This window comes from Lentzea sp. NPDC055074 (assembly GCF_053608005.1).
Genome location: NZ_JBSGUQ010000005.1, coordinates 230,107 through 287,069, shown reverse-complemented (window position 1 = coordinate 287,069; position 56,963 = coordinate 230,107). Strand labels below are relative to the sequence as shown.

At 68.9% G+C, this 56,963-nt stretch carries 52 protein-coding genes (1 of these 52 running past the window's edge); 26 read left to right on the top strand and 26 right to left on the bottom strand.

The genetic code is table 11. The features are described 5' to 3' along the window. Nucleotides 1-293, top strand: partial view of a hypothetical protein gene (locus ACWF7A_RS14590; protein WP_452250942.1) — the final stretch only. It extends 565 nt beyond the left edge of the window; 293 of the gene's 858 nt are visible here — the last part of the coding sequence; its start codon lies off the left edge, out of view; its stop codon occupies nucleotides 291-293. Here ACWF7A_RS14590 and ACWF7A_RS14585 read toward each other — a convergent pair. Further along, nucleotides 278-1,597 (bottom strand): serine/threonine-protein kinase, encoded by a 1,320-nt coding sequence (locus ACWF7A_RS14585; RefSeq protein WP_452251151.1) that lies wholly within the window; start codon nucleotides 1,595-1,597, stop codon nucleotides 278-280. The genes ACWF7A_RS14590 and ACWF7A_RS14585 overlap by 16 nt on opposite strands. A gap of 75 nt (nucleotides 1,598-1,672) precedes the next feature. On the opposite strand from ACWF7A_RS14585, the gene ACWF7A_RS14580 reads away from it, so the two are divergent. The 3 genes from ACWF7A_RS14580 (at nucleotide 1,673) to ACWF7A_RS14570 (ending at nucleotide 4,778) form a co-directional block, all read left to right on the top strand. Continuing rightward, the gene (locus ACWF7A_RS14580; protein ID WP_452250941.1) at nucleotides 1,673-2,629 is read left to right on the top strand and encodes a magnesium transporter CorA family protein; all 957 of its coding nucleotides are present in this window, start codon (nucleotides 1,673-1,675) and stop codon (nucleotides 2,627-2,629) included. A 7-nt stretch (nucleotides 2,630-2,636) separates the two neighbouring features. Further along, entirely contained in the window at nucleotides 2,637-3,404 is a 768-nt protein-coding gene (locus tag ACWF7A_RS14575) for an enoyl-CoA hydratase/isomerase family protein (protein WP_452250940.1), read from the top strand. Between the two features lie 474 nt (nucleotides 3,405-3,878). Further along, a complete protein-coding gene (locus ACWF7A_RS14570; RefSeq protein WP_452250939.1) occupies nucleotides 3,879-4,778 on the top strand; it encodes a hypothetical protein in 900 nt (299 codons plus the stop codon). A 311-nt stretch (nucleotides 4,779-5,089) separates the two neighbouring features. Here ACWF7A_RS14570 and ACWF7A_RS14565 read toward each other — a convergent pair whose 3' ends face one another. Further along, nucleotides 5,090-5,545 (bottom strand): SLATT domain-containing protein, encoded by a 456-nt coding sequence (locus ACWF7A_RS14565; RefSeq protein ID WP_452250938.1) that lies wholly within the window; start codon nucleotides 5,543-5,545, stop codon nucleotides 5,090-5,092. Between the two features lie 34 nt (nucleotides 5,546-5,579). On the opposite strand from ACWF7A_RS14565, the gene ACWF7A_RS14560 reads away from it, so the two are divergent. Together ACWF7A_RS14560 and ACWF7A_RS14555 are read left to right on the top strand one after the other, a co-directional pair. After that, entirely contained in the window at nucleotides 5,580-6,308 is a 729-nt protein-coding gene (locus ACWF7A_RS14560) for a PIG-L deacetylase family protein (RefSeq protein ID WP_452250937.1), read from the top strand. After that, nucleotides 6,305-6,712, top strand: a complete 408-nt coding sequence (locus ACWF7A_RS14555) for a hypothetical protein (protein ID WP_452250936.1) — start codon at nucleotides 6,305-6,307, stop codon at nucleotides 6,710-6,712. Before ACWF7A_RS14560 ends, ACWF7A_RS14555 begins: the two co-directional genes overlap by 4 nt. A gap of 228 nt (nucleotides 6,713-6,940) precedes the next feature. On the opposite strand, the gene ACWF7A_RS14550 is transcribed toward ACWF7A_RS14555, so the two are convergent. Further along, nucleotides 6,941-8,233, bottom strand: coding sequence for a UDP-glucose dehydrogenase family protein (locus ACWF7A_RS14550; protein ID WP_452250935.1), 1,293 nt, complete (start codon nucleotides 8,231-8,233; stop codon nucleotides 6,941-6,943). Continuing rightward, entirely contained in the window at nucleotides 8,233-9,564 is a 1,332-nt protein-coding gene (locus ACWF7A_RS14545; protein ID WP_452250934.1) for a glycosyltransferase family 4 protein, read from the bottom strand. The genes ACWF7A_RS14550 and ACWF7A_RS14545 overlap by 1 nt, the downstream gene beginning before the upstream one ends. 111 nt (nucleotides 9,565-9,675) lie before the next feature. Here ACWF7A_RS14545 and ACWF7A_RS14540 point away from each other — a divergent pair, with 111 nt between their 5' ends. Genes ACWF7A_RS14540 through ACWF7A_RS14530 form a run of 3 tightly spaced genes read left to right on the top strand, consistent with a single transcriptional unit; the run spans nucleotide 9,676 to nucleotide 14,755 of the window. Beyond that, a complete protein-coding gene (locus ACWF7A_RS14540) occupies nucleotides 9,676-11,676 on the top strand; it encodes a glycosyltransferase (protein WP_452250933.1) in 2,001 nt (666 codons plus the stop codon). A 1-nt stretch (nucleotide 11,677) separates the two neighbouring features. Then, nucleotides 11,678-13,501 (top strand): asparagine synthase (glutamine-hydrolyzing), encoded by a 1,824-nt coding sequence (gene asnB, locus ACWF7A_RS14535; protein WP_452250932.1) that lies wholly within the window; start codon nucleotides 11,678-11,680, stop codon nucleotides 13,499-13,501. Nucleotides 13,502-13,549: 48 nt separating this feature from the next. Then, nucleotides 13,550-14,755, top strand: a complete 1,206-nt coding sequence (locus tag ACWF7A_RS14530; RefSeq protein ID WP_452250931.1) for an MFS transporter — start codon at nucleotides 13,550-13,552, stop codon at nucleotides 14,753-14,755. A 58-nt stretch (nucleotides 14,756-14,813) separates the two neighbouring features. Here the strand turns inward: ACWF7A_RS14530 and ACWF7A_RS14525 are convergent, their stop codons facing one another. After that, nucleotides 14,814-15,659 (bottom strand): glycosyltransferase, encoded by an 846-nt coding sequence (locus tag ACWF7A_RS14525; RefSeq protein ID WP_452250930.1) that lies wholly within the window; start codon nucleotides 15,657-15,659, stop codon nucleotides 14,814-14,816. A 108-nt stretch (nucleotides 15,660-15,767) separates the two neighbouring features. On the opposite strand from ACWF7A_RS14525, the gene ACWF7A_RS14520 reads away from it, so the two are divergent. The 3 genes from ACWF7A_RS14520 to ACWF7A_RS14510 are packed head-to-tail and all read left to right on the top strand — an operon-like array spanning nucleotide 15,768 to nucleotide 19,632. Further along, a complete protein-coding gene (locus ACWF7A_RS14520; protein WP_452250929.1) occupies nucleotides 15,768-16,793 on the top strand; it encodes a glycosyltransferase in 1,026 nt (341 codons plus the stop codon). After that, on the top strand, nucleotides 16,790-18,442 hold the full coding sequence (locus ACWF7A_RS14515) for a lipopolysaccharide biosynthesis protein (RefSeq protein ID WP_452250928.1): 1,653 nt from the start codon (nucleotides 16,790-16,792) through the stop codon (nucleotides 18,440-18,442). Before ACWF7A_RS14520 ends, ACWF7A_RS14515 begins: the two co-directional genes overlap by 4 nt. Continuing rightward, the gene (locus ACWF7A_RS14510; RefSeq protein WP_452250927.1) at nucleotides 18,439-19,632 is read left to right on the top strand and encodes a rhamnosyltransferase WsaF family glycosyltransferase; all 1,194 of its coding nucleotides are present in this window, start codon (nucleotides 18,439-18,441) and stop codon (nucleotides 19,630-19,632) included. The genes ACWF7A_RS14515 and ACWF7A_RS14510 overlap by 4 nt, the downstream gene beginning before the upstream one ends. A gap of 16 nt (nucleotides 19,633-19,648) precedes the next feature. Here ACWF7A_RS14510 and ACWF7A_RS14505 read toward each other — a convergent pair whose 3' ends face one another. Then, the gene (locus tag ACWF7A_RS14505; protein WP_452250926.1) at nucleotides 19,649-20,614 is read right to left on the bottom strand and encodes a TolB family protein; all 966 of its coding nucleotides are present in this window, start codon (nucleotides 20,612-20,614) and stop codon (nucleotides 19,649-19,651) included. 137 nt (nucleotides 20,615-20,751) lie between these two features. Here ACWF7A_RS14505 and ACWF7A_RS14500 point away from each other — a divergent pair, with 137 nt between their 5' ends. Both ACWF7A_RS14500 and ACWF7A_RS14495 read left to right on the top strand, forming a co-directional pair. Next, nucleotides 20,752-21,609, top strand: coding sequence for a hypothetical protein (locus ACWF7A_RS14500; protein WP_452250925.1), 858 nt, complete (start codon nucleotides 20,752-20,754; stop codon nucleotides 21,607-21,609). After that, on the top strand, nucleotides 21,588-22,916 hold the full coding sequence (locus ACWF7A_RS14495; RefSeq protein WP_452250924.1) for an O-antigen ligase family protein: 1,329 nt from the start codon (nucleotides 21,588-21,590) through the stop codon (nucleotides 22,914-22,916). Before ACWF7A_RS14500 ends, ACWF7A_RS14495 begins: the two co-directional genes overlap by 22 nt. On the opposite strand, the gene ACWF7A_RS14490 is transcribed toward ACWF7A_RS14495, so the two are convergent. Together ACWF7A_RS14490 and ACWF7A_RS14485 are read right to left on the bottom strand one after the other, a co-directional pair. Beyond that, nucleotides 22,900-23,076 carry a DUF397 domain-containing protein gene (locus ACWF7A_RS14490; protein WP_452250923.1) on the bottom strand — a complete coding sequence of 59 codons (177 nt, stop codon included), beginning with the start codon at nucleotides 23,074-23,076 and terminating at the stop codon, nucleotides 22,900-22,902. The two genes, ACWF7A_RS14495 and ACWF7A_RS14490, sit on opposite strands and share 17 nt — an antisense overlap. Further along, entirely contained in the window at nucleotides 23,051-23,902 is an 852-nt protein-coding gene (locus ACWF7A_RS14485) for a helix-turn-helix domain-containing protein (protein ID WP_452250922.1), read from the bottom strand. The genes ACWF7A_RS14490 and ACWF7A_RS14485 overlap by 26 nt, the downstream gene beginning before the upstream one ends. Nucleotides 23,903-24,080: 178 nt before the next feature. On the opposite strand from ACWF7A_RS14485, the gene ACWF7A_RS14480 reads away from it, so the two are divergent. Then, nucleotides 24,081-25,262 (top strand): DUF222 domain-containing protein, encoded by a 1,182-nt coding sequence (locus ACWF7A_RS14480; protein ID WP_452250921.1) that lies wholly within the window; start codon nucleotides 24,081-24,083, stop codon nucleotides 25,260-25,262. 53 nt (nucleotides 25,263-25,315) lie between these two features. Here the strand turns inward: ACWF7A_RS14480 and ACWF7A_RS14475 are convergent, their stop codons facing one another. Continuing rightward, a complete protein-coding gene (locus ACWF7A_RS14475; protein ID WP_452250920.1) occupies nucleotides 25,316-25,774 on the bottom strand; it encodes a zinc-binding dehydrogenase in 459 nt (152 codons plus the stop codon). Nucleotides 25,775-25,781: 7 nt separating this feature from the next. Here ACWF7A_RS14475 and ACWF7A_RS14470 point away from each other — a divergent pair, with 7 nt between their 5' ends. Together ACWF7A_RS14470 and ACWF7A_RS14465 are read left to right on the top strand one after the other, a co-directional pair. Further along, the gene (locus ACWF7A_RS14470; protein WP_452250919.1) at nucleotides 25,782-26,258 is read left to right on the top strand and encodes an MmyB family transcriptional regulator; all 477 of its coding nucleotides are present in this window, start codon (nucleotides 25,782-25,784) and stop codon (nucleotides 26,256-26,258) included. A 12-nt stretch (nucleotides 26,259-26,270) separates the two neighbouring features. Continuing rightward, a complete protein-coding gene (locus ACWF7A_RS14465) occupies nucleotides 26,271-27,014 on the top strand; it encodes a maleylpyruvate isomerase family mycothiol-dependent enzyme (protein ID WP_452250918.1) in 744 nt (247 codons plus the stop codon). Between the two features lie 7 nt (nucleotides 27,015-27,021). Here ACWF7A_RS14465 and ACWF7A_RS14460 read toward each other — a convergent pair whose 3' ends face one another. From ACWF7A_RS14460 to ACWF7A_RS14435, 6 genes are all read right to left on the bottom strand, one after another. Beyond that, a complete protein-coding gene (locus ACWF7A_RS14460; RefSeq protein WP_452250917.1) occupies nucleotides 27,022-27,909 on the bottom strand; it encodes a hypothetical protein in 888 nt (295 codons plus the stop codon). A 91-nt stretch (nucleotides 27,910-28,000) separates the two neighbouring features. Then, nucleotides 28,001-28,561: an acyltransferase gene (locus ACWF7A_RS14455; RefSeq protein WP_093588168.1), complete on the bottom strand. Its 561-nt coding sequence runs from the start codon at nucleotides 28,559-28,561 to the stop codon at nucleotides 28,001-28,003. Next, a complete protein-coding gene (locus tag ACWF7A_RS14450; RefSeq protein WP_452250916.1) occupies nucleotides 28,561-29,640 on the bottom strand; it encodes a DegT/DnrJ/EryC1/StrS family aminotransferase in 1,080 nt (359 codons plus the stop codon). Before ACWF7A_RS14450 ends, ACWF7A_RS14455 begins: the two co-directional genes overlap by 1 nt. Next, on the bottom strand, nucleotides 29,637-30,284 hold the full coding sequence (locus ACWF7A_RS14445) for an acetyltransferase (protein WP_452250915.1): 648 nt from the start codon (nucleotides 30,282-30,284) through the stop codon (nucleotides 29,637-29,639). Before ACWF7A_RS14445 ends, ACWF7A_RS14450 begins: the two co-directional genes overlap by 4 nt. A 7-nt stretch (nucleotides 30,285-30,291) precedes the next feature. After that, on the bottom strand, nucleotides 30,292-35,067 hold the full coding sequence (locus ACWF7A_RS14440; RefSeq protein ID WP_452250914.1) for a DUF4082 domain-containing protein: 4,776 nt from the start codon (nucleotides 35,065-35,067) through the stop codon (nucleotides 30,292-30,294). Nucleotides 35,068-35,215: 148 nt separating this feature from the next. Then, nucleotides 35,216-36,343 carry a DegT/DnrJ/EryC1/StrS family aminotransferase gene (locus ACWF7A_RS14435; RefSeq protein ID WP_452250913.1) on the bottom strand — a complete coding sequence of 376 codons (1,128 nt, stop codon included), beginning with the start codon at nucleotides 36,341-36,343 and terminating at the stop codon, nucleotides 35,216-35,218. 30 nt (nucleotides 36,344-36,373) lie between these two features. On the opposite strand from ACWF7A_RS14435, the gene ACWF7A_RS14430 reads away from it, so the two are divergent. Then, nucleotides 36,374-36,571: a hypothetical protein gene (locus tag ACWF7A_RS14430; RefSeq protein ID WP_452250912.1), complete on the top strand. Its 198-nt coding sequence runs from the start codon at nucleotides 36,374-36,376 to the stop codon at nucleotides 36,569-36,571. A gap of 190 nt (nucleotides 36,572-36,761) precedes the next feature. On the opposite strand, the gene ACWF7A_RS14425 is transcribed toward ACWF7A_RS14430, so the two are convergent. From ACWF7A_RS14425 to ACWF7A_RS14410, 4 genes are all read right to left on the bottom strand, one after another. Then, complete coding sequence (locus ACWF7A_RS14425) at nucleotides 36,762-37,769, bottom strand: NAD-dependent epimerase/dehydratase family protein (RefSeq protein WP_452250911.1); 1,008 nt, start codon at nucleotides 37,767-37,769, stop codon at nucleotides 36,762-36,764. Further along, nucleotides 37,769-38,791 carry a Gfo/Idh/MocA family protein gene (locus ACWF7A_RS14420; RefSeq protein WP_452250910.1) on the bottom strand — a complete coding sequence of 341 codons (1,023 nt, stop codon included), beginning with the start codon at nucleotides 38,789-38,791 and terminating at the stop codon, nucleotides 37,769-37,771. Before ACWF7A_RS14420 ends, ACWF7A_RS14425 begins: the two co-directional genes overlap by 1 nt. A 14-nt stretch (nucleotides 38,792-38,805) precedes the next feature. Then, nucleotides 38,806-40,308: a sugar transferase gene (locus tag ACWF7A_RS14415; RefSeq protein WP_452250909.1), complete on the bottom strand. Its 1,503-nt coding sequence runs from the start codon at nucleotides 40,306-40,308 to the stop codon at nucleotides 38,806-38,808. Nucleotides 40,309-40,684: 376 nt separating this feature from the next. After that, entirely contained in the window at nucleotides 40,685-40,900 is a 216-nt protein-coding gene (locus ACWF7A_RS14410) for an RNA-binding S4 domain-containing protein (protein WP_452250908.1), read from the bottom strand. Between the two features lie 91 nt (nucleotides 40,901-40,991). Here ACWF7A_RS14410 and ACWF7A_RS14405 point away from each other — a divergent pair, with 91 nt between their 5' ends. Then, nucleotides 40,992-41,675, top strand: coding sequence for a DUF2306 domain-containing protein (locus ACWF7A_RS14405; protein WP_452250907.1), 684 nt, complete (start codon nucleotides 40,992-40,994; stop codon nucleotides 41,673-41,675). A 279-nt stretch (nucleotides 41,676-41,954) separates the two neighbouring features. Here ACWF7A_RS14405 and ACWF7A_RS14400 read toward each other — a convergent pair whose 3' ends face one another. Genes ACWF7A_RS14400 through ACWF7A_RS14390 form a run of 3 tightly spaced genes read right to left on the bottom strand, consistent with a single transcriptional unit; the run spans nucleotide 41,955 to nucleotide 44,320 of the window. Continuing rightward, nucleotides 41,955-42,371, bottom strand: coding sequence for an SLATT domain-containing protein (locus tag ACWF7A_RS14400; RefSeq protein ID WP_452250906.1), 417 nt, complete (start codon nucleotides 42,369-42,371; stop codon nucleotides 41,955-41,957). After that, nucleotides 42,368-43,570, bottom strand: coding sequence for a DUF4231 domain-containing protein (locus ACWF7A_RS14395; protein WP_452250905.1), 1,203 nt, complete (start codon nucleotides 43,568-43,570; stop codon nucleotides 42,368-42,370). Before ACWF7A_RS14395 ends, ACWF7A_RS14400 begins: the two co-directional genes overlap by 4 nt. Before the next feature lie 54 nt (nucleotides 43,571-43,624). After that, the gene (locus tag ACWF7A_RS14390) at nucleotides 43,625-44,320 is read right to left on the bottom strand and encodes an HAD family hydrolase (protein WP_452250904.1); all 696 of its coding nucleotides are present in this window, start codon (nucleotides 44,318-44,320) and stop codon (nucleotides 43,625-43,627) included. A 35-nt stretch (nucleotides 44,321-44,355) separates the two neighbouring features. On the opposite strand from ACWF7A_RS14390, the gene ACWF7A_RS14385 reads away from it, so the two are divergent. The 4 genes from ACWF7A_RS14385 (at nucleotide 44,356) to ACWF7A_RS14370 (ending at nucleotide 50,259) form a co-directional block, all read left to right on the top strand. Continuing rightward, on the top strand, nucleotides 44,356-45,741 hold the full coding sequence (locus ACWF7A_RS14385) for an SDR family NAD(P)-dependent oxidoreductase (RefSeq protein ID WP_452250903.1): 1,386 nt from the start codon (nucleotides 44,356-44,358) through the stop codon (nucleotides 45,739-45,741). Between the two features lie 129 nt (nucleotides 45,742-45,870). Next, entirely contained in the window at nucleotides 45,871-46,533 is a 663-nt protein-coding gene (gene ku / locus ACWF7A_RS14380) for a non-homologous end joining protein Ku (RefSeq protein ID WP_452250902.1), read from the top strand. Nucleotides 46,534-46,630: 97 nt separating this feature from the next. After that, on the top strand, nucleotides 46,631-49,501 hold the full coding sequence (locus ACWF7A_RS14375; RefSeq protein WP_452250901.1) for an AAA domain-containing protein: 2,871 nt from the start codon (nucleotides 46,631-46,633) through the stop codon (nucleotides 49,499-49,501). Nucleotides 49,502-49,635: 134 nt separating this feature from the next. Then, nucleotides 49,636-50,259 carry an LPXTG cell wall anchor domain-containing protein gene (locus ACWF7A_RS14370; protein WP_452250900.1) on the top strand — a complete coding sequence of 208 codons (624 nt, stop codon included), beginning with the start codon at nucleotides 49,636-49,638 and terminating at the stop codon, nucleotides 50,257-50,259. 60 nt (nucleotides 50,260-50,319) lie between these two features. Here the strand turns inward: ACWF7A_RS14370 and ACWF7A_RS14365 are convergent, their stop codons facing one another. Then, nucleotides 50,320-51,069: a PIG-L family deacetylase gene (locus ACWF7A_RS14365; protein ID WP_452250899.1), complete on the bottom strand. Its 750-nt coding sequence runs from the start codon at nucleotides 51,067-51,069 to the stop codon at nucleotides 50,320-50,322. Nucleotides 51,070-51,154: 85 nt separating this feature from the next. Then, a complete protein-coding gene (locus tag ACWF7A_RS14360; RefSeq protein ID WP_452250898.1) occupies nucleotides 51,155-52,951 on the bottom strand; it encodes a S8 family peptidase in 1,797 nt (598 codons plus the stop codon). A 182-nt stretch (nucleotides 52,952-53,133) separates the two neighbouring features. Between ACWF7A_RS14360 and ACWF7A_RS14355 the strand changes: the two genes are divergently transcribed. Then, nucleotides 53,134-54,060 (top strand): LuxR C-terminal-related transcriptional regulator, encoded by a 927-nt coding sequence (locus tag ACWF7A_RS14355; protein WP_452250897.1) that lies wholly within the window; start codon nucleotides 53,134-53,136, stop codon nucleotides 54,058-54,060. Nucleotides 54,061-54,073: 13 nt separating this feature from the next. Here the strand turns inward: ACWF7A_RS14355 and ACWF7A_RS14350 are convergent, their stop codons facing one another. Then, nucleotides 54,074-54,235 carry a hypothetical protein gene (locus ACWF7A_RS14350; RefSeq protein ID WP_452250896.1) on the bottom strand — a complete coding sequence of 54 codons (162 nt, stop codon included), beginning with the start codon at nucleotides 54,233-54,235 and terminating at the stop codon, nucleotides 54,074-54,076. A gap of 105 nt (nucleotides 54,236-54,340) precedes the next feature. On the opposite strand from ACWF7A_RS14350, the gene ACWF7A_RS14345 reads away from it, so the two are divergent. After that, nucleotides 54,341-55,039, top strand: coding sequence for a hypothetical protein (locus ACWF7A_RS14345; protein WP_452250895.1), 699 nt, complete (start codon nucleotides 54,341-54,343; stop codon nucleotides 55,037-55,039). 93 nt (nucleotides 55,040-55,132) lie between these two features. Further along, the gene (locus tag ACWF7A_RS14340) at nucleotides 55,133-55,717 is read left to right on the top strand and encodes a hypothetical protein (protein ID WP_452250894.1); all 585 of its coding nucleotides are present in this window, start codon (nucleotides 55,133-55,135) and stop codon (nucleotides 55,715-55,717) included. Between the two features lie 99 nt (nucleotides 55,718-55,816). Here the strand turns inward: ACWF7A_RS14340 and ACWF7A_RS14335 are convergent, their stop codons facing one another. Then, nucleotides 55,817-56,842: a S41 family peptidase gene (locus tag ACWF7A_RS14335; RefSeq protein WP_452250893.1), complete on the bottom strand. Its 1,026-nt coding sequence runs from the start codon at nucleotides 56,840-56,842 to the stop codon at nucleotides 55,817-55,819. Nucleotides 56,843-56,963 lie beyond the last annotated feature (121 nt).

Genomic DNA, 56,963 nt, shown 5'->3' with positions numbered 1-56,963 from the left:
GCACCGAGCCCGAGCGGAGGCTGGACGACGCGGCGGCCGCGATGCTCTCGCCGTTCACCACGACCGAGGAGAAGGCCGCGCTGTACCGCAGGATCGCCGAGTCCCCCCAGGTCCGCTGGGAGGACGGGAAGGTGTCGGCTGACGGCGGCACGACGCTGTTCACCGTCGACCCGGCGACCGGCCAAGTCACCGGCATGGAACAGCGCAGGGCGACCGACTCCCGGATCCCGGCGGACACGGTGACGACCTCGGTCACCATCACGTCCGAGTGGACCGATCAGCGCCCGTCGTAGGACCGCGGCAGGTACCAGGCCAGGGCGGCGCGCAGCTCGGCGACGTCGCGCTCGCGCCGCCTCCTGGTGCGCTCGTGGGCGATCGGGAACACCCGCACGCCGCCGTGGTGCGCGCCGAAGAACCGGCGCGGTGCCGGATCCTTCAGCCAGACGACGACCCACGGCCTTTTCTTGTGCGGCACGACGCGCACCCGTGCGAGCTCGTACCACCAGTACTGGTGGAACTTGCCGTTGCGCGTCGTCGCGATGCCCTCACGGCTGATCTCGATGACGACCTTGCGGCGCGCGGCGGCGCTGAAGTACCGCACCGCGCGCACGAGGAGCACGCAGAACGCGGCCAGCGCGAGCAGCTGCGTGGCACCGTTGGCCTGGGCGGCCGGGTCGGCGATCGCGGCGGCGAGCAGCGCCACGGCGAGGTTCAGACCGCCCCACGCCATCGGCACGAACCGCGACGTCGAGAACGTCGCGGCGGCGGGCGTCATCGGGGCGGGCAGCTTGGTGGTGGACGGCTTCGGCGTGACGACCTGGGAGAGCAGGCGCGTCACCTCGGCCGGCTCCGGTCGCTTGCCCGGGTCGCGGTGCATGCACTTCTGCACCAGCGGCCGCAGCGCCTTGGGCACGCCGTCGATGTCCGGCTCGCCGTGCGCGGCCTTGTAGAGCAACGTCGCCGTCGGGCCCTCGCCGAACGGGCCCTTGCCCGTCGCGGCGTAGACCAGCACGGCGCCGAGCGCGAACACGTCGCTCGGGGACGCGACCTCCTGGCCGGTGATCTGCTCGGGCGACAGGAAGCCGGGCGTGCCGAAGACCATGCCGGTCTCCGTCAGCGCCGTGTGCTCCATCGCGCGCGAGATGCCGAAGTCGATGACGCGGGGTCCGTCGGCGCCGAGGAGCACGTTCGACGGCTTGAGGTCGCGGTGCACGAGACCGGCGCGGTGGATCGCGGTGAGCGCCTCGGCCAGTCCCTCGGCGAGTCGTCTCAAATGGTGCTCCGGCAACGGGCCGTGCCGTTCGATCGCCTCCTGGAGCGTCGGGCCGGGCACGTACTCGGTGGCCATCCACGGGCGGGGCGCGCGCGTGTCGGCGTCGACCACCGCGGCCGTGCCGGCGCTGCCGACCGCCCGGGCCATCTGCACCTCGCGGCGGAACCGCTCGCGAAACCGCGGGTCATCGGCCAGTTCGGCGCGTGCGACCTTGACCGCGACCTGGCGGCCGTCGCTGCCCTGCCCGAGGTAGACCGTTCCCATGGCACCACGACCAAGCCTGCCCAAGAGCAGGTAGTCGCCAATGCGCTGTGGTTGGTCCACCTTCACCGGATCGAGGGTAGCGGGAACTCGGGCTGAAACCTCACATCTGAGTAGATCTACGTATCGTTGTCACCCATGGGTCGGACCCGCTTGTACCGCAACGGCGAACTCGTGGACAGGGACTTCCCGGTCGCGGAGGTCGCCGGGCGTCTCGAAGATCACTCCGCCATCGTGTGGTTCGACCTCTGCGCGCCGTCCGAGGCCGAGACAGGTCTGTTGCGCGACGAACTGGGGTTGCACGAGCTCGCGATCGAGGACGCGTTCTCCGAGCGGCAGCGCCCGAAGGTCGACCGCTACCCCACCCACCTGTTTCTCTCCGTCTACGCCGTGCGGTACGAGACGCACGAGATGAAGACGTGCGAGGTCGACGTCTTCATCACCAAGAACGTGCTCGTGACGGTGCGCGAGAGCGAGGACTACTCGCTCGACGGCGTGCAGCGGCGGTGGGACAGCGCGCCGGCCCTGGCCTCGTCGGGCATCGGGTTCCTGCTGCACGGCCTGCTCGACGACATCGCGGACAGCCACTACGCGGCGGCGCAGAAGCTCGACGACGACATCGAGGCCCTCGAGGACCACATCTACGAGGAGAAGCCGCACGTCGGGCGCAAGGCGTTGCAGCTGCGGCGCGCGCTGGTGCAGCTGCGGCGGGTCGCGCTGCCGATGCGTGAGGTCATGGGGTCGCTGCTGCACCGCGAGCACGAGATCGTGGACGACGTGATGATGCCGTACTACCTGGACGTGAAGGACCACGCGTTGTTCACGGCCGAGCTGACCGAGTCGATGCGGGAGCTGATCACGAACCTGCGCGAGGCCGAGGTCGCCGTGCAGGGCAACCGGCTCAACTCGATCATGAAGAAGGTCACCAGCTGGGCCGCGATCATCGCGGTGCCGACGGCGATCTCGGGCTACTACGGCATGAACGTCCCGTACCCCGGCTTCGAGCAGAAATGGGGGGTCTGGGTCTCCACGCTGGGTATCTTCGGCCTCTCGTACTTCCTCTACTTGATGTTCAAGCGCCGCGATTGGTTGTGAACCCGCTGTGAAGATCCACCTGACCCGCCGCGACGAGCTCGCGATCGTCACGATCGACGCGCCGCCGCTCAACCTCTACTCCCTCGACCTCGACGCGGAGTTCCACGAGGCCCTGGACGAGCTCGGGGACGCGCGGGCGTTGCTGGTCAACGCCACGGGCAAGGTCGTGTCGGGCGGCGTGGACGTGTCGTTGTTCGCCGCGCAGGAGTACCGCGAGGAGGCGCAGCGGCTGTTCGACCGCATGCTGGTGCTGCCCCAGCGCCTCGCCGCACTGCCGATCCCGACCGTCTTCGCCGCACACGCCCTGTGCCTGACCTGGGCTTTCGAGCTGGCGGTGGCGTGCGACCTGATTGTGGCCGCCTCCTCGGCGCGGTTCGGGCTGGTCGAGAAGGTCGTGGGCCTGACGCCGACGATGGGCGGCACGCAGCGGCTCGCGGCGCGGGCGGGGGTCGGTCGCGCGAAGGAGTTCGTGATGACCGGTGATCTTTACGACGCGGCGACGCTCGAGCGGTGGAATGTCGTCAACCGGGTGTTGCCCGACGAGGGGTTCGCATTGGCGGCCGAGCAGTTCGCTTTGTCTCTGGCGACCGGTCCGACGCAGGCACACTTCGCGACCAAACAGGTGCTCGCGCATTTCGAGAACGGCGGCGTCCCGGAGGCCGACGCTCATGTCACGACGATCGCGTCGGCGTTGTTCGAGACCGAGGACCTGCCACGCGCTGTGCACAGCTTCCTCACGGACGGTCCCGGCCGCGCGACTTTCACAGGTCGCTGATCTCACACATCAAAGAATCATATGGCTCAGTGATAAAACCGTGATCTACCAGCTCACACGGATGGAGCATTCCCCGCCGAGCGGAAGATGATGTTGCGGCGCAACGAGATCCGCTTGACTCCACCGGTCGTCCCAGGCATCGTGCTGACCGTTCAACGGCCCCGTACGAACTCCGTCGCACGAGTTTTGTACACATTCCGCAACGGCCGACGACACAATTAGCGAGTTCACGGTCCCCCGTCGTGAACGCGCGTGGAGGTAGAACCAGCCGTGAGACTGAGATTGGCCGTACTGCTGACCGGTGGTGTCATCGCGTTAGCCGCCTGTACCCCGACCAAGGCGGCTCAGCCAACGCCCATCGCCGACAGCACCAGCGCCACCTCGACCAGCACCCCCAGCAGTAGCTCCGAAGCCCCGAGCAGCAGCTCGGCGGCCCCCAGCAGCTCGACGACGAAGACCGTCACGAACGGCCCCGTGAAGCCCCCCGCCAACTCCCCGGCCCCCTCGGGCTCCCCCGGCTGGAAGCTCACCCAGGGCAACACCGGCCTCGCCGCGCACGGCCTGAACTGCGACTCCCTGCCGCTCTACACCGGCCCCGGCGCCCCCGCCGCCGGCACCGTGATCTCCGGCAAGCGCATCGAGCAGACCCTGACGTTGTTCGCGGGCAACATCACGATCGAGAAGTCCTGCGTCCGTCCCAAGAGCGCGGGCGAGACCCAGCCGCTGATCACGACGAACGGCCCGTGCGGCAGCAACTCCTGCCAGGTCACCGGCGCCCCCGTGACCATCCGCGACTCGAACATCGACGGCTCGGCCCTCTCCGCCAAGACGATCGCGGGCTCCTGTGCGTTCCTCGGTGTCGGCACCCTGCAGCGCAACTACATCAGCGGCATGGGTTCCGGCATCTGCTTCTACAACACCGGCAGCACCCTGAGCGGCCTCGCCGAGGGCAACTACGTCCGCGGCCTGCGCTCCGACGGCGACAGCCACAACGACGGCGCCACCGTCCGGGACTTCCCGCTGGACAAGAACGCGGGCCGCACCCTGACGTTCCGCAACAACCGCATCGACTGCTCCACCGGCAACGACACCGGTGCCCTGTTCATCCAGACCTACGGCGGCGACATCGACAACGTCACCGTCGAGGGCAACCTCCTGGAGGGCGGCGGCTACCAGCTCGGGCTGGAGTCGGGCTTCGACAACGTCTACGGGCGCAACATGAAGTCCATCAACAACCGCTTCACCGGCACCGGCTGGGGTGCCGCCTACGTCAGCCAGAAGGGCGCCAACTACAAGTGGGCGGTGTGGCAGGACAACTTCCTGCTGGACGCCAACGCGCCGGACGCCAAGGGGAAGCCTGCGGGCACGCCGTAGCTCCTGGTCGCCTTGTCGCCGAGTCGCCTCCGCCGCACAGCCTCCCGCTGGTGGTGGGGGCGATTCGCCGTTCGGGGTGAGACGGATGCCACAAGCCCGAGCGTCTTCGCTGAGGTTCTCCTCTGCCCACGCGGTCCGCATCACAGCCGCCCCGCTCCCATCCGCCCGGCAGCCCCACACCCGCACGCGGCCGCTTCCCAGGCGCCCGCCGCACAGCCCCCGCGCGGCCCGCCGCCCCACCACCCCACACGTCCCGCTTCCCAGCCACCCCGACTCCGCCGCCGACCCCCTTCGACAGCGAAGGCACCCCCTCAGCCGTTGTCGCGGAACCTCAACCACCGCGAGCTGAGCGAGTCCCAGATCTCCTGGTACCGCGCGAACATCTCCCGCACCTTCTCCGGATCCACCTCCTCGGCCGGTGTGGACGCCAGGTAGTAGGAGAGGTCGTCCTCCAGCCGGTGGAACTTGTGGCTGGCCTCCTCCATCAGCACCCACAGCGAGCGCCACGCGAAGAACGGCTCCAAAGCGGACACCACGGTCACCACGGCGACCAGCGAGAACGCCGTGCCGGTCCAGGGATCCAGGTTCTGCAGGCCGAGGATGATCGTCGACACCGCCGAAAGCACCAAAGTGGTCAGTCGGACAGTTACGGACTTCCACCTGAACCGCTGCTTGCACGAGCGGGCGTAGGCGTGCCCTCGGGAGATCTGTCCACGAAGGTGCTGAGCGAGTTCCAACGGCTTCAAGCCGGACGGCAAGTCGGTCACCGGCAAGACAATAGTTTCGAGGTACCTTCGCCGCGTGCAGTTCGATGGACCGAGAACCTTGCTGGCCGTCCACGCTCACCCTGACGACGAGTCTCGGTCGACCGGCGGAATCCTGGCCCACTACGCCCGCCAGGGCGTCCGGATCGTCCTCGTCACGTGTACCGGCGGCGAGCTCGGCAACATGCCCGGTGGTGCCCGGCCGGGCGAGCTGAACCACCACCCTCAGGCGGTGGCGGCGAGCCGGCGCGCGCAGCTCAACGCCGCTTGTGACGTGCTCGGCATCACGGACCTGGAACTGTTGGGATACCACGACTCCGGTGAGACGGGGCAGGTGCCGCCCGGTGCGTTCTGCTCCATTCCCGTGGAGACGGCGGCGGGGCGGGTCGCGGCGCTGATCGAGCACTTCCGGCCTCAGGTCGTCGTCACGCACGACCACCACAACCCGCACCAGCACCGCGACCACGTGCACGCGGCCCGCGTCGCGCACCACGCGGTCAAGGAGACCGGGATCCCGGCGAAGCTGTACCTGGAGGCGCACGACACGCTCGCCACGACGACGGTGGACACGTCGGCCGTCGCGGACGTGAAGCGCAAAGCGTTGTACTGCTACGAGAGCCAGTCGCTGATCGGGAAGCTGACGGCGCAGCAGAGGTTCGCGGCCGAGTCGTACATCCGCGCGATCGACACGACCGGAGCACCGCTGCCCGAGACGGATCTCTTCGCCGGCATCACGCACCACGGGCCGGATCTGCCGCGGTGGTGAGGACGCTGCTGGTCGTGCTCGCGGACGACATCGGCCAGACCGCCGGAACAGTGGCACTCTACGCCAACAAAGGCGTCCGAACCGTTGTGCACAGCCAGAACGCGCGCACAAGACAACAAGCAGAGAGCCTCGGAGCGATCGCCGAGAGCGCGGACCCGTACGACCTGATCGAGAAGTACGAGCCGCAGGTCGTCGTCTGCGACCACAACGGACCGCTGCGCGCCACCAAGCTGGCGGTGTACCGGACCGGTATCCCGGCGAAGTTCTACCTCACCGCCACCGAGGGCGCCACGGTGATCGACGTGGGGGCGTCCGCCGTCCAGAAGCAGCAGGAGCACTACTTCCGAGACCTGGACAGGACGAACGCCCCACTGCCGGAGACGGACCTGTTCGCGGGTCTCTAGAGCGGCAGGGCGGACAGCAGGCCCTGGGCGAGATGGGAAGCCTGCGCCAGCAGGTGAGAAGCCTGGTGCACGAGACCGCTGACCACGTCCATGAGTCCAGCCACGGGAACCTCCCCGACAAAACCCGGCGGGCGAGTCCCACCGGGTGTTGCCGGGAATCAAAGCGCTGGCGCGAACACCGCGCGCGCCCTGTCACACCATTGAGCTGAATGGACGGTCCCAAAAGGACTATCGACCCAGCGACGTGCAGGTCAGTCCCGCACGACGGATGACGTCCGGGTCCAACAGGTTGCGCGTGTCGACGACGACGGGCTGCCGCACGGTCTCCGCCAGCCGGGCCCAGTCGAGCGAGCGGAACTCCGGCCACTCGGTCAGCACGACCAGAGCGTCGACGTCCTTCGCGGCCTGGTACGGATCGTCCACAACGGACACCGGCCCGAGGTCCGTGCCGCCCGTCAGGGCAGGGTCGTAGCCGACGAGCTCGGCACCGGCCTGGCGCAGCAGCGCCGCCACGGCCAGGGCGGGCGAGTCGCGCAGGTCGTCCGTGCCGGCCTTGAACGTCAGGCCCAGCAACCCGAGGCGCACGTGCGACAGCGAGCCGCCGCGCTTGCCGGTGACGGCGAGGCGGACCTTCTCGACCATCCGCTGGCGCTGACGCTCGTTGGTGTCGATCGTGGCGCGCAGCAGGCGGAACTCGAAGTCGGCGGCGTCCGCGACCTGGAGCATCGCGTGCGTGTCCTTGGGCAGGCACGAACCGCCCCAGCCGGGACCGGGGTTGAGGAACGCCTGGCCGATGCGCTTGTCGTAGCCCATGCCCTCGGTGACGTCGGTGATGTTCGCACCGAGGCGCTCGCACAGTTCCGCGACCGCGTTGACGTACGAGAGCTTCATCGCGAGGAAGCAGTTCGCCGCGTACTTGACCATCTCGGCCGAGGCGGCGTCGGTCAGCACCGTGGGCGCGCCGAGGCGGGCGTACAGGGCGGCGACGCGCTCGGCGGCGTCCTGCTGGTCGCAGCCGACGACGATGCGGTCCGGGTTCAGGAAGTCGTGCACGGCCGAGCCCTCGCGCAGGAACTCGGGGTTCGAGACGACGGCGACGTCGTCGCGGCGCAGCAGCTCGGCGGTGCGGATCGAGGTGCCGACCGGCACGGTGGACTTGTTGACGATCACGGTGCCCGACGGCAGCAGGTCGCGCGTCTCGTCCACAACGGACTCGACGGCGTGCAGGTCCGCGATGCCGCCGACGCCCATCGGCGTCGGCACGCACAGGAACACGACCTCGGCGTCGGCCACCGCGGCCGAGGCGCCCAGCACGAACGACAGGCGACCGGAGGCCAGACCCTCGGCGACCAGCTCGGCGAGGCGCGGTTCGAGGATGTCGACCTCGCCACGCGAAAGCCGCTCGACCTTCGAAGCGTCGACGTCCGCGCACACCACGCGGTGGCCCAGCGAGGCGAGGCAGGCACCGGTGGTCAGACCGACGTAGCCGGTGCCGACGACAGCGATCCTTCTGACGAACATCATTCTCCCGTTCGGTTCACGGCGAACGCGCGGAGCACGGCGTCGTCGCTCACGTCGATCATCTTGTTGCCCCACTGGTCACTGCCCGCGCCGAGCTCGGGCCGGCCGTCGGGGAACGGGCCGCGCGAGACGAAGCCGGTCAGCCCGTCGAACACCGCCACGTAGTTCTCGGCCTGCGGGCGCCAGTCCAGCTCCGCCTCGCAGCGGCGCCGGCCCTCGAAGCCGAGGCGGCCGCGGCGTTCGGCGTCGTCGAGCAGGTCGAGCAGCGCCGTCGTGAAGCCCTCGACGTCACCCGGCTCGACGAACACGGCGCACTCGCCCGCGGACACCACGGTCTCCTGCAACCGGTACGTGACGACCGGCAGCGCGTAGGCCATGTACTCCATGGTCTTGTTCATAGTGGACACGTCGTTCAAAGGCGACAACGGATCCGGGCCCAGTCCGGCCGAGGAGGTCGACAGGTAACGGGTGATCTGTTCGGGCCCAACCCGTCCGGTGAACTCCACGTACGGATCGAGCCCCCAGGCCGTGGCCTGCTTCTTCAGGTCCTCGAGGCAGTCGCCGAAGCCCAGCAGCGCGAAGCGGACGTCGGTGCGGCCGCGGTCGAAAACAACTCTCCGTGCCACTTCGAGGACCCCGTCGACGCCGTCCTGCGGTCCCATGATTCCGAGATAGGCCACCAGGTGTTTGCCGCCGCGTCGGAGTTCGTCCACGCCCTCGACAGGCCGCATCACGGTGGTGTCGGGCCCGGAGCGCACGACGGAGGTGTGCTCGGGCGGCACGGAACCCCGCGTCCACGCGATCTTCTGGTACGAGGTGTTGGTCGACGTCACCCGGTTGGCCGTGCGGAACGTCCTGCGCTCCAGCCACTTCAAGATCCGGTACTGCAGCTTGCCCGCGAACCCCTTGGGCTCACCGAAACGAGACAGGAACACCTCGGGGTTGAGGTCGTGGTGGTCGAAGACGAACTTCACACCACCGAGCCGCCACAGCAGCGCCAAGGCCCAGTAGGTGTCCGGCGGGTTGCACGCCTGCATGACGTCGAACCGCCTGCGGGCACGCACCTTCACGCTCAGCAACGCCGTGCGCACCCAGCAGTACAGGAACTCCCACGCGTAGCCCAGCGCGCCTTCGGCCTGGGGCGGCGGAGCGTACTTGTAGATGTGCACTCCGTCGAGGAGTTGGTAGGCGGGATCACCCGGACCCTTGGGGCAGATCACCGAAACCTCGTAGCCGGCGTTGGTCAGGGCGCGGCATTCCAGCCACACCCGGCGGTCCAGCGGCACGGGGAGGTTCTGCACGATGATCAACACGTGAGGCGATGACGTCACGCTCTGGTTCTCGTTCCGGAGGGCGAAACGGTTACACCTTCGCCGATTCTCGTAACGGAGGTTGCAAACGACTCGATGTAGGCGCAGAGGCCCGAAAAGCGAGGAGCGGTTGTGGAGCGGTCACCTGTCGCGGTGGTCATCGTCACTTACCAGAGCGAACAGGTCATCGCCGGATGCCTGGACTCGTTGCCGGACGACGTGAAAGTGATCGTCGTCGACAACGCCTCGACGGACGGCACTGTGGCGGCCGCCACTCGACCTGGCGTGGAAATTCTGCGCAGCCCGGTCAACGGCGGATACGCCGCCGGTGTGAATTTGGGCATCAAAGCGGCGGAAGGCCACGACGTTCTCATCCTGAACGCCGACATCCGGTTGCACCCAGGAGCCGTGGAATCACTCCGCGCCGCGAACAAACCGATCGTCGTTCCCAGGCTCGTGGACGAATCCGGCGCGCTCTCCTTCTCGCTGCGCCGCACACCGACGGCGGTCAAAGCCCTCGCCGAAGCCCTCGTCGGCGGCGGCCGGGCCGGGAGCATCGGCCTCGGCGAGACCGTCACCGACGCGAAGGCCTACCAGGGCGCGCACGCCGCGGACTGGGCGACGGGCTGCGCGTGGCTGGTCCAGCGCGAGGTCATCGAGAGGCACGGCCTTTTGGACGAGCGATACTTCCTCTATTCGGAGGAGACGGAGTACATGCTCAAGGCCGGCGGCGTCTGGTTCGAGCCGCGGGCCGTCGTCACGCACATCGGCGGCGAGGTCTCCACGAACGCCCGGCTCTGGTCGATGCTCACCTCGAACAAGGTCCGCCTGCACCGCGAGCTGCACGGCAGGTTCGCCGCCGCGCTCATGTGGGTCGCCATGGTCGTGAACGAAGGGCTTCGCGCACGTTCGCCGAAGCACCGCACCGCGTTGAAGGGGCTTTTCAGCATGCGCCGCTGGCCGGAGGAAGTGGCGTCGGAGGGCCCGAGCTACCTGTGCTTCTCGGCGCAGGACTGGTGGTACCACAACCGCGCCCACTCGGACTTCCAGCTGCTGCGCCGCGTCGCCAAGCACCGCAAGGTGTTGCTGGTCAACAGCATCGGCCTGCGGATGCCGTCGCCCGGCAAGAGCACGCAGTTCCTGCGCCGCATCTTCCGCAAGGCGATGAGCGTCGCGAAGCTCGTCCGGCAGCCGATCGAGGACACGCCGAACTTCTACGTGATGACGCCCGCTCCCCTGCCGTTCTACGGCAAGCCGTGGCTGCGCAAGCTGAACTCGGTCCTCGTCCGCACGCAGGTCCGCGCGGTCTGCTTCTTCCTGAGGATGGGCACGCCCGTCGTCGTCGCCACGATCCCCACCGCGTGGGACGTCGTGGAGCCCATGAAGACCAAGGGCCTGATCTTCAACCGCTCCGACCGGCACTCCGCGTTCCCCGAGGCCGACCAGGGCACGATCGCCGCGCTCGAGAACCAGCTGCTGTCCAATTCGGACACCGTGCTCTACGTCTCACGGGCCCTGCAGGAGGAGGAGTCCGCGCTGACCGGCGAGCGGGCGCACTTCCTCGACCACGGCGTGGACGTCGACCACTTCACCCGCCGCACCGAGCTGCCGGCGGACATCGCGAGCGTCCCGGGCCCGCGCATCGGGTTCTTCGGCAGCCTCGACGACTACCTCGTCGACTTCGACCTGATCGAGAAGGTCGCGCAGGAGTTCCCCGACGCGTCCGTCGTGCTGATCGGTGACGCGACCTGCTCGATGGAGCGCTACGACCGCTACCCCAACGTGCACTGGCTCGACTTCCGCTCCTACGACCAGATCCCCGGCTACGGCAGCGGCTTCGACGTGGCGCTGATGCCGTGGCTGGACAACGACTGGATCAAGCACGCGAACCCGATCAAGATGAAGGAGTACCTGGCCCTGGGCCTGGCCGTCGTGTCGACGGACTTCCCCGAGGTCGAGCGGTACGGCGACGTCATCCGCATCGCGAAGGGCGAGGCCGACTTCATCGACCAGATCCGGCTCACGCTCAAGGACGGCGGTCTGAAGACCCCGGCCGAGCGCCGCAACGCCGTGCTGGCCTCCTCCTGGGACTCCCGCGCCCGTGAGCTCATGCAGATCGCGGAGGACCGCTGACATGTGCGGCATCGCAGGCATCAGACGGTTCGACGGCGCTCCCGTCCCGCCGGAGCTCCTCGCGGAGATGGCGAAGCGGCTGCATCACCGCGGCCCCGACGACAGCGGGTTCTGGAGCGACGGCTCGATCGGCTTCGCGCACACCCGGCTGTCGATCATCGACCTCGCCGGGTCGCCGCAGCCGATGGCGGGCGCGTCCGGCACGACCACGATCGCGTTCAACGGCGAGATCCTGAACTACCGCCAGCTGCGGACCGACCTGGCGTACCCGTTCCGCACGAACGGCGACACCGAGGTCCTGCTGGCGCTGTACGAACAGCACGGCCCGAAGGCCGTGGAGAAGCTGCGCGGCCAGTTCGCGTACGCCGTTCACGACGCCCACACCGGCGAGACGCACCTGTTCCGCGACCGCCTGGGCATCCTGCCGCTCTACTACTACGTCGACGAGACGCAGTTCGCGTTCGCGTCCGAGATCAAGGCGCTGCTGCCGGCGATCGGCGCGGCCGAGGTCGACCAGGAGTCGCTGCACGACTACCTCGCGCACCGGTCCGTCCCCGCGCCGTACACGCTGGTCAGGGGCGTCCGGAAGGTCCCGCAGGGCCACCACCTGGTCGTCACGGCCAACGGCGAGGTGCGCACCGAGGCGTACTGGGAGCTGCCGCGCGAGTCGGAGATCCGCCAGGTCACGCCCGAGGAGGCCGTGCGGCTCGTGGACGAGGCCCTGACGGCCTCCGTGCGCGACGCTCTGGTCGCGGACGTTCCGGTCGGCGCCTACCTGTCCGGCGGCGTCGACTCGTCGTTGATCACGGCTCTGGTGGCCCGGGAACGCGGTGACGCGGAGCTGCACACGTTCTCCGCGGGCTTCGGCGACCCGCGCGTCGACGAGATCCACCACGCCGAGAAGGTCGCGAAGCTCGTCGGCAGCCACCACCACAACGTGATCGTGACGGCCGACGACTTCCGCGACAGCTGGGCCAAGCTCTCCTGGCACCGCGACGCGCCGCTGTCCGAACCCGCCGACGTGGCCGTGTTCCGCCTCGCCGAGCTGGCCCGCCGGGACGTGAAGGTCGTGCTGTCCGGCGAGGGCAGCGACGAGCTCTTCGGCGGCTACCCCAAGTACCGCTTCGCCCAGGCCACCCGCCTCGCCGGGTTCGCCCCCTCCGCCGCCCTGAAGCGGCTGGAGAAGGCGCTGCCCGCCTCCAAGGCACGGCTGGGCATCGCTCTGCGGGCCATCGCCGAACCCTCTTACGCCGAACGCATGCGCGGCTGGTTCGCGCCGTTCACGGTGTCCGAACGGGCAGCGCTTCTCGGCGGCCCGGCGACCCGCTCCGTGCTGGCCCCGTACGAGAACGGCCGCGGGGATGCCCTCAGGCGCATGCTCTACGCCGACTCGCACACCTGGCTCGCCGACAACCTCCTCGAACGCGGCGACCGCATGTCGATGGCCGCGTCGCTGGAGCTGCGGCCGCCGTTCCTCGACCACCGCGTCGCGGAGCTCGCGTTCTCGCTGCCCAGCTCCGTGAAGGTGCGCGGCGGAACGACCAAGTGGGTCGTGAAGGAGGTGGCGCGCCAGCACCTGCCGGCCGACATCGTCGACCGGCCGAAGTCCGGCTTCAAGGTGCCGCTCGACGCCTGGTTCCGCGACGGCCTGCGGGACATGGCGTACGACCTGCTGACCGGGCCCACGTCGTTCGTGGGCAAGACCTTCGACCGGGCCGCGGTGCGGTCGCTGCTCGACGACCACGACTCCGGTGACCGCAACGAGCAGCCGCGCATCTGGACGCTGCTGTCGCTTGAAGTGTGGCACCAAACGCTCAGCTGGTAGGACGGTCCATGAACAGGGATTTCATCGCCGGGGCGGGTGGGTGAGCCGATGTACGTCGCCTCCTCCCGTCCGTCCAAGACCGACTTCCGCAAGCGGTTGCCGGGCACGGTGTTCGCGCTCGGCACGGTCAGCCTGCTGACCGACATCTCCGCGGAGATGATCACCGCGTTCCTCCCGGTGTACCTGTTGTTCACGCTGAACCTGGGCTACGCGCAGTTCGGTCTGCTGGACGGCATCTACACGGGTGCCACGGCGGTGCTGCGCCTGGTCGGCGGCAGCGTCTCCGACAAGTTCCGCAAGCCCAAGGCCGTCGCGGCCGCGGGCTACGGGCTGTCGGCCGCGACCAAGGTGTTCTTCCCCCTGGTGGGCGCCTCGCCGTTCGGGATCGGCGCGCTGATGGCGGCGGACCGGGCGGGCAAGGGCATCCGGACGGCGCCCCGCGACGCGATGATCTCCCTGGCCACTCCCGAGGACCGGCTCGGGGCCGCGTTCGGCGTGCACCGGAGCATGGACACGTTCGGTGCGTTGCTGGGCCCGCTCATCACGTTCGCGCTGCTCATGCAGATCGGGACCGTGCCGGGGCCGATCTTCGCGGTGTCGGCGGCGTTCGCGGTCATCGGGCTGATCGTGCTCATCGCGTTCGTGCGCGACACGCCGACCGACAAGAAGCCGAAGGGTCCGCGGCCGTCGTTCCGGGCCGGGCTGAACCTGCTCACCGACAAGCAGTTCCGCCGCACCACCATCTCCGCCGGGATGCTGGGCCTCGCGACCGTGTCGGACGCGTTCGTCTACGTGCTGGTGCAGAAGGCGACGACCATCCCGCTCGGCTGGCTGCCGCTGCTGCCGCTCGGCACCGCCGTCGTCTTCCTCGTCGCCGCCGCGCCACTCGGGAAGCTGTCGGACCGGGTGGGGCGCTGGCGGATGTTCCTCGCCGGCCACGCGCTGCTGCTCGGCGTGTACGCGCTGCTGTTCATCCCCGAGGGCGGCACGGGTGTCGCGATCGCGGCCCTGCTGCTGCACGGCCTGTTCTACGCGGCCACGGACGGCGTGCTGTCGGCCAAGGTGAGCGAGACGGCGCCGGAGTCGTTGCGGGCTTCGGGCCTGAGCGTCGTGCAGACCGGCCAGGCGCTGGGCCGTCTCGTCTCGTCCGTCGCCTTTGGACTGCTGCTGCAGTACTCGAGCTTCGGGGCGAGCGTCACGGTGGCGCTGGCAGCACTCACCGTGACGCTCATCGCCGCTGTGCTCAACCAGTAGACGGCCAAGAAGCCTCTGTCGCTCACGAGAAAAGCGCTCGTGAGCGACAGAGGCGGACTCAACCGCGAGCAGCCAGCTTCTGCTTGATCTTCTCGAAGCCGCCCTTGCCGAGGACCTTCATGGCCGCGTTCTTCGCGGCCACCCGTCCCGAGTCGCGCAGGAACCGGACCGGCTGGTCCACCAGCCGATCCTGCGCCACGGCGAGCGAGCCCGGCGCCGGCACGTCGTCCAGCGAGTCCCCGAACGACCCCTTGTACGCCTCGGGCGAGACCAGCCGGCCGCGTGTGCGGTTCGACACGTTCCCGCCGTGCACGACCTGCAGCCAGCCCGGCGCGCCGCCCAGTTCGACGACGGGGAAGTGCAGGTGCATGTGGTTGTGCCAGTGCGCCCAGCACGTCACCGGCTCGTCCCAGGACTCGCGGACCGAGACGAACGCGTTGTGCCGGTCGACCCGGTGGTACAGCCCGCCCGGTGACTTGATCAGGCCGTTGACCAGGTAGTACGCCGCCGTGGTGGTGGGACGGGGAGCCGCGCAGAGGCGTTCCACGAAGTCGACCGCGAGGCCGTCGTCGTTGTCCAGGTTCGTCGTGATGAGCTCGGAACCGGTCTCGGTGAAAAGCGACCGGATGTCCGATCGGAGTTCTTCCCGCGACACTTCCGGACGGTAAACGGGCGTGTACGCGTCACCGTGTGAGGCGATTTTGTCCTTGAGCCATTGCGGTGATTCGGGGTCGAAATAGATGAGCCAACGCGTCCGTTTGTCCGTTTGGGCCACGACCGATGGCAGGCAGTAGCGCTCGAACAGCGCAACGCGTTCGGTCAGCCATCCTTCCTTTGCCCGGACGTAACTTTCGGCGCCCTTCGAAGGCAGGTTGAAGCGCGTCAGGATGACGTGGTCGGCCATGACTCCCCTTACTCCGGTCATCGCGTACATCGCCGGATGGGACCAAAACGTTGCGGCTAACGAATGCCTGCGGAGACCGATAGTGAGGATGTGCCAACGCTTCCCACAGTGGACGTCGTGATCCCCTGCTACAACTACGCCCACTTCCTGCCGGCCTGCGTCCGCAGCGTCCTCGACCAGCCCGGCGTGGACGTGCGGGTGCTGGTGATCGACGACACGTCGTCGGACAACACGCCTGAGGTGATGGCCGAGCTGATGGCCGCGGACAAGCGCGTCGAGGGCTACCGGCACGAGGTGAACAAGGGGCACATCGCCACCTACAACGAGGGCCTGCTGGACTGGGCGACCGCCGACTACACGGTGCTGCTGTCCGCGGACGACCTGCTGGCGCCGGGAGCGTTGCACCGCGCGGCCGAGGTCTTCGAGCAGAACCCCGAAGTGGGCATGGTCTACGGACGCGTCGTGTACTACAGCGACCACAACGCGTTGCCGAAGGTCACCGAGCTGCCGACGACGTCGAAGGTCTGGCGCGGCGAGGAGTGGATCGAGAACCGCTTCCGCAGCAGCCGCAACGTGATCTCCTCGCCGGAGGTCGTGGTGCGCACGAAGGTCCAGCAGAAGGTCGGCGGCTACCGCTCCGACCTCCCCCACGCGGGTGACCTGGAGATGTGGCTGCGCATCGCCGCGGTGTCCGACATCGGGTACGTCAGCGGCAAGCCCGGCGCGTACTACCGGGTGCACGAGAACTCGATGATGCGCACGACGTTCAAGTCGGTGTTCGCCGACCTCGAACAGCGCCGCGACGTGTTCGACCTCGTGCTGGAGCAGAACCCCGGCCTGCCCGCGCGGCTGAGGACGCTGGCGCGCAAGGCGATCGCGGCCGACGCGCTGTGGCGGGCGGTGCGGCTGCACGACCGCGACCAGCTCGACGGCACCGAGAAGGAGCTGCTCGACTTCGCCCGCGAGACCTACGCGAACGTCGAAGAGCTACCGGAGCATCGCGCTCTGTTGCGACGCCAGAAGTTCAGCCCGTCTTTCCTGAGTCGCACGCAACTTTTCCTTGCGCCGCACGCCTACAAGAGGGCGAAGTTGTGGATCGGCACGCAGCGGTGGAAGTGGCGGGGCGAATGGTGACGGCAGGCAGCGGAGACGGGCGGGACGGCGTGGCCGACGAGGGCCGCGGTACCTCCGGCGACGGCTCCCACGGCTCCGCCCCGCGCGACGGCTCGACCGGCCACACCTCCACAGGCCACGGCACAGCCCTGACCCACAGCTCCCCCGGCCGCGAGGCCGTCGAACCGGCAGGCCGCGTGGGCACCGCGCTCGCCGAAGAACCCCCCGTCCCGCCTCCCACCACCGGCCTTGAAGGCAAGGTGTCTTCGGCGATCCGCTGGAGCGCCGTCAACTCACTCCTGCAACGCCTCGCCGCCGTCGGCATCAGCGTCCTGCTCGCGCGCCTCATCGCGCCCGAGCAGTTCGGCGTGTTCGCGGTCGCCCTGGTCGTGCTCAACATCGTCCTGAGCGTCTCCGAGCTCGGCGTCAGCGCCGCCCTCGTGCGCCACAACGGCCCGATCGACGAGATGGCACCGACCGTCACGACGCTGTCCCTCGCGTCCGGCACGATGCTGGCGTTGATCTGCGCGGTCGGCGCGCCGTGGTTCTCCAACGCGATGGACGCCCCGGAGGCCGCCGGCATCATCCAGCTCATGTCGGTCGCCCTCGTCATCGCGGGCGCCACCGCCGTGCCCGGCGCGATGATGCAGCGCAACTTCCGGCAGGACCACAAGTTCTACGCCGACACGGCCGCCTTCGTCGCGGGCACGGCCGTCGCGGTCGTGCTGGCGCTCATGGGCTTCGGCGCGTGGAGCCTCGCGTGGCAGCGGATCGCGCAGAACCTCTCCGCCGCGGTGATCATGTTCTGGCTCACCGAGGACAGGTTCCGGCCGGGCTGGAATCCCGTCCAGGCCAAGGAACTGCTCTCGTTCGGCCTGCCGCTGGCCGGGTCCAGCCTGCTGATCCTCGGCGTGATGAACGTCGACTACATCGTCGTCGGCGCGATGCTCGGCACCATCCCGCTCGGCTTCTACCTGCTGGCGTTCAACCTCGCGAGCTGGCCGGTGGCGGCGTTCAGCGCCCCGGTCCGCAGTGTGTCGCTGGCCGCGTTCTCCAAGGTCCGCGAGGATCCCGAGCTGTTCCAGAAGTCGTTCGGACGTGCTCTGGGGCTCCTGGCGCTCGTCACGGTGCCCGCGTGCGTTCTGCTGGCGGCGCTGGCCGAACCGCTGATCCGCGTCGTCTACGGCGAGCGCTGGGCACCCGCCGCCGCCGCGCTGGCGTTGCTGGTGCTGCTCGGCGCGGTCCGGGTCGCGCTCGAACTGGGCTACGACTTCCTCGCCTCGGCCGGCCGGTCGCGGGCGATCCTCGTGATCCACGTGGTGTGGCTCGGCGCGCTGGTGCCCTTGCTGGCGCTCGGCGCGCACCTCGACGGCATCCGCGGCGTCGCGGCGGCCCACGTGATCGTCGCGGTGCTGATCATCACGCCGGCGTACCTGGTCACGTTCAAGCCTTACGGCATCCGGGCCGGGGCACTCGGCGCGCGCCTGCTCCGGCCGTTCCTCGGCGGTGTGCTGATGGTCGCGGTCGTGCTGGCGGTCCGGCAGGCGATCGACAGCGAGCTGCTGCAGATCCTCGTCGGCGGCGCCGTGTCCTGTCTCGCCTACGCGCTCGTGGTGTTCCCGATGCGACACGAAATCATTGCGGTGCTGAAGAAGAGGGCCAACGCGTGAGACGACTGAGGCAGGTCACGAAGATCGTCCGCGAGCAGGGCGCCAAGAAGCTCGGCGTCCGGCTGCTGACGGCCGCGACCCGCAGACTCGGCGCCGAGGGCGAGGAACTGCCCGTGCGCCTCGAGGACGTCCGCAGGGCCGACGTCGAAGAGCGCAAGCCCGTGGTGGTCCCGCCGATCCCCCACGACGGCAGGCTCGCGATCAACTGGGTCACCACTCCCCCGTCCAAGGGGTCCGGCGGTCACACCACCATGTTCCGGCTCATCCGGCACCTGGAGTCGATCGGCCACGAGTGCCGGCTCTACCTGTACGACACGTTCGGCAACACCGTCGCGGACCTCGAACCCGGGATCAGGGAAGCGTTCCCGTTCTTCCGGGGCTCGATCCACGACGTGACGGACGGCATGGCGGACGCGCACGCGGTGTTCGCGACGGCGTGGATCACGGCGTACCCGGCGTTCAACGACCCGTGCGCCGGCAAGAGGTTCTACCTCGTGCAGGACTACGAGCCGTGGTTCTACCCGTCGGGCGGCCTCTACGCGCTGGCGGAGAACACGTACCGGATGGGCATGCACGGCTTCACGGCCGGCAGGTTCCTCGCCGACAAGGTCCGCGACGAGCACGGCATGCCGGCCGACCACTTCGACTTCGGCTGCGACGCCGACAGGTACAAGCTCGGTGACGAGAAGCGCGACGGCATCGTCTTCTACGCCCGGCGCAAGGCACCGCGCAGGGCGTTCGAGCTCGGAGTGCTCGCGCTGGAGGTCTTCGCCGAGAAGCACCCGGACCTCAAGATCCACGTCTACGGCGAGAAGATCGGCGACCTCGGGCCGCAGTTCCTCGACCACGGCCTGGTCACGCCGGACGATCTCAACGCCATCTACAACCGTTGTTTCGCCGGGTTGTCACTGTCGATGACCAACGTCTCCCTGGTGCCGCACGAGATGCTCGCGGCCGGATGCGTCCCCGTGGTGAACGATGCGCACTTCAACCGCGTAGTCCTGGACAACGACCACGTCCGGTACGCGACACCCACCCCGCACTCACTGGCGCGTGCTTTGTCCGAAGTGGTCACATCGCCGGACTTCGACGCGGTCGCCCGTGCGGCCGCGTCCAGTGTGGAGGGACGTTCCTGGGATGCGGCTGGCCATGAGCTCGAGAAGGTGCTCCGCCGCGAACTCGCGGTATGAGCCGCAGGGGCGTCCGTCACATGACCGGGGACGGCGACGTGGCGTCGGCGATCAGCACCCGCGCGTCCGCGGACCCGTCGACGGGCACGACGTGAACGGCCGGCAGCTTGGCGTCCTTGGGCACCGCGGCGAACGCGAGCTCGTCGGGCGTGAGCCACGTGGCCTGGTCGTCGACGCCGGCCGTGCCGGGCAGCCGCTTCTCCGTGCTGGTCGCGAGGTCGAGCACCGCGAGGTCCCAGGGACCGAGACGGCCGATGCGCTTCTTGTAGGCGACCTTCGTGCCGTCCGGCGACAGCGACGGGCATTCCGCGTCGCGGCGCAGGGTCGTCACGGACCTGGTGACGAGGTCACCCTTGACGAGCCAGGTGAAACCGCCGCTGGCGAGCGTCGCGTAGAAGGTCTTGTCGTCGGAAGCGACGGTGAGGCCCCAGTAGTTGACGTCACTCGCCGTGTGCAGGACACCCTCCACAGTGGCGGCGAAGTGTTCGAGCGACTCGGCCGTCTCCCCCGTGCGCAGGTCGTAGAAACCGGTGCGGGTGGAGAAGCCACCGGGCACCGAGTACGAGTCGCCGGTGACGAAACTGGTCCACGACACGACGTTCCCGGACTGCGAGACCTTCGCGCGGCTCGGGATGCCCGGCAGCGGGATGGTCTTGACGGGCTTGCCGCCGCGGCTCACCTCGGCCGAGTAGGTCGGGCCGGGACCGGAGAGCTTGAGGCACACGCTCGTGCCACCGGCGGCGTAAAACCGCTGGCAGACGAGTTCCAGCGGGGTGCGCGTGCCTCCGTCGGCGAGCTTCTCGACCCGGTTCTGGCCACCCGCGAGATCGACGAACAGAAGATCGCCGGTCTTGGCCTGCGACACCTTCTCGGCGCCCGCCGGCTGGTTCGCGTCGGTGGCCGCCGTGACGACGTAAGCCGTTGTCCCACCGATGACCACGAGAATGGCCGCGATGGTCACGGTCAGTCGTCCTGCACGCATGCTGCCTCCTGGTTTCCCTTCCTTCATCGCTCGTCAGCTACGGCCTGTAACAGTTGGCAGCTCACTCCGATTTTCAAAGCAGGCGATACCCTACGGACATTGCGTTCGCAAGACCGAGCCGCGGATCGGGGATTTTGATGGACTTCTGGGGAACCGTACGAGTGCTGCGGCGGCGGTGGTACATCGCCTTCCCCGCAGTGCTGCTCACGGGCATCCTCGCGCTGTCCGTCTACGTCTCGGTGCCCACGCGGTACGAGTCGAGCGGCGTGCTGGTCCTCACCTCCCCCGCGGCCGGCGGCCGGTACACGGCGAACACCAAGCCCGAGGACGTCGTCAGGGTCAACCCGCTGCTGCAGTTCGACGGCAGCCTCACGACGACAGCGCAGATCCTCACCCAGGTCCTCGGCGACCCGAAGACCGCCGAAGAGCTGGCGGGCAAGGGCTCGACGTCCGTCTACACCGCGAACACCGGCCCCGTCGGCGGCCCGCTGCTGTTCATCACGACGGAGTCCGACTCGGCCGAGTCCGCCGAGGGTCTCGTCGGCAAGGTGCTCGAGAAGACCGTCGCGGAGCTCGCGGCGCAGCAGAAGGCGTTGAGCGCGCCCGAACAGACGTTCATCACCGCGCAGGTCCTCGTGAAGCCGACGACGGCCTCGGCCAAGATCGGCGGCAAGGTGCGGTACGTCGGCGCGGCCACGGTCGTGCTGCTGCTGCTGACGCTCGCCTCCACGTTCGCCGCCGACTCGATCCTGCTGAGGGCCAAGCGCCGCAAGGACGGCAAGGACTCCAAAGAAGGCAAGGACGCGAAGGACCCGGCACCGTCCGAGAAGGACACCACGCCGGCTCCGCTGCCCCCGGTCCGGCCGAACCCGCAGGCCAACGGCAACGGCGCTCCCCCGCGCCCGGCACCCCAGGGCGTGCCGAACGCACACCAGAAGACCGTCATCATCGCCGCACCCAAGCCAGACCCCGCATGGCCGACGAAAGACGACTGACCGCCCAGCGAGCCGACGGCGCCACTCTGCTCATCTTCTACATGGTGGCGCTGCTCGTCGTCCCCGCCCGGTTCACCATCGCGTTCGTCCCGATCACGCTGCCGCCGGCGTTGTTCATGGCGATGTGCCTCATGATCGTGTGGTTCGCCGCGCACCTCGTCGACCACCTCGGCATCGCCAAGGGCCGCAACGCCGTCCGCACGATCCTCGCGATCTACGTGATCCTGCACCTGACGACGTACGCGCTCGCGACGCGGCGCTACCTGCCGATCGACGAGCTGTCGGTGTCGGACTCGGCGCTGATCAGGATCGTGTCGATGTCGGCGCTCGCGGTGTTCATCGTCGACGGCGTCCGCACGGGTGACCGGCTCAGCCGCGCGCTGCGGGTGATGGTGGCGTGCCTGACGGTCAGCGCGTTCGTGGGCCTGTTCCAGTTCGGCCTGGGCCTGGATCTCGCCTCGTACATCACGCTGCCGGGCCTGCGCGTGCAGGACAACGGCTACTCGGCGCTGGAGTCGCGGTCGATCTTCTTCCGCCCGGCCGGCACGGTGAACCACCCGATCGAGTTCGGTCTGGTGTGCGTGCTGGGCGTGCCGTTCGCCGCGCACTTCGTGTTCCAGGCCAAGGACCGAGGCGAACCCGTCGGCCGCTGGTGGACCGCCCTGTCGCTGCTCGCGCTGATGGCGATCCTGTCGCTGTCGCGCACGGCGATCATCGGCCTCGTGGTGACCGGCATCGTGATGGCGATCCTGCTCCCCCGCGAACGAGGCCTGCCGCTGCTCGGCATCGGCGCCGTGTTCCTCGGCGGCGCCTCGGTCGTCGTGCCGGGCCTGTTCGGCACGGTGACGTCGATGTTCTCGAACATCGAGGACGACCCGTCGTTCCAGGGCCGCACCAAGGACTACGACGGCGCGTGGCTGGAGATCGCCAAACATCCCTGGCTGGGCAGGGGCTTCGGCACCTTCCTGCCCTCGAAGTACACGATCCTCGACAACCAGTACCTGCTGACGATGATCGAGAACGGCTACCTCGGCCTGATCGCGTTCGCCCTGCTGTTCATCGGCGGCATCTTCGCGGCGCTGCGGGCCCGCGCGCTGTCCCGCGACGAGGGCGTGCGCGGCATCGCCATGTGCCTGGTGGCGGCGATGCTCACGTCCGCGCTGGGCGCCGCGACGTTCGACGAGCTCGCGTTCAGCGTCGCGACCGGCATGACGTTCATGCTGATCGGCGTGTCCGGGGCCTTGCTGCGAATAGCGAGACAGGAGGCCGCCGTGCGCAAGGCGGCCGAGGTCAGTCCAGCCAGTTGAGCAGGCTCTGCCAGGCGGGGGCGGAGAACGCGAGGACGTCGCCGCTCGCGTTCTTCGAGTCCCGCACCACCGCGTCCTGGGCGAGCGAGACCTCGACACAGCTGCTGTCGCCGGTGCCGCCGCTGTAGGAGCTCTTACGCCAGGTCCGTTCGCCAGTCATGAGGTTCCTCTCGCAGTCCGCTGACGTACTCCGCCAGCATGCTCCGAGATTGTTCCTCATCCAGGGCAACCGCATCCAACAGCTCGAAGAGCCTCCTGCTCGACGTGACGGCCGAGGGTTCCTGTGCGAACACCTTGGCCAGATCGCTCTCCGTGTAGGCCAGTGGAGACGCCTTGCCGAACTCGAACAGCATGCGCATCGACTTGAGCGCGAGGCCGAGCGAGTTCGCAGGCACGATTCGCACGATGTGCGCGTTGAAGAGCAGGCGCAGGTACTGGTCTTCCATGACCTTGGCGTCGCCGATCCGCATCCGCAGCGCCAGTTCGTGAACGTAGAACACGCACTCGGGCCGGTACGGGCGCCGCCAGATGGACTGCCGCTCCATCCGCAGATCCACGAACCGCTTGATGTCCTCCGCCGACTCGCAGCCGGTCTCCACGAACAGCGCGTGGGCGTAGGACTCGGTCTGCAGCAGGCCCGGGATCGTCAGGATCTCGTAGACGAAGATCTTCGTGGCAGTCGACTCGACCATGGCGAGTGTGCGCAGGTTGTCCGGTACCTGGGCGAAGTACAGGTCGAAGGCGTGGCGGTACCGGCTGGTGAAGTCCAGCAGGAAGTCGAGGTCCTTGCCGCACGTCGCGAAGTACTGGGCGAGGTCGACCTCGGTCGCACGCGCCTTGCCGGTCTCGATGTTCGAGACCTTGCTCGGGTCCCAGCCCAGCGCGGTGGCCATCCCGCGGCCGCCGAAACTGGTACAGGTCTCCCGCAGTCTGCGCAGCTCATCGCCCAGGTCACGGCTGTACGCGGTGGATGTGATGACGGTCATGCTCTTGGACCGTATGTGTTGAAGGAGCTCCAATGAACGGCTCGTTCGGGTGAAAACGGAGCAGATGCGTCACGTATCCGGGGGGATACGGCACACAAACGGCGTCATAGGGTCTGACCTGCCCTTTCACCTCATCGTGGAATGGAATTCGAACACATGTTCATGCCACGATGGACGCATGTCAGCCCTCGGTCTCGCCTCCCCGCTGGAGCTCCTCGATGAGCTCAAGCAGAAGGTTCGCGCGCTGCACCGGCTGCAGTTCCAGGTGCTGGAGATCGTCGGCGCGCTGGATCAGCAGGGTGCGGCAGAGTCGTTGGGCTACAAGGATCTGATCGAACTCTTCAAGCACTCGCTGCGGTGGGAATCCAAGCTCTCACGCCGCAAACTCGCCCAGGCCAAGGCTGTGTGCTCCACCGTCACCCCGAGCGGGGCGACGGTGGAGCCGCTGCTCCCGCTGGCAGCGGCGGCGATGGCCGCCGGAGATCTGTCCGACGACCACGTCGACGTGGTGACAGAGGCGATGGCGGGCCTGCCCCCCATCGCCGAGGTCCACCTCGTCGGCTACGCCCAGCAGCACGAACCCCGGTCGGTCAAAGCGTTCTGCAAGGAACTCGCCTACCACCTGGACCAGGACGGCCCAGAACCCAAGGATCCCGAGCCTGCGCAGCCGCACAACGTGGTCCGCCGCCAGTGGAAGGCCGGCCGCTACCACCTCTTCGCCGACGTGGATGCCGAGACCGGCGCGAAGCTGGACGCACTGATCACCCCGCTGGCCAAGCCCGCACCGGCCGATCTCCGCTTCGCACCGGAGCGAGAAGGCGACGCGTTCTGCGAGGTGATCGACCTGGCAATGCGCGCAAGCCACCACCACATCACCGGCGGCGAACGCGTCCAGCTGACCATCACCCTCGACTACGACAAGCTCCGGGCCGGCATCGGCACCGCCCGCCTGGACAACGGCGAGCAGATCCCGATGCACCAGGTCCGCAAGATCTCCTGCGACGCCGCCGTGATCCCGATGCTGCTGGGCACCCGCTCCCAGGTCCACGACGTGGGCCGCAGGACCAGGACCATCAACGCGGGCCTGCGCCGGATCCTGGTGGCCAGAGACAAGGGCTGCACCTTCCCGGGCTGCGACCGCCCGCCGAGTCACTGCGAAGCCCACCACGTCCAGCACTGGTCGAACGGCGGCGAGACCAACCTCGGCAACCTGACCCTGCTCTGCCGCCGCCACCACGACCTGGTTCACCACTCCGACTGGCAACTCCACATGGCCAGCGGCATACCGACCTACCGACCACCGGCCTACGTAGACCCTCACCGCACACCGCGCCACAACCAGATCCACGTGGTCGCCTGACCCACACACAGCCCGCCCAGCCGAGCTGTGCCGCCGAACCATCCCCGCCTACCTCAGCTGGAAACGGAGATGACGTGCTTGCCCAGTACGCCGCCGCGTTCGAAGGCTTCGTGCGCAATCGCGATGTCGGCCAGCGGGTACACGCTGTGCACCACCGGGCGGAGCGCGCCGGACGTGACGTGGTCGGCCAGGTCGTCCAGCACGGCGTAACCGGGGTTGGCGCTGAACGTGCGGATGCGCCGGGAGCGGTGGACGTTCGACACCGCGATCGCGGCCAAAGCGGGACCGGAGAGCGCGATGGTGACCATCCGGCCGCCCTTGGCCAGCCTGCCGCGGTACCGGTGCAGCTCGGAGCCGACCGTGTCGACGACGACGTCGAACGGTCCGACCTGGTCCGGGGTGGTGGTGCCGTGGTCGAGGACCACGTCGGCTCCCAGAGCGCTGAGGACCTCGGCGTGACGGTCGCGGGCGAGTGCGGTGACGTGGCCGCCCATCGCGTGAGCCAGTTGCACGGCCGCGGTGCCCACGCCTCCGGCCGCGCCCCGGACCAGGACCCGCTCCCCCTCGGCCAGCCCCACGCTGTCCCGCAACGCGATCAGCGCCGTGCTGCTCGCCCTGCTGCTGCACCCGGAGGCCGGCCAGGCGTGCCCGGACCGCGCGGCCACGGTCGCGGAGCTGACCGGGATGCTGCGAGCCCAGGTCTCCGCCGAGCCAGGGCATCCGCGTGCGACGGAGCTGGTGGAGGACCTGAAGGCGCACAGCGGAGAGTTCGCGGCGCTGTGGTCCCGCCACGACGTCGAGGGCACGACCCGCGGCCGCATGCGCGTCCACCACCCGCTGGTCGGCGAGCTGAACCTGGACTGGGACGCCTACCCGATCCCCGGCGCGCCGGGCCCCGTGCTCCTCGTCTACACCGTCGAGCCGGGCAGCCGGGACGACGAACGCCTTCGCCTGCTCGCCGCGGAAAATGAGTGTGCGCCCATCCCGGCACGGTGATAGACAGCGCCCGTGCACAACAACCTGGCGTTCCCCGACCTCCTGCGACTGATCGAGGAGCGGACCGCCGCCTTCACCACCGCCATCGCCTCCGCCCCTGATCTGGACGCACCGGTGCCGTCGTGCCCCGGCTGGACGCTGTACGACCTGGTCCAGCACCTGGGTGACGGCCGCCGCAAGTGGGCGGAGATCGTCGCCGCCGGCCCGGCCGACGCTCCCCCGGCCCGCACCCCGGTCGAGGCGCCGCGCGAAGACCTCGTTGCGTGGATGACGGAGTCGTCGCGGCTGCTGGTCGACGCGCTGAAGGAGTCCGGCCCCGACCGCGGCTGCTGGGCGTGGTGGAGCGACTTCCAGTCGCCGAGGACCACCGGTACCGCGGCCCGCCACCAGCTCCAGGAGATCGCGGTCCACACCTACGACGCCCAGCTCACCATCGGCGCCCCGCAGCCGTTGCCGGCCGAGGTGGCGCTCGACGGCGTGGAGGAGTTCCAGACGACCTGCGTCGCGACGACGTCACCGTGGCCGCACGAGCCCGTGATCGTCGACTACCACGCCGCCGAGGGCCGTTCCTGGCGCGTGACGCTCGACGGCGAGGGCGCTCGGCTCGGTGACGTCCCGGGCACGGCCGACACCACGTTCAGCGGCACGGCGAGTGACCTGGTGCTGTCCTTCTACGGCCGCTTGACCGCGGACGACCTGAAGGTCGAGGGCGACCGGCGCACGTTCGACCGGCTTGTGGCCTGGGAGCCCGAATAACCCAGGCTCAGGCGGTTCCGTGCTCCAGGCCCACGGTGAAGAGCATGTCCTCGAAGTCGTTGGAGTAGTAGGTCGCCATGCCCGCGCCGTCGTGGTGCCCGACGGTTTCGAGCCCGCCCACGGGCAGAGGACGCCACCAGTACACCCGTGAGCTGAGCTGGAAGGCGCTGTTCGCGTGGCACTCGGCGGTGAGCCGCCCGACCTCGTCCAGCGCCGCCAGCACGCCCGCGGTGTCCTGGTCGCGGATGACGGAGAAGACGAACTGGTCGCGGGCGGGCATCGCGACCAGTGCGCCGTGGGGCGCCTCGGCCACCCCGGTCACCGCCTCGATCACCCACGGGATGATCAGCACCAGGGAGCCGACGTAGTCCGACCCTTGCAGGTAGTAGACGCCGTCGGCCTCGAAGTACCCGTCCGGCAGCTCTCTCGCCAGGTTCTCCGCCCCGGCGTCGTAGAGCTGGTCGTAACCGTGCCGCAGCACGTCCTCGTCCCTCATGACCACGATGGAGTCGGGGCGGTCGAGGGCGAACACCTGGAGCAGGCCGGGCGTGATCTCGCCGGCGTAGGACGCGACCTCCGACACCCCGCTGTCCGAAGTGGCCAGACGCAGGTAGGTGCGCTGGAGCACGACGTCGGACGGCCCTTCGAGGTCGGACCCGTCCCTCGTGCCGAGAGCGACGGCCCGCCGGAAGTGTTCGTCGACCAGGTCCGGCCACTCGTCGGCCGGGACGCCTGCCAGGCTCGCCGACAGCGACTCGAACCCGAGCTCCAGCGGCTCCGGGTGGATGATCTCGACGTGGTCGTCGTGGACGGCGATCCGCATGCCGATGAACGCCGGACTGCGGCGGGCCAGGTGGCGCAACCGGTCCTGTTGCGCGGTGGTGAGCAGATGCACCGCCGGGACGTTACAAGTCCTGCGGCGACGCGTCCGGGTTTTACGCGAAAGGGCCGCCGAAGCCCTGGCTCCGGCGGCCCTGAACGCTTGCTCAGACGGCTTTCAGGCCGTCCGGCGTCTCCTCGTGCCGGATCCCGCACTCAGGACACGAGAAATCATCTGAGAGCCGAACTCCACACGCGCAGACCCAGCCCTTCACCACAGCCGGGTTGCCCGCCACGAACGCGTGCGCGGGCACCGAGCGCGTGATCACCGCACCGGCCGCCGCGAACGCGTGCTCGCCGATCTCCGTGCCGCACACGACGATCGCGCCGGCGCCCAGAGTCGCACCACGCCGAACCAGCGTGGTCTCCAGCGCGTCGCCGGTCTTCTTGACGTGCGCCCGAGGCCGCAGGTCGTTGGTGAACAACACGTTCGGCCCGAGGAACACGTCGTCCTCGCACGTGACACCGTCGAAGACCAGCGTCCCGTTCTTGACCGTCACGTTGTTGCCCAGCACCGCGCGCGACTCGACGAACGCGCCGTCGCAGATGTTGCAGTCACGGCCGATGCGCGCGCCCGGCAGCACGTGCGCGAACGCCCACACGCGCGTGCCGTCGCCCACGTCCTCGGACTCGCACAGACCCTTGGGGTGCACGCGCACGCCCGTCATCAGAGCGCCGCCTTCAACGCCTCGACGACGCGAGCCTGCTGCGCCTCGGTGATCTCCGGGAACAGCGGCAGCGACAGGATCTCCGCGGCCGAGGTCTCCGCCACCGGGAACGAGCCGTCGAGGTGGGCGAACGCGCCGGTCTTGTGCAGCGGCGTCGGGTAGTGGATGCCGGCGCCGATCCCGGCCTCGTGCAACGACTTCAGCACGCGGTCGCGCTCGGCGACGCGCACGACGTAGAGGTGCCAGACGGGCAGGTTGCCGTCGAGGACCACCGGCGTGCGCACGCCTTCCACGTCGGCCAGCATCTCGGTGTAGCGGGACGCGGCCGCACGGCGGGCCTGGTTCCAGCCCTCGAGGCGGCGCAGCTTCGCGGACAGCACCACGGCCTGCAGCGTGTCGAGGCGGCTGTTGAAGCCGAGCACCGGGTGCTCGTACTTGCGCGGCGACCCGTGCTCGCGCAGCAGCTTCACGGACTCGGCGATCGCGTCGGACGTCGTCAGCACCGCGCCGCCGTCGCCGTACGCGCCGAGGTTCTTGCCGGGGTAGAACGAGGTCGCGGCGGCGACACCGAGGCCACCGACGGCCACGCCGTTGCGGCGTGCGCCCTGGGCCTGCGCGGCGTCCTCGACGACCGGCACGCCCAGCGGCAGCAGTTCGACGGGCGCGGCCTGGCCGTAGAGGTGCACGGGCACGATGGCCTTGGTGCGAGAGGTGATCACGGAGGACACCTGAGTGGTGTCGATCAGCAGCGTGTCGTCCACGCAGTCCACGAGCACGGGCGTCGCGCCTGCACGGGCGACGGCCTCGGCCGTGGCGATGAAGGTGTTGGCGGGCAGCACGACCTCGTCGCCGTGGCCGACGCCCAGCGCGCGCAACGCCAGCTCGATGGCGTCGGTGCCGTTGGCGACACCGATGGCGTGCGGAACTTCCTGGTAGGCAGCGAACTCGGACTCGAACCGGGCGACCTGGGGGCCGCCGATGAAGGCCGTCGTCTTGAGCACCTCGGCCCAGCCGTCGGCGACCTCGTCGGCCACCTGCTCGTGCTGGGCACGCAGGTCCACCAGCGGAATCTCGATCACGCGCTCTCCCCACGCAACGGGCGGGCCGGCACGCCGGCCCACGTCTCTCCTGCCGGAACGTCCTGCAGGACAACGGCTCCCATGCCGATCACGGCACCGGCGCCGATCTTCAACCCCTCGCGCACCATGGCTCCCTGTCCGAGGTACGCGGCCTCCCCGACGTGCACAGAACCCGCGAGCGAGGCGCGGCCGGCGAACGTGACGCCGTCCGACACCTCGTCGTCGTGGGTGATCAGCACGTGGGGCATGGCCACCACGTGCTTGCCGATCGACAGCGGGGTCGTGATCACGACACCCGCCAGCAGAACCGTTCCGGCGCCCAGAGAAGCGCCGGAGGTGACGGCCGCCGGGTGGACGATGGTCGCCCACCGCTCGTCCGGCAGGTCGAGCCTCCTGGCCACGGCCAGCCGGACCAGCGACCGCCGCGCGCTCGCGATGCAGAGCACGACGGCCGCGTCCGGGTGGTCGGCCAGGGAGTCGATCCCGCCCAGCACGGGCACCCCGTCCATCAGGGTGCCGTGCAGGGCGGTGGAGTCGTCGAGAGCCCCGAGGGGCTCCCACGTCTCCGGGAGGAGGCGGACCGCCGCGAGAGTCTCGCGAGCGAGTCCACCTGCCCCGATGAACAGCAGTGGCCGTGCGGTCACCCGTGCATCACTGGAACACCACGTCCACCCAGTAGTTGCCACCGTTGTAGGTCGAGGTCGGGAAGCCCGACCCGGCCGTGAACACACCGGCGGACGGCGAGGCGGTCAGCGGCGGTGAGGTCACCGTGCCGAAGTAGCCCGCGTTGACCGCGTAGTGGCCCGTGGTGGTCGTGTACGAGGCCGTGTACTCGGTGTTCGCCGTGATCGTCACCGGCGAGCTGAAGGTCAGCGTCTGCCAGCCGGACTCGGTCTCGTTCGAGAACGTGCCGGTGGCGAGGCGCTGGCCGTCCGAGGACCAGAGCGATCCGGTGTGCGTACCCGTGTTGCCCGCTCCCTTGTAGAACTTCACGCCGGTGATCTGCCCGTTCGTCGCCGACGTGAACTTCACGCCGAGCTCGTACGCGCCGTTGTCGTCCGCCGACGTTACCGAGGGAACCGTCGCCGCGCTGAACAACGAGCACGGGCAGGTCTGCGTCGTCGCGGTCGTGAACGACCATGTGACCGGGTTGGCCATCATGTTGCCGAACGTGTCCGCGGCCTTGGCGCTCACCGAGTACACAGTGGACGCCGCGAACCTGGCGGCGGGCGTGAACGTGATCATCCTGCTGTCCTGCGAGAGCGACCTCGTGCCGGCGATCTTCGCGCCACCGGGGTCGGTGACGTCGAACTGCGCCGAGTTGAGGTCCACGGGCTCGTCGAACGACACGGTGACCGTGGAGTTCAGCGCGACGGCCTGCGCACCCGCCAGCGGGGTGTGCGACTGCGCCACCGGGGCCACGTTGTCGGCGTTGGGCTGGTACATCACGTCGACCCAGTAGTTGCCCGAGCCGTACGTCATGGTCGGGAACCCGCTGCCCGGAACGAAGACGCCGTTGGTCTCCTGCGGCGCCGTCAGCGGACCGGACGTGACCGGGCCCGTCCCGAAGTACCCGGCGTTCACCGCGTAGTGCCCGGTGGTCGTCGTGTACGAGGCGGTGTAGGTCTGACCGGAGCTGACGATCACCGGCTGGGCGAACGTGAGCGTCTGCCAGCCCGTCGCGGTCTCACCCGTGAAGGTGCCCGTGGCGAGGCGCTGGCCGTTGGCGTTCCAGAGGCTGCCGGTGTGCGTGCCGGTGTTGCCGGATCCCTTGTAGAAGCGGACACCGGTGATCTGGCCCGACTGGGTCGGGGTGATCCGGACACCGAGCTCGTAGGCGCCCGAGTCGTCCGCGGACGTCTCGTCCGGCACCGTCGCCGTGCTGAAGAGCGAGCACGGGCAGGTCGGCGTCGTGGTCGTCGTGAAGTTCCACTCCGCGGCAGCCGTCATCGCGATGCCGTTGACGTCCGCGATGCCCACGTGCGCCTGGTACTGCGTACCCGACACGAGCTTGGCGGACGGCGTCCAGGTGACCGTCTTCTGGTCTCCGGACAGCGACACCGAGCCGGACAGCTTGCCGCCCTTCGGGTCCTTCAGCCAGATCTGCGCCGACGCGGGGTCGACCGGCTCGCTGAACGTCGCCGACAGCGCGCTCTGCAGGCCCACGTTCGTCGCGTTCACGGCCGGCGTGCGGTTCGTGATCGTCGGCGGCGTGGTGTCACCGTTGAGGCCGTTGCGGTAGATGACGTCGACCCAGTAGTTGGTCGCGTTGTAGGAGTTGTTCGGGAAGCCGGCGCCGTACTTGTAGACGCCGTTGCCGCCGTCCGTGCCGTTCTGCAGCGCGTGCAGCGACTGGTAGCTCGCCTCCTGGCCGTTGAAGTAGCCGGAGGTGACCGAGTACCGGCCGTTGGGCGCGGTGTAGGAGACGACGTACGTCGTGTTCGCCTGCACCTGGACCGGTGAGGTGAACATCAGCTTCTGCCAGCCGGACGTGGTCTCCCCGGTGAACGTGCCGGTCGCGAGCAGCAGACCCGTGGAGGTCCACAGCGAGCCGGTGTGCGAACCGGTGTTGCCGGTGCCCTTGTAGAAGCGGACGCCGAGCACCTCGCCCTTGCCGTCGAAGCGGACCTTCGTGCCGACCTCGACCGCGCTGGTGTCACCGGAGTCGACGACCGCCGGTGCCGCGAAGTCGTCCCAGACGGTGCACGGGCAGGTCGCCGGGCGCGGCGAGCCTGTCGTGAACGTCCAGTTCGCCTGCGAGGACAGGTTTCCGGCCGCGTCCGCGGCCCTCATCGTGACGGTGTAGGCCGTGGCCGCCGCCAGTGGTGCCGAGGGCGTGAACGTGATCGTGCGGGCGTCGTTCGAGATCGACTTGGTGCCCGTGACCGCACCCGACGGACCCGTCACCGTGACCTGGGCCGAGGAGAGCGTCACGTTCTCGTCGAACGTGCCGGACACCGTGGTGTTCAGCGCGACGGAACCGGCGTTGGCCACCGGGGACATCGCGCTCTGGAGCGGCGCGCGGGTGTCGGGACCGGGGTCCGTCGCCCACACCACGTCGACCCAGTAGTTGGTGTGGTCGAACGTCTGGTTCGGGAAGCCGGCGCCGAAGCGGAAGACGCCGTTCGGTCCGTCCACACCGGACTGCAGGCCGGTGATCGGCTGCATGTACGCCTGCTGCTGGTAGAACCCGCCGGTGTCGTAGGCGAAGTGCCCCGTCGGCGTGTAGTAGCTGACGATGTACGTCGTGTTGCCGTTCACCGCGACGGGTTGCGGGAAGAGCAGCGTCTGCCACCCCGTCGGGCTCTCGTTCGAGAACGTGCCGGTGGCGAGCAGGTCACCGTTGGAGGACCACAGGCTGCCGGTGTGCGTGCCGGTGTTGCCGGTGCCCTTGTAGAACTTCACGCCGCGGACGTAGCCGTTGCTCGCGGCCTTCCACTTCACGCCGAGCTCGAGCTGCGAGCTGTCGTCGGCGGAGGTGACCTTCGGGACCTCCGTGCCGGAGAACATGCCGCACGGGCAGGTCTTGGCGCCGACGGTCGGCGTCGCGGACACGGGCGTGGACAGGTTCAGCGAGTCGTCGACCGCGCGGACCCTGATCTGTGCCGTGCCGGACTGGTTCGGCGTGTAGGTGTAGCTCCACGACGTCTGGCCGGCCTGCCAGGTCGCGTAGTGCCAGCGGGTGCCGCCGTCGGTCGAGACCTCGACGCCCGCGACCTTGCCGGCGGCGTCGATCACGGTGCCGCTGAAGGTGTAGGGCTGGCCGACCGTCGACTGCGCGGGCAGCGTCGTGATCTGCACGCCCGGTGCCGCGTTGTCGTTGATGGCGCCGGAGATGGTCAGCTGGTCGGCCGCCCACAGCTGGTAGGGCTGGACGCCCATGTCAGCGAGGAAGTTGACGGTCGCCTGCTTGATCCGCTTGTCCGACGTCGGGGTGTTGGTCGGGAACGCGTGCTCGTCGTCGACGCCCCACGCCCACTGGACCGTGCCCGCGCCGAACACCAGCGCACCGGAGGGCGCGCGGTAGTACGTGATCGCGTGGGTCTCGGTGCTCGAGCCGTACTCGTCGCCGTAGTTCTTCAGCGCGTAGTAGCCGTCGAGGTTCACCGTCGTGCGGGACATCTGCGCGACGCCGGCGGGCTGGAAGCCGTTGTCGTAGACGGTGTTCCACTCGTAGCCGAGCGTGCCGGGCTGGAACGTGTACGTGGTGCCCGCGGCCAGGTTGACCAGGTCGGTGTTGCGCCAGAGCCGCATCTTGCCGTACGCGGCCGGGACCTGCAGCGAGTCGTCACGCCGGCCGTTCACCGTGAACATGTTGCCGAGCAACGCGTTCTCGGGTCTGCCGCCGTCCTGCGGAGGGCTGTAGCGCGGGTCGCGCCACGTGCCGGTCCAGGTGTTCTCCCCGTCGTTCTGCGCGCCCTTGGTCTCCTTGTAGCAGACGATGGTGCGCCAGTCCGTCTGGGAGGAGTCGATGCTCTTGTCGTACTTCGTCTTCCAGAAGATCTCGTTGCCGGTCAGGAACGCCATGTGCACACCCGCGTCACGGGCGGCCATCACGTTGTTCCACTGCTCGTTCGACCAGTACTCGTCGTGGCCGACCGCCATGAACACCTTGTGGTTCTTGATCAGGTGGCCGCGGCGGGCGGAGTCGACGTCGGTCGTGTAGCTCATGTCGTACCCGTTGCGCTCGAGGAACCTGAGCATCGGGTACTCGGCGTTGAAGATGAAGTTCTCGTCGCCGTCGCCGCCGGTGTACGGGCGGTTGTAGCTGACCTTGTACGAGGAACCGCCCTGGCCGGGGCCGTCACCGAAGTAGAGGCTGTTGCCGCCGTAGCGGTTGTAGGCGACCCAGGTGGCGTCGGAGGTCTGGAAGAAGATCTTCGACTGGGAGCTGTCGTCGCGGACGACGAACGCCATCTCGTTCTCGGCGCCGGTGTCGTTGCGCGTCATGCGCACGTAGTAGATGCCGGAGACCGCGGTGGACGGGATGTTCCAGGTGACCGACACGGCCCAGTTGCCGTAGTCGATGAGCGCGCTCGCCGCTTCCCGCAGACATGGTGGCTGGTTCTGCGGTGTGTTCCGGTTGACCGTGCCCATGTACCGGGCGCCCTTGCCGCCGTACCAGCCCATCCGGTAGATGTCGAGCTTGTACGAGGAGGCCGACGTCAGCATCTTGAAGCTGACGGTCTGGCCGATGTTGTAGCTGATGTCCGTTGTGTACCCGAGGATCGTGTCGTCCCGGTACTGGGCCTGCCAGTTGTCCGCCCCGGTCTGCGTGTTCTCACACGCGACCTTGTTGGTGACCGGGAAGTCACACGGAGCGGCGTTGGCCTTCGGAGGGTTGAAGACGCCGAGCACGAACATCGTCGATGCGATTAATGCCGTGATCACAAGCACCCGCACGAGACGCGACTGCTGAGCCACCATTGGGTTTCACCTCTCGGACGGAGTTACCGTGTGTGATCCGCGCACTACGCTGGACAGCACAGGGCTGCTACTCCGAACGTCGGCGATCTCGTTAAAACTGTTACGTGTCAACACAAAAATGTTCCAGTGAGGGTTGAATCTTTATCTTTCAACCACGCACGGTCAGCCGGGATGTGTGGAGAGTTTCCGACAACGCTGACACGACCGTGTCCTGTTCGGACTCGGTCATGTCGTGGAAGAGCGGAAGGATCAGCGTCCGGGCCGTGAAGGCCTCGGTCGCCGGCAGCTCCGTGGTGGGGTGGCCGTAGTAGGCGGGTTCGAGGTGTGACGCCATGATTCCGCGCCGTGCGCTCACGCCGCGTTCGGCAAGGCCCGCAAGGACTTCCTGACGGTCGGCGCCTTCCGGCAGCCAGACCCAGAACGACTGGTAGTTCGTCGTCCCGTACTCAGGGTCACGAACGGTCGTGATGTCCTGGTCCGCCAGCAACTCGTGGTAACGCGCGGCCAACTCACGGCGACGGGTGATGATCGCGTCCAGTTTGGACAACTGCACCAGGCCGACGGCGGCCTGGATGTCCGTCATCCGGTAGTTGAACGCGGTCTCCAGGTACTGCTCGATGACGGCGCTGCCGCCGTGGTGGCGGTCGGCCGCCGAGACGCTCATGCCGTGCTCGCGCAGGCGCTTGAGCCGCACGACCCAGTCCGGGTCGTCGGTGGTGACCATGCCGCCCTCACCGGTGGTGAGGAGCTTGCGGGGGTGGAACGACCAGGCGGCCAGCAGCGCGTTCGTGCCGACCGGCTTGCCCTTGTAGGTGGAACCCGCCGCGCAGGCCGCGTCCTCGATGACCGCGATGCCGCGCGGTTCGCACAGCGCCTTGATGGCGTCGACGTCCGCGGGCACGCCGGCCTGGTGCACGACCATGACAGCGCGGGTGCGCTCGGTGAGCACCGGCTCCACTGTGGACGCGCTGAGGTTGCCGGTCTCCGCCTCGATGTCGGCGAAGACCGGGGTCGCGCCGGTGTAGCGCACCGAGTTCGCGGTGGCGATGAACGACAACGACGGCACGACGACCTCGTCGCCGGGGCCGATGCCGAGCAGGTGCACGGCCAGGTGCAGGCCGGTCGTGCACGACGACACGGCGACACCGTGGGCGGCACCGACCGACGCGGCGAACGCCTCTTCGAACTCGCGGACCCGCGGGCCCTGCGCCACCCAGCCGGACCGGACGGCCTCGGCGGCGGCGAGCGCCTCTTCCTCACCGAGCAATGGCCGCATAACCGGAATCACTGGTACTGCCCTTCATCGGTGGCCTGGGTGTCGGCGGGTGCCGGCCTGCTCGACGGCGGTGTGGAGCAGGACGGCACCCGCGGACGTCTGGGGTGCGTCCGCGGGCCGGGACTCCGGCCGCACGCGGACTTCGTGGTGCGCCCGCACGGCTGGAGTGCCAGCCGAACGCGGACCTGGTGCCGCGCCCGCGACGTGGCAGCGGCCCTACGGCGGTAGAGCCCCTGCACGAGCGGACTTCGTGCCTTGCCCGGGTGGAGTTCGACGGCGGTGAACTCCACCCGCACGACTGTCGTACCGCGTCCGCCGTGCCCTCCGAACGGGCCGGGCGAACGTTCGTACCGGGGTGCGGCCGCGGCGCACGCCGACCTGGGGGTGTCGGCGGCGCCACGGCCGCGGCTCTCGGGTGTTACTCGGCGGCGTTCTTCTCGGCGGCGGCCTTCTCGGCACGCCACCACGCGACGAGGTCGCGCAGTCCGCCGTCCATCTCGATCTCGGGCTTCCACCCGAGCTCGGTGGCCGCGAGGCTGATGTCGGCGAGGCGGCGCGTCACGCCGTTCACCTTGCGCTCGGGGCCGTGCTCCAGCGGCAGGTCGGAGTCCATCGCGGCAAGCAACGCGAGGGCGAGCTCCTTGAGCGAGGTCTCCTGGGAGGACGCGATGTTGTACACCGTGTCCGTGACCGGCGCCTTGGCCGCGAGGATGTTGGCGCGGGCGATGTCGTGCACGTGCACGAAGTCCATCGTCTGGGCGCCGTCGCCGAAGATGAGCGGCGACTTGCCGTCGACGATGCGCTCCATCCAGCGGATGAGCACCTCGGTGTACAGGCCGTGGACGTCCATCCGCGGGCCGTACACGTTGAAGTAGCGCAGCGCCACGTAGTCGAGGTCGTACATGGCCTTGAAGCTGCGCAGCATGCCCTCGTTGAACGCCTTCGCGGCGCCGTAGAAGGTGTCGTTGTTGTACGGGTGGTGCCGTTCGTCGGTGGGGAACGACTCCGCGAGGCCGTAGATGGAGGCCGACGACGACGCGATGACCTTCTTCACCCCGGCGGCCGCGGCGGCCTCGAGGATCGTGAACGTGCCGTCGACGAGGCACTCCAGCGCGAGCCGCGGTTCCTCGGCGCACTGGGTGATGCGGATGGCGGCGAGGTGGAAGACGAGGTCCTTGCCCTCGGTCAGCTCGCGCACCAGGGCCTTGTCGTTGATGTCGCCCTCGACGATGCGGACGACACCGGACTCCAGGGCGGACGCCAGGTTCTCGCGGCGGCCGCGCACGAAGTTGTCCAGCACGACGACCTCGGCCGCGCCGGCCTCGACGAGCTGGTCCACCACCGAGGAGCCGATCGTGCCCGCTCCGCCGGTCACCAGCGCGCGCTGGCCCGTGATGGGCTGGCCCAAGTCGTTCTGGGCGGTCATCAAGACACCTTGCCTTCAACTTGTTGAACGGGAACGAAGACCCCGCCGGAGCGCAGCGACTCCGACGCCGCCTCCAGCACCGCCAGCACGCGCAGACCCGCGCGGCCGTCGGTCAGCGGTGCGCGCTTCTCGGTGATGGACGCGGCGAACTCCGCCATCATCGTGCGCAACGCCTCGCGTTCCACCAACGCCGGCGCGACCATGTCGCCGGTGCGGTAGGAGATCTTCTGCTGCTCCGGGGAGAGGTCGACACCCCGGTCGTAAATGGACAGCCGCTGCGCGGGATTGTTGTCGTCCCACACGACCGTGCGCTGCGAACCGCCGATGACCATCGTGCGAATCTTCGTCGGCGACAGCCAGTTCACGTGCACGTGCGTGATCGCCCCGTTGGACAGCCGCACGGTGAGGTGGCCGACGCACGCGACGCCGGCGCCGATCGGGTCGGAGCCGTGCGCCGAGACCTCGACCGGGGTGACGTCGTCGGGCAGGATCGCCTCGAAGATCGACAGGTCGTGCGGGGCGAGGTCCCAGAGGACGTCGACGTCGGGCTGCACCAGACCGAGGTTGATGCGCACCGAGTCGATGTACTGGATGTCGCCGAGGTCACCACCGCGGATGATCTTGCGCAGGTGCTGCACCGACGACGTGTACGCGAAGGTGTGGTCCAGCATCAGCGTGAGGCCGCGCTGCTCGGCGGTCTCGACGAGCTTGAGGCCGTCCTCGAAGTTGGCCGCGAGGGGCTTCTCCACGAGGACGTGCTTGCCGGCCTCCAGCGCCGCGAGGGCGACGGGCAGGTGCGTGGCCGCGGGTGTCGCGATGGCGACCGCGTGGACCTCGGGGTCGGCGAGGACCTCGTCCAGCGAGGCGGTGGCGCGCACCGTCGAGTACTGGCCCAGCACGCGCTGGGCCTTCTCGACGTCGAGGTCGCAGAGGTAGCGGAGGTGCAGCTCCGGAGTGGCCTGGGCGTTGCGAACGAGGTTCGGCCCCCAGTACCCGGCTCCGATGACGGCAAGGCCAATCACGTCTTGGTTCCCCATCAGTAAGCCCCCTGGCCGCCGAAGACGGCGCGGAAGGTCTTCCACATGATCACGAGGTCGAGTGCGAGCGACCAGTCCTCGACGTAGCGCAGGTCGAGGCGGATCGACTCCTCCCACGAGAGATCGCTCCGGCCGCTCACCTGCCACAGACCGGTCAGGCCGGGCTTCACCAGCAGGCGGCGCCGCACGTCCGAGGAGTACTTCGCGGTCTCCTCCGGCAGCGGCGGGCGCGGACCGACGAGCGACATGCTGCCCGCGAGGACGTTGAACAGCTGCGGCAGCTCGTCGATCGAGTAGCGGCGCAGGAACGTGCCGACCTTGGTGATGCGAGGGTCCTTCTTCATCTTGAACAGCACGCCGTTGCCCTCGTCGACACTGGCGAGCCTGGCGCGCAACGCGTCGGCGTTGGTCACCATGGTGCGGAACTTGATGATCGTGAACGGGACACCGGTCTTGCCGACCCGCTTCTGGCGGTAGAACACGGGTCCACGGCTGTCGATCATCACGAACGCGGCGACGGCGAACATGAGCGGCGCCAGCAGGACGAGGAGGAGGAACGCTCCGACGCGATCCACGACCTCCTTGACCAGGCGGCGGAACCCGCTCAGTGCCGGCTCGCTCACGCGCAGCAGCGGCATGCCGAGCACGGCGCTCATGTGCAGTCGCGGGCCGGCGACCTCCATGAGTCCGGGCGACACGACCATTTCGGCACCGGAACCCTCGAGTGCCCACGCGAGCTGCTGGAGACGGCGAGGTGTCCAGTAGGCATCGGGCGTGACGGCGACGATGCGGTACCCACCGCGGCGGACGTGCTCGGCGAGCTCGCGCAGCTGGCCGACGACGGGCACGCCGTCGACATCGGTGCCGGAGCGGCCGCGGCCGTCGATCGTGCAGATCGCGTCCACGCGCCAGCCCAGGTGGGCGACGCGCTTGGTGCGGTGGATGAGGTCCTCGACGGTGTCCAGGTTGCCTGCGGCGAGGACCGAGAGCAGGAAACGTCCTTCACTGCGGCCGCGGTGCAGCGGGCGGCGCAGGAGGTAGCGCATGGGGAACGCGACCAGGGCGATCGCGGGGACTACGACGAAGATCCACAGGCGAGCGCCGGGGATGTCGACGGCGAGCGCTCCGAGGCCGAGCGCCACGACGGCACCGAACAAACCCCGGCCGAGTCTTCGGAACTCCTCGGCTCCCTGGCCGAGGACCGTCGGTGTCCACACTCGGTTGATGGCGAGCGAGCCAACGACGAGGACTACTGTGAGTATGTCCAGCAGAGCAAGGGAAAGCGGGCCGAAGGCTGTGTGACGCATGCTCATGACCGCACCGACGGCGAGGACGACCAGGGCAACGGTCAGCACGTCGGCGGTGATCACGGCATAGCGGTAGCGGCTTTCCCAGCGGGCAACGGGTGGGTGCGTCTGTCTGTGTTCCGACAGAGGATTGAGCGTGGAGCGCGACCCTTCGACGTCAGCGACGTCACGGGTAGCGCGGACCTGCTCACTCATCGTTCTGATCTCCCCGGCTCAGCGGCGATTCCGGACGTGCACGTGCACAGGTCACCCCGAGGACCTTGATTCTTAGGACTCCGCGATCTTCGCCAGCGCCGTCGAAACTGGATCGGCAGCCGAAGCTCGCAACCGGTGATTCGCGCGTACCGGGATCGGCGTTACAGACCCTGGAAAAAAGTTTCCCGAAGTTCGAATACCGGACGTGACGCGCGTCTCACCACTTGGAAACCAAAGCGACGTAACGCGTTTCCAGATGTCCACAAGGGACATAAAGGTTACGTATGTCGCGAGGTAATCGTTCAGAACAGGCCTTCGGGCCCTAGTCTGATCGACTGCGATTGTGCATGCACTTACCGCTGAACGGAGCAACAGCCTACGGCCGAACGGAAATGCGCACTTCGTCACCCTCGACAACCACCACGTCGCCGTGCCTCAGCTGGGCGCCGCGCCGCAGCTCCACAGCGCCGTTGACGTGGACTTCTCCGTCCTCGATGAGCACTTTGGCGTGTCCGCCGTCCTCGGCCAGCTGAGCCAGCTTGAGGAACTGTCCTAGCCTGATCGGCTCTTCGGAGATCTCGACCGTCCGCATGAGTCCCATCATCCCAGTAGGGCGCACCCCACTGCTTGCTCGGGGGCGCACCCCAGCGCGTTCGAGTGAAACCGTTGACACCCTTACGAGCATGAAAACTTCGAGGGGGTATGCCGCCTGGTTGGCGGTGTCGGGATTCGTCTGCGTCGCGATAACGATCTTCGCGGCGAGCGCGTACGTCACCTTGGACGTGGAGCAGTCGCGGCCGCCGCTGCACGGGGCCGTTCACTACGGGCTCCTGGTCGCGCACATCTTCACCGGAACGGTCGCCGTCCTGGCGGGTGTCTCGCAGTTCTGGCCGGGCCTGAGAGCCCGCCACCCGCGCGTGCACCGGGTCATGGGCCGCGTCTACTTCGGGGCCGTCCTGCCGTCGTCTCTGCTCGGCGTGGTGTGCGCGCAGCTGTCCCTGGCCGGCCTGGCGTCGTCGGCACCGCTGACGGTGCTGTCAGTGCTCTGGTTCGTGACCGCGGTCCACGGCCTGAATACGGCACGGCGGCGCCAGTTCGGCGAACACCGCATCTGGATGATCCGCGGTTTCGCACTCACCGGCGCCGCCGTGACGGGTCGCCTTTGGGGCCTCGCACTCGGCGCACTCATGCCCGACGGGGACGGGCTGCTGCTCTTCGCCACCGCGAACTGGCTGTCGTTCGTGGTGAACCTGCTGGTGGCCGAGTGGTGGATCCAGTCGCGGGGTTACACCCGGACCTTGCCCTCCGTGGCGCTGAGGCCCAGCATCTCCAGCAGGTCGGCGCAGTCGAGCGCGTCCGTGGCGTGACAGGCCACGGTGCGTGCCGCCTTGCTGTTCTGAATCGTGCTGTGCTCCTTTTCCAGAGCCTTGGCCTCGGCGAAGGTGCCGGTTTCGGGCTCGGCGATCGCGGGACGCGCCCAAGTCATGTCGTGCCTGCTTCCGCATCGGGGGATGTGGTCATCATGGCAACTGGGTGACCGAAACACCAGAACTTGTGCTTACCGTAATCGATCACCCACGCAGCGTGTAAACCGTGGGAGCGCTTTCCTGGAGTCTACCGGTGATCATTTATGCCGGGATTCGGCTTTACCTGCCGTACCTCAGCACCGACTCCACTTCGGTCACAAATGCAACCAGCCGTTCGTCGTCCACATCGTCCGGCGTGGGACCGTCCACCGCGAGCCGTTGCAGCGCAACGGAAGTGGTGGCGCTCTCCCGCGCCAGGCGACGGAACCCGAACGTCGCCTCGTAGAGCGACATCGCGGTGCCCAGCGCGGCCAAAGTCGTTGCCACGAAAGACCACATGGCCCTGCGCGGCCCGTCGGCCATGCCGATCGCGGCGGCCGCGGCGGCGGCGATGAAGAAGGCCGCGGCGAGCGCGACCGTCCACGTGCGAGCGCGGGAGTAGCGCTTGCGGCCGCGTTCGAAGTGGTCGAGCCGGTCCTGGAAGCGGTGGCGCAGATAGGCTTCCACGAACTGGGCCTGGCGCTGTTTGTCGGTCATGTCCTCACCACTTCGTGCTTGCGGTTGCTGACCGCAGCTTCCAGGTCGGCCACCTTGTCCTGGCGTTCCTCGTCCGTGGCGGGCGCGACGGAGGCGAGGTGCGCGAAGTAGAGCGCCCGCAGGCGTTCCGCGCGCGACCGGGCGGTGAGGTACTTGTCGAGCGACTCGCGCTTGCGCGCCACGATCGTGATGGCCGCGGCGAACGCGCCACCCGCCACGACGAGCACACCGGGCCACGGCGTGTCGGCGAGCCACGTCTGCAACCCGGCGAACACCGTCGTCGTCAGGCCGCCCACGATCGCGAGCACGGCCATCAGGCGGTAGCGGTTCTGCTCGACCTCCGCCTCCGCGTCGAGCTCCTGGAACGCGGGCGCGACGACCTGGTTGGCGTCGTGGATGGCGTCCGCGAGCGTCGGGTACGCGACGACGAAACCGGGGTCGACGAGCGGCCGCGCCTCCGGCGCCCGGTACCGGACCTTGGGCAGGATCCGCGGCGGTTTGACGGGCTTCTCCTTGCCCAGCAGCCGTTCCAGCGCGGTGACGGCCTTGCCGGCGCCCTCGTCGACGTGGACGACGAAGATCTTGCCGCTGCGCACGAGCACCGCCAGGTCACCCTTGAGGTCCCCCGTCGCGATGCGGTCCGCGAGACCGCCCGTGCCGGCGAGCACCAGCAACGGGTTGTCGCCGCTGAGGTGGTCGACCACCTCCTGCTCGCTCTCGCCTCCGACGACGAGGGCGACGACGGGCTTCTTGTTGCGCACGGCGTCGATCGTGCGGAACAGCACCGGCGTCGCGTCCGTCCACTCCGAACCGGGGACGATGACGGCGACGCTGTGGTTGGGTTCCAGCGCTACCTGACCGTTGGTGGAGGCCTCGGTGAGGTCGTGCACCTTGCTGCTCGGCGCGACCCCGATCACGACGGGCCAGCGCTGCTCGCACGCCTGCAAAGCCATGCCCAGCAAGTGGACAACGCCTCGGTCGGTGCCTTCGGTGACGAACACGGCGCCGTTGCGCGCCGCGGTCACGACGACGGATCTGAGCACCGGCAACAACTTCGCGGCGAGATCCGTCTCGATGTCTTCTGTGGAGCCGAAGACCGAGATCACCGTGCGGCCTCGGGGCAGTCCGAGGGCCTTGGGTTTGATGTCGGCGTCCGGCTGGGACAGCCTTTTGACTGTCGGGCCGCCTGCTGTGGGCATGCCGCGCACCATAACGCCGTGATCGAGGCGAGGCCAGAGCCGTTCAGACCCGTCTCAGGGCGCCCACACGCTGCTGGCCAGCAGTTCCAGGTCGCTGAGGTCGTCGATCACGATCTGGGCCCCAGCTCGGTGGAGATCCTGTCTCGAACTGCGCCCGGTCGCGACGGCGACGAGCCGCACCCCCGCTTTCGTGGCGGCGTACACGTCGTGCGGGGTGTCGCCGATGAGCACGACCTCGTCGTGGGCGAACCGCCGGATGCGCCGGGCGCGTTCACGGGCGAAGGTGACCAGCTCGGCCCGATCCACGTGCTCGTCGCCGAACGCGCTGACGTCCCAGTCGACGAGGTGGGCCAGCCCGAACTCCTGCAGCTTGATGAGCGCGACGCTGCGGAGGTTCGCCGTCAGCACGCCCTGGTGCACGCGCGGGTCGCCGGCGAAGTGCTGGAGGGCCTCCAACGCCCCTGGCAGGACCTCGCCGTGGCCGGGCAGCTCGGCTCGGCGGGTCTCGAACGAGCTCGCCAGCGCGTCGCTGAGGAGCTGTGCGGCCTCGTCCGTGTGCTCGATGCCGTGCAGGCGCAACGTCTCCTCGATGATGTCGACCTCGGTGCGGCCACCCAGGTCGACAGGGCCTGTCAGCTCCCTGCCGAACGCCGTCCGGAACGCCTCTCGGTACATCAGCCCGCCGAAACCCCGCGCCGAGATCAGCGTGTTGTCGATGTCCCACAGCACCAGCAGCTCGGGCCCGGTCACCGGACCACCCCCCGCTCCCCGTAAAATGCCTGCTCATGACCTCGATCGACCCCGCAGAGCTGGAAGTCTGCCTGCGCGTGCTTGCCCAGGTCGAGGACCTGCCGGCGGAACACGACGACGCCGTGCGCGTCCGCCGGGCCACCGCGAAGATCTTCAAGGCCGCGAAGAAGTTCCGCAAAACCGAGCGCAAGGCCGCCATCACGGCCAACGACCGCGCCGTCACCGCGCTGACCGCGACCGGGTCGCCGGACCGCATCGACGACGAGACGCAGGGCCTCCCGCTCGTGTCGACCGCTCAGGGCGCCACCGCCGGCACGTTGCTGCGCGCACGGTCCTGCTACACGTGCCGCAAGAGGTTTGTCGAGGTAGACGCCTTCTACCACAACCTCTGCCCCGACTGCGCGGCGTTCAACCACAGCAAGCGCGACGCCCGCACGGACCTGAGCGGCCGCAACGCGCTGCTGACCGGTGGCCGCGCGAAGATCGGCATGTACATCGCGCTGCGGCTGCTGCGTGACGGCGCGCACACCACGATCACCACCCGGTTCCCCAAGGACGCGGCGCGGCGGTTCGCCACGATGCCCGACGCCGAGGACTGGATCGACCGGCTCAAGATCGTCGGCATCGACCTGCGCGACCCGGCCCAGGTGCTGGCCCTGGCCGACGAGGTCGCCTCCCGCGGCCCGCTGGACGTGCTGATCAACAACGCCGCGCAGACCGTGCGCCGCTCCGCCGGCGCGTACGCGCCGCTGGCCCACGCCGAGCACGACGCGCTGACCGGGGACGCCGCCCGTCCGGAGCTGATCTCGTTCGGCGGCCACGGCCAGCTCGCACTGCCCGGCACGGCGGTGCCCGAGGCGCACTCGGTGACGACGCTCGCGTTGATGGCGGGCTCGAAGGACATCGACGCGGGCGGCCTGGTGCCGGACACCGCGGCGGTGAACTCGTGGATCCAGAACGTCGACGAGGTCGATCCGGTGGAGCTGCTGGAGGTGCAGCTGTGCAACTCGACGGCGCCGTTCCTGCTGATCTCGCGGCTGCGCGCGTCGATGGCGAAGTCGTCGTACCGCCGCAAGTACGTGGTGAACGTGTCGGCGATGGAGGGGCAGTTCTCCCGCGCCTACAAGGGTTCCGGGCACCCGCACACGAACATGGCCAAGGCCGCGCTGAACATGTTGACGCGGACCAGCGCCGAGGAGATGCTGCAGGCCGACGGCATCCTGATGACCGCCGTCGACACGGGCTGGATCACCGACGAACGCCCGCACCCGATGAAGATGCGGCTCGCCGAGGAGGGCTTCCACGCCCCGCTGGACCTGGTAGACGGCGCGGCGCGGGTGTACGACCCGATCGTGCGCGGCGAGGTCGGCGAGGACCTGTACGGCTGCTTCCTGAAGGACTACGCGCCGTCGCCCTGGTGATGTCGTGGTAGGCCTTCGGAGTGACTTTCGTCGGAAACACGTGTCCGAGGCACCTGTCGGACGCGTCCGAACGAGGCCTTTCATCAGGCATTATGCTTAGTTGAACACCTGTTCGAGTACTCATTTGTCATGAGAACTGTGTGGCGGGGAGCACTTCGGTTCGGGATGACGACGATGACGGTGCGGCTGGTGTCGGCCGCCACCGAACATCGCAGCAAGGTGCACCTCGTGCATCGCGAGGACAGCGGTCGCGTGCGCCATCAACAGGTGTGCGGCGAGTGCTCGTTGCGGCTCATGCCGGAGGACATCGGGCGGGGCTACGAGCTCGACGACGGCAGGATCGTGCAGATAGATCCGGGCGACCTGCCGGCGCCGGAGGACGGTGTGATCGACGTGCAGCAGTTCGCGCCGCAGGTCGACGTCGACCCGGTCGCGTTGCACCGCAGCTACTACCTCGAACCGGACGACCTGGCCGTGCGCTCGTACGTGCTGCTGCGCGAGACGCTGGAGCGGACGAAGTCCGCGGCGATCGTGAAGTTCGCGTTGCGGGGCAAGGAAACGCTGGCCGCGATCAGGCCGCAGCAGGGGGTTCTGGTGCTGCACACGCTGCTGTGGCCCGACGAGGTGCGGGAGCCGCACTTCGCGTTCCTGCACCGGGACACCGAGGTGCGCACCGGTGAGCTGGCGGCCGCGGCGGCGTTGGTGAGGGCGCAGACGCGTCCGTTCCGGCCGCACGACTACCCGAACACGCACCACGAGGCCCTGCTGCACCTCGTGGAGGCGAACGTCTGAGACCACCGCTCCAGGTGGGTGCGCGCGACCCGCGTCTCGGGGATGAACGCGGGTCGCGCGCCCGTTCTGTCAGGGGGCGGCACTAGCATCGGCAGCCATGCTCGCCAGTCCGTCCGATCTCGTCGACCTGCTCGAGTGCGAGCACCGCAGCTTCCTCGCGCGTGACGAGCGGCGGGGTGACCCCGCTGAGCTGGCACAGGCCGCCGCACGCACCGCCGCGGAGATGCGTGCGGGCGCGGACCTGGTCGAGAACGCGGTCTTCTTCGACGGCACGTTCCACTGCGCGGCCCGGACCCTCGTGCGCACGGCCGGCGGTTACGAGCCGTGCGACGAGGTCTCGGAGCCCACTCCCCTGGCCGTGTTGTCGCTGGTCGCGGCCGCGCAGGCGCTGGGTGCCGAGCGGGCGCACCTGGTCGTGGACGGGCGCCGCACGACGTTCCGGATCGCCGACTTCACTCCCTTGCTCGGACGGTTGCGGGTCCGGCTCGCGACGCCCTCACCTGCACCGTCCCGGTCCTGGGGTGACGTCCGGGCGGCCTGCACCGGGTGCCGGTTCGCCCGTCACTGCGCCTCCGGACGTGAGCAGGCGCGGGACCTGTCGCTGGTGGCCGGGCTGCGGGCCGACCAGCGGCGCAAGCTCGTCTCGGCCGGCATCGACACGATCGACGCGCTCGCGGAGACCGAGGAGCGCCCGGCGACGTTGTCACCGGCGAGCTTCACGGCGCTGACGGCGCAGGCCCGGCTCCAGGTGCGGCAGGAGCGGACCGGCGAGACCACGTACGAGGTCGTGGCGCCCGAGGCGTTGGCGAACCTGCCCGAACCGGCCGAGGACGACGTCTTCCTGGAGGTCGACGGCGACACGTTCCGCACGCCGGGGTGGTCCGGCACCTTCGCGGAGTTCGTCTCCCGCACACCGTCCGGCACGGTCTACCACTTCGCGCCGCACGACCTCGCCGGGCGGGCCGCGCGGACGGCCACGCTGGAGTCCGAAGTGGACGAACTGGTGCGGCGGTGCGTCGACCTCGGCGCGCTGACCCGGCGGGTGCTGCGGGTGTCCACTCGGGAGTACACGCTGCCGGCGTTGGCACCGTTGCTGGACGACGAGGTTCCCACCCGCGGGCTGCGGGACCTGTTGCACCGCATCAAGGTCGAGCGCGAGATCGAGACCACGGCGCCGCAGGAACGCGACGAGGCGGCGCTGGAGAAGGCCGCCGAACGGGCCCGGCGGATGGCGGCGCTGACGGAACCGCTGGTGGCCGAGGGGCACGACCTGTTCGCGGCGACCGTCGGGTACCACCGGCGGGAGGCGAGTCCGGCGTGGGGTGACTTCTTCCGGCAGGCGCTGGCGCCGATCTCCGACCTGGAGACGGACTCCCACTGCGCGGTGCCGATCACGGTGCGCGCCGAGGACTGGGTGCCGCCCGCCGGACGGGTCCGGACGCACAAGCGCCAGGTGCACGCGCGGATCGACCCGGAGCGGCCGCACCCGTTCGGCGCGAACGAGCAGGTCCGGTTGCTGTACCCCGGCAACGTCACGCGCAACGCCGTCGTGTCGGACGACAACCCGTACGAGCTGGTGCTGACCGAGAGCAACGCGGTCGAGCACGGCGAGATGCCGATCGCGGTGCTGCCGGGCAGTCCGGTGCCCGCCTCGCCCAAGGACGAGGCCGTCGCGGAACTGGCCGAGCAGGCCGTGGGACTGCTGCCGTTGCTCCCCCGCAACCCCGGCATCGACCTGCTGCTGCGCACGCCGCCCGCGCAACCGTTGCCGCAGCACGACGACGTGGTGCAGGCCGTGATCAAGGCGGTCGACCAGCTCGACGGCGGCACGCTGGCGGTGCAGGGCCCGCCCGGCGCCGGCAAGACGTACCTCGCGACCAAGCTCGTGCGGCACCTGATCGACCAGGGCAAGACGGTCGCGGTGACCTCGACGTCGCACAAGGCCGTCGAGAACGTGCTGTCGAGCGTCGATCCGGACATCCCGATGGCCAAGCGCCCCAAGGAGAAGAAGCCCGAGGAGGGCCTGCCGTGGGCCCAGCCGAAGAACAACGCGGCGCTGGCGCAGTGGCGTGAGGAGAACTCGCGGGGCCATCTGGTCGGCGGCACCGCGTGGACGTTCTCCAACGCCGTGATCAAGGCGCAGCCGTTCGACGTGATGATCATCGACGAGGCCGGCCAGTTCGCCCTGGCCGACGCGGTGGCGGTGGCGACGGCGGCCCGCAACCTCGTGCTGCTGGGCGATCCGCAGCAACTGCCGCAGGTCGTGCAGGGCGTGCACCCGCCGGGTTCGGACGCGTCCGCGCTGGGCCATCTGCTCGGCGACGCGGACGTGATCCCCCCGCACCTGGGCTATTTCCTGGCCGAGACGCGAAGAATGCACCCGGCGGTGTGTCGTCCCGTGTCCGAGCTTTCCTATGCCGGGCTGCTCCATTCGCACGAATCGGCCGCACATCGGTCCATTTCCGGCATCGAGCCCGGCATCTACCTGCGCGAGGTCGACCACCGGCACAACATCACGTCGTCCGTCGAGGAGGCGGAAGCCGTGGTGGACACGGTGCGCGCGATCGTCGGTCGTACTTGGACGGACAACGGCAAAACACGCGAACTGACCGATGCGGACGTTTTGGTGGTGGCGCCGTACAACCTGCAGGTGCGGGTGATCCGGCGCAGGCTGGCCGAGGCGGGGTTCACCGAGACGCGAGTGGGCACCGTGGACCGGTTCCAGGGCCAGGAAGCACCCGCCGTCGTCATGTCCATGACGTCGTCGTCCACCGTGGACCTGCCCCGTGGCCTGGACTTTCTTTTGTCACGCAACAGATTGAACGTGGCACTCTCCCGTGCCCAGGTGCTCGCCGTGATGATCTGCTCGCCACGGCTGCTCGACGCCGACGTGCGCGGCGTCGAACAGATGAGGTTGGTCGCGGGCGTCATCGGCCTAACAGAAAACATGAGGATCTTTCCGTGGTGACACCGTAGCGTTGTCATACGGTGACCTTCTGCGTGCTCTGAGTTGTTAGCGTGGCGCGGTTCACCCGGTCGGGTGATTCAGATCATGAATGTTGCACTCGATCCGCCACGCATCAACGCAGAGCAGGAGTCTCCATGGCAAGCAGAGTTCTCGGCGCGCTCGCGGTGACCGCCACCGCAGCCCTCGCTTCGCTGGCACTGGCTACCCCGGCCAGCGCGCACACCCCGGTGTCGTCAGCGGAGTGCGTCAAGGACAAGGCTGTGCTGAAGGTCAAGCTGACCCAGTACGCGGGCGGCAACAAGAACACCGTGCTGATCAAGGACGGCGAGAAGGTCCTGGTCGACGAGAAGTTCGGCCAGAACTGGGGCGAGCAGGTCGGCAACAAGCTCGAGCCGAAGAAGTTCGAGGCCGACGGCACCATCGAGCACACGTTCACCATCAAGGTGACCGCGTCCGACGGTGAGAAGTACAACTACAAGGAAACCCTCACGACGCCGAAGTGCGTGAAGACCCCTCCGACCAAGACGGAGGAGACCAAGCCGACGACGACCACCACGACGCCGGTCGCCACGTCTCCGGAGGTGCCCTCGTCCTCCGAGGCTCCGTCGACGACCCCGGTCGCCCCCGGCGGCAGCAACCCGGAGCCGCCCCTCGCGGCCACCGGTGCGTCCCCGACGGGGCTGCTGCTCGCGGGTCTGGGTCTGGTGGGCGCCGGTGCCGGCACCCTGCTGTTCCTGCGTCGCCGCCGCAGCGCGTGAACTAGCTGAACGAACGAGAGCGGGGGCGGTCCACTTCGGACCGCCCCCGCTCTCGGCTTTCTAGAGGTCCAGCTCGGTCGCGGGGCCGTGGCCCTCGCGGATGAACCACTCGGTGGCGAACGCGTGCGCGAACGTCGGGTCGTCGAGCGACAGGAAGAACGACTGCTCGGGGATCTGCGAGGCGTGCGCGCGCATCGCCTTCCGCTTGACCTCCAGGTACTTCGTGACGTCGACGCCGACGTTGATCTCCGACTCCGGCACCGCGCCCTCGCCCAGTGGCGGCGGCTGGTCCATGCCCGCCCGGACGAACGCCTCACGGAACGCCGACTCGCGCACCATCGCCTGGTAGACCGCCGGGGTGCCCGCGATCTCGGCGGCGCGCATGCCGACGCGGTGCGTCTGGATGTGGTCCGGATGGCCGTAGCCGCCGAAGCTGTCGTACGTGGTGAGCACCTTCGCGTCCTCTTCGACGAGGATGGCCGCGAGCTTCTGGGCGGCCTCCTCGACGTCCGCGGTCCAGAACGATCCGGGCTGGTCGTTGAGCGCGTCGCCCATCATCCCGGAGTCGCGGTACCCCAGGAACTCCACGCGTTCGACGCCGAGCAGGTCGGCCGCCGCGTGCGTCTCGACGACGCGCCGTTGCCAGAGTTCCTCGCCCTCGTCGAGGAAGTCCGGTACCTCGCCGGCCTCCCCACGCGTCGCGACGACGAGCACGACTCGGTGGCCCTCCTCGAACGCCTTGCGCATCACGCCACCCGTCACGATGCACTCGTCGTCGGGATGGGCGTGGAACGTCACCAGTGTGGCCATGACGGCGACGTTACCCGTGCACGTGAAAGGGCGGCGCTCCCCAGAGTCAGGCTGGGAGGCGCCGCCCCTCGGCGAACTCGTGGAGCTATCGCAGGGTCAGGTTCCAGGCGTTGATGTACCCGGTGTCACCGGAGTACACGTCCTGGACCCGCAGCTTCCACGTGCCCGCCGCGACCTCGGACGAGGCGTTGACCGTGTAGGTCGCCACCACGTTGTCGGCACTGTCCGAAGAGGACGAGTTCTTCAGCCGGTAGGCGGTGCCGTCCGGCGCGATCAGGTCGATCACCAGGTCACCGCGGTAGGAGTGGACGATGTCCACGCCGACCTTGGTGGTGGCGGAGGCGTTGCCCGTCACCGTGGAGGTGATGGACGACGTCACGGCGGTGCCGCGGTCCGGGATGGCGACGTCGGTCGTGTTCTCCAGACCACCGGAGGGCGGCGGAGTCGAGTCGATCGCGGCCACCGTCTTCGCGGCGTCGGCGAGACCGGCGCCACAGCCACCCGAGCAGGTGCCGGGGAGCGGACGGGCGTTGGTCTTGATCAGGTCCTTGACCTGGGCCGGCGTGAGCGACGGCTTCTTGGCGACCAGCAGTGCCGCGAGACCCGCGACGTGCGGGGCGGCCATCGAGGTGCCCTGGTACGGCTTGTAGTTCTCGGCACCGGGGGTGGTGGCGCCCGCGTTCAGCGTCGACCAGATGCCGTTCTCCGGCGTGGTGATGGTGCCGGGGGTGTCGGTGCCGCGACGGGTCTCGCCGCCGGGCGCCGCGATGTCGATGCGGGTGCCGTAGTTCGAGTAGAACGTCCGGTTGCCCTCACGGGACGACGCGGCGACGGTGATCACGCCGGAGCAGTTGGCCGGGGTGTAGAGCGACGCGTTGTCGTTCGAGTTGCCGGCCGCGACGACGACCGTGGTGCCGCGGTTGATGGCACCGTTGATCGCGTTCTGGTACGTGGTGGAGCAGGACGACTTGCCGCCGAGCGACATGTTGATGACCTTGGCGACGTTCTGGTTCGCGGGCACGCCGCTCACCGTCCCGCCGGACGCCCAGGTGATCGCGTCGGCGATGTCCGAGGTGGCGCCACCGCACTTGGCGAGGACGCGCAACGGCTGGATCTTGGCGTCGTAGGCGATGCCCGCGATGCCCTTGCCGTTGTTGGTGGACGCGGCGATCGTGCCGGCCACGTGGGTGCCGTGCCAGGACGAGTTGCTGTCCTGCGCGGGCACCGGCTGGCCGTTGGCGTCGGTGCCGCACTCGCCGCGGGCGGCCCAGTCGCCCTGGTCGGCCGGGTTCGAGTCACGGCCGTTATTGTCCCGGGCACGCGCCGAGTCGGAGACGAAGTCGTACCCCGCGACGACCCGGTCCGCCAGGTCGCTGTGCGCGACGTAGCCGGTGTCGATGACCGCGACGGTCACACCGGAGCCGGTGGTGCTGGACCACGCGCCGGGCACGTTCATGCCCGCGGTGGCCTCGAAGAGGTCCCACTGCCGGGAGTACTCGGTGTCGTTCGGCTCGGCGAACGGCTGCATCAGCAGGTCCGGCTCGACGTAGGCGACCTTGGGGTCGCTCTTGAACGCCTGGATGGTGTTGTCGGCGTTCGTGGTCTTCGAACCGAGGTCGACGACGACCGCACCGCTCGACATGCGGCGGTGCACGGACTTGCCCTTCTTGCGGGCGTCGTCCGAGGCAGCGGTGTCGGACGAGGCCTCGGCGGTGCCCGGCTTGTAGCCGACGATCAGCCGCTCGAAGGGGCGGTTCACCTGGGTCGAGTCCGGTTGGGACTGGATCTGGGCGGGGGCAGCGGTCGCCGATGGGGCGACAACGCTGAGCACGGCGGCGGAAACTGCCGCGGCGCACACACTCGTGCGTCGCAATCCGTTCACGTGAGGTCCTTCCACGCAGGGCCTTCGCGTGCCGTTGAGGGCGTCAGTGTTCTGAACCGGCTGCGGAGGTGGAGGGACCGTAAGTCGCGTCACACCTGCGAAAACAGGTCTAGGCGAGTCCGAATGACGACACTGTCGTGTTCACGACAGGCCCGCTGGGCTGAATGGCGCACAATATGGCCGTGTTCGGACACTTGGGCGTATCCCCGGAGCTCTCCGCCGTCTACGAGCTGCTCGTGACGGGCGGTAGCCGCACCACGGCCGAGGTCGGCGTCGCCGTCCCCGTGCTGGAACAGATGCGGGAGCTCGGCCTCGTCCGGCACCTGCCCGGCGACGTGTGGCAGGCCATCGCGCCCGACCTGGCCGTCGAGGCGCTGATCGCGGCCCGCGAGGAGGCGAACCGCCGGGCCCGCGCGGACGTCGGCCCGCTGATGGAGCTGTACCTGCGCAACCGCGACGAGGAACTCGCCGACAACGCGTTCGTCGAGGTGGTGTCCGGAGTGGACGCCGTTCGCGAGCTGTGGCACGCCCTGCTGCGCGGCGCCCGTGAAGAGGTCTGCGTGCTCGACCAGCCGCCGTACGTGACCCCGCTGGGCCAGCACGTCGCGCTGGAGGACGAGACGCGGCTGCGCGACGTGCAGTGGCGGGTCGTCTACGACCGCTCGGCCGTCGACATCCCGGGCCGCGTCACGGAGATCATCGACCTGGTCGCGGCCGGCGAACGCGCCCGCGTCACGCCGACGCTGCCGTTCAAGCTCGCCGTCATCGACCTGCACGCCGCCGTCCTCCCCGTCGTCAACGGCGACGTGGTCGACAAGGTGCTGCTGATCCGCCCGTCCGCACTGCTCGACGTGCTGCGCTCGACGTTCGAGCTTTACTGGGACAAGGGGATCCCGTTCAGCCCCGGCGGCATCTACGCGGCGGCGGCCGACGTGGACCCGAACCTGCTCGGGCTGCTCGCGGCCGGGCTGACCGACGAGTCGATCGCGCGGCAGCTCGGGCTGGCGCCGCGGACGGTGCAGCGGCGGGTGCGGCAGCTGATGGACCGGTGCGGGGCGCAGACCCGGTTCCAGGCCGGGGTTCAGGCGATGCGGCGCGGGTGGTTGTAGGGCGTCGGTGTACTCAGTCCAGCTGCCGCTGCTTGTTCCGCGGCTTCTTCATCAACAGCTCCAATGCGCGCAACGCATCGCGTCGACGATGGGCGGACTGCGGCATGACCGAGCCGCACACCGCGATCAAGACCGGAAGTGCCACGACCACACAGGTGACGAGAACCAGGATCACATCGGACTCCGCTCATCGTTCAAAACGCTTCGGAACCGACGGTAGTTGACCCGGTCGAGGGGTAAGGCGCGCTCACTTACCCCTCTTCGGCGCAGACTTGTCCTCATGCAGATCGGATACGGAAACGGCGGCTGGGTTCGCCTGGACGGTGCAGGTCTTCCCGGTGCGGTATACGCGCGGTTCGACAAACACGCCGACGGCACTTGGCGCGTGTACGAGCTCTACCTCGACGGTGCGGGTGAACCTCTGCCCACGGACGTGGTTCGCGAGTTGCCGACCGGTCTGCTCGCGTCAGTCGTCGTAGGCGAAGAGGATCACCTGGAGAGGCGTCTCAGGACTCCCGGACCCGACCTCCGAAGGCTCGCAGGACACTACGCGACGACTTGGGGAACCTTGACCCATGACGGTCGGGCGTGCGACACCTGCGGTGGACCTGTCAAAGGTGGCAACTGGCGTCGCGAGAAAGGGATCCAGGAGGCGATGCACAACTGGGTGGCGGAAGCCTGGTTCGCACAATTCCACGACTCGACCGTGCGGCAGGCGCCAGCAGCAAGGGAGCGCGACGGGTTCGATGTCGAAAGCGAGGAGTTTCCGCTCATCACGCCACCAGCCGGCAGTCGGATCACCGGCGAGTTCCTGGAAACTGTTGCGAGGGCCTATCGGCTCGCCGTCCTCAAGGGCCTCCATCCGGCACCGGCCATCGCCGAACTCGCTCGCGTGTCACCGAAGACCGTGCGGAAGTGGGTGGCAAAGGCCCGTGAGCGAGGTGTCCTGCCTCCTGGGCGCAAGGGCAGGGTCGGCTGAGGCCGGGCGCGGTTGGTCGTGACCGACGCAACCTCTGGTGATCTTGTGGCGTCTTAGCCATCGCAAGCAGGAACTCACCAGGGGGATTCGAAAATGCGCATGCGCAAGGTGATGGCGGCTGCCCTGACGGGCCTGGCACTCATCGGTCTCGCGGGCACGGCATCGGCGTCGGCACAGGGTTCCGGGGACCTCGTGTGGCCGCCGAAGGACATCACGCCGGTCCACAAGACCAAGGCGGAGCTGCAGAAGCAGGCGGACGGGTTCTCCGCTCGCCAGCAGCAGGCCTACCCGAAGGTCTTCCGCGGCGCGCAGGGCGTCTCGACCGGCAACTGGGGCGGCGAGGCCGAGGGCGTGTTCGACGACATGCAGTACATGGGCAACACGGTCACGTTGACCTACAAGGGCCAAGGTGTCACGACGTACACGCAGGTCAACGCGCCGGGCATGCACGCGTGGTCGCCGAAGGAGTACTGCGCGCAGCACGCGCAGTGCACCGGGCAGGTCAGCGACCACCGGGGTGGCGTGACCGTCTTCTCGAAGGACGACCGGTTCGGCATCACCGAGGCCCGGAACTTCCGCGCCAACGGTGAGGTCGTGTGGGTGCAGGCCTGGACGCCGGGCGTCGAGGCGCAGCTGGCGGCTCTGGCCACCGACCGCGCTTTCACGTTCACGCGCTAGAAAAGCACGCGTCGAGAAAGCGCGCGCTGGAGAAAACGCTCTGATGTAAGAGAGAGCGGGTGCTTCCGGTCGTGGAAGACACCGGAAGCACCCGCTCGATCAACTGGCGACCTTGCGCGCGGCCACCAGCCGTCCGTCCGCGAAGCCCTCGACCCGCACCTCGTGCCCGGTCGCGGTCAACGTCGCGGTGTGCGCGCCGTCGGTCACGTCCAGCGAGGTCATCGGGCGGCCGTCGACGTAGATGTCCACCCGGTCGAGGTTCACGGTGTCCAGTGAGACGGTCGTTCCCTGGACCGCCACTCCGAGCCGCCGCACGGGCTGCTCCTTCAGCAGCTCTCCCGCTCGCGCGAGGAGATCCACGTTGCCCTCCAGCAGGTCCGCGCGCGTGACCTTGTGCTGGTGCGTCGGGCGCACGCCCAGGTCCTCCACCGGGGTGCCGGCGAGCTTGCCGACGCGCAGCGTGCGGCGGATCGACACGCGCATGTTCGCCTTGTTGGGCAACGCCTTGTACGGCGACTCCGCGTCGAGCGGTGCCGGGATCTTCAGCAGGGTCATCAGGAGTCCGTGCGTCCACACGTTCGCGCCGCCCGCGCCGGTGTTGTCGTCCACGCCGAGGATCGGGCCCAGGTCGTGGTCGGCCCAGCCCGCGGCGAAGATGTCGGTGGCCGAGTAGCAACGCGCGTCGGTGACCAGCACGACCGGGCCGTGGTAGGTCTGGCCCACGGCGTTCGCGCCGTCGACCGGCGTGATGGTGTGCGAGCACGAGAACGCCTGGCCCGTCTCGGTCGAGCTGTCGAGCGACGGGAACCACGGGCCCAGGTTGATCTGGCCGGTCGGGTCCTCGGCGTGGCGGCGGCAGATCCGCAGGTTCAGCGGCGTGCTCAGGAACTGCACGGGCTCCGGCTGGACCGGGCGCGGCGTCATCGTCTGCAGCAGGAACTCCGAGGCGAAGATGTGGCCGCCGCCGTTGTCGCGCACGTCGACGATGAGTCCGTTCTGCGGCAACAGGTTCGCCAGCCGCACGAACTCGGCGAGGAACGCGTCCGGGTCGTCGACGCTGAACGTGAAGATCCGCAGGTGCCCGAACGTGCCGGACGGCGTGACCACCGGACGCGCGCGGAACACGCCGGGCATCGTCGTGGGGGGGGGGGGGGGGCCGGCGGCGCCCCCGCCCCCCGGGGGGCCGGGGGGGGCGCCGCGGGGGGCGGGGGGCCCAAAGAATTGGGGGGCGGGCTCAAAAGAGAGG

Coding starts and splice junctions, on each gene's coding strand:
- ACWF7A_RS14580 (WP_452250941.1), top strand. CDS start 1,673: ATGGGTCGGACCCGCTTGTACCGCAACGGCGAACTCGTGGACAGGGAC.
- ACWF7A_RS14550 (WP_452250935.1), bottom strand. CDS start 8,233: ATGTTCGTCAGAAGGATCGCTGTCGTCGGCACCGGCTACGTCGGTCTG.
- asnB (WP_452250932.1), top strand. CDS start 11,678: ATGTGCGGCATCGCAGGCATCAGACGGTTCGACGGCGCTCCCGTCCCG.
- ACWF7A_RS14530 (WP_452250931.1), top strand. CDS start 13,550: ATGTACGTCGCCTCCTCCCGTCCGTCCAAGACCGACTTCCGCAAGCGG.
- ACWF7A_RS14525 (WP_452250930.1), bottom strand. CDS start 15,659: ATGGCCGACCACGTCATCCTGACGCGCTTCAACCTGCCTTCGAAGGGC.
- ACWF7A_RS14505 (WP_452250926.1), bottom strand. CDS start 20,614: ATGCGTGCAGGACGACTGACCGTGACCATCGCGGCCATTCTCGTGGTC.
- ACWF7A_RS14500 (WP_452250925.1), top strand. CDS start 20,752: ATGGACTTCTGGGGAACCGTACGAGTGCTGCGGCGGCGGTGGTACATC.
- ACWF7A_RS14495 (WP_452250924.1), top strand. CDS start 21,588: ATGGCCGACGAAAGACGACTGACCGCCCAGCGAGCCGACGGCGCCACT.
- ACWF7A_RS14490 (WP_452250923.1), bottom strand. CDS start 23,076: ATGACTGGCGAACGGACCTGGCGTAAGAGCTCCTACAGCGGCGGCACC.
- ACWF7A_RS14485 (WP_452250922.1), bottom strand. CDS start 23,902: ATGACCGTCATCACATCCACCGCGTACAGCCGTGACCTGGGCGATGAG.
- ACWF7A_RS14480 (WP_452250921.1), top strand. CDS start 24,081: ATGTCAGCCCTCGGTCTCGCCTCCCCGCTGGAGCTCCTCGATGAGCTC.
- ACWF7A_RS14455 (WP_093588168.1), bottom strand. CDS start 28,561: ATGACGGGCGTGCGCGTGCACCCCAAGGGTCTGTGCGAGTCCGAGGAC.
- ACWF7A_RS14440 (WP_452250914.1), bottom strand. CDS start 35,067: ATGGTGGCTCAGCAGTCGCGTCTCGTGCGGGTGCTTGTGATCACGGCA.
- ACWF7A_RS14435 (WP_452250913.1), bottom strand. CDS start 36,343: ATGCGGCCATTGCTCGGTGAGGAAGAGGCGCTCGCCGCCGCCGAGGCC.
- ACWF7A_RS14425 (WP_452250911.1), bottom strand. CDS start 37,769: ATGACCGCCCAGAACGACTTGGGCCAGCCCATCACGGGCCAGCGCGCG.
- ACWF7A_RS14415 (WP_452250909.1), bottom strand. CDS start 40,308: ATGAGTGAGCAGGTCCGCGCTACCCGTGACGTCGCTGACGTCGAAGGG.
- ACWF7A_RS14410 (WP_452250908.1), bottom strand. CDS start 40,900: ATGCGGACGGTCGAGATCTCCGAAGAGCCGATCAGGCTAGGACAGTTC.
- ACWF7A_RS14405 (WP_452250907.1), top strand. CDS start 40,992: ATGAAAACTTCGAGGGGGTATGCCGCCTGGTTGGCGGTGTCGGGATTC.
- ACWF7A_RS14400 (WP_452250906.1), bottom strand. CDS start 42,371: ATGACCGACAAACAGCGCCAGGCCCAGTTCGTGGAAGCCTATCTGCGC.
- ACWF7A_RS14395 (WP_452250905.1), bottom strand. CDS start 43,570: ATGCCCACAGCAGGCGGCCCGACAGTCAAAAGGCTGTCCCAGCCGGAC.
- ACWF7A_RS14385 (WP_452250903.1), top strand. CDS start 44,356: ATGACCTCGATCGACCCCGCAGAGCTGGAAGTCTGCCTGCGCGTGCTT.
- ku (WP_452250902.1), top strand. CDS start 45,871: ATGAGAACTGTGTGGCGGGGAGCACTTCGGTTCGGGATGACGACGATG.
- ACWF7A_RS14375 (WP_452250901.1), top strand. CDS start 46,631: ATGCTCGCCAGTCCGTCCGATCTCGTCGACCTGCTCGAGTGCGAGCAC.
- ACWF7A_RS14370 (WP_452250900.1), top strand. CDS start 49,636: ATGGCAAGCAGAGTTCTCGGCGCGCTCGCGGTGACCGCCACCGCAGCC.
- ACWF7A_RS14365 (WP_452250899.1), bottom strand. CDS start 51,069: ATGGCCACACTGGTGACGTTCCACGCCCATCCCGACGACGAGTGCATC.
- ACWF7A_RS14345 (WP_452250895.1), top strand. CDS start 54,341: ATGCAGATCGGATACGGAAACGGCGGCTGGGTTCGCCTGGACGGTGCA.
- ACWF7A_RS14340 (WP_452250894.1), top strand. CDS start 55,133: ATGCGCATGCGCAAGGTGATGGCGGCTGCCCTGACGGGCCTGGCACTC.